The sequence below is a fragment of the Bradyrhizobium sp. JYMT SZCCT0180 genome, from assembly GCF_018130165.1.
Taxonomy (GTDB): domain Bacteria; phylum Pseudomonadota; class Alphaproteobacteria; order Rhizobiales; family Xanthobacteraceae; genus Bradyrhizobium.
Genome location: NZ_JAFCLZ010000024.1, coordinates 1 through 56,673 on the forward strand (window position 1 = coordinate 1; position 56,673 = coordinate 56,673).

The 56,673-nt window shown below is 63.5% G+C and carries 54 protein-coding genes and 1 riboswitch (1 of these 55 only partly in view); of the genes, 22 read left to right on the top strand and 32 right to left on the bottom strand.

What is annotated here, in order from left to right:
* Positions 1-660: 660 nt before the first annotated feature.
* From JQ641_RS29720 to JQ641_RS29730, 3 genes are all read left to right on the top strand, one after another.
* Complete coding sequence (locus tag JQ641_RS29720; RefSeq protein ID WP_211999420.1) at positions 661-2,046, top strand: ABC transporter substrate-binding protein; 1,386 nt, start codon at positions 661-663, stop codon at positions 2,044-2,046.
* A gap of 193 nt (positions 2,047-2,239) precedes the next feature.
* Positions 2,240-3,112: a carbohydrate ABC transporter permease gene (locus JQ641_RS29725; protein WP_211999421.1), complete on the top strand. Its 873-nt coding sequence runs from the start codon at positions 2,240-2,242 to the stop codon at positions 3,110-3,112.
* Positions 3,109-3,960: a carbohydrate ABC transporter permease gene (locus JQ641_RS29730; protein ID WP_211999422.1), complete on the top strand. Its 852-nt coding sequence runs from the start codon at positions 3,109-3,111 to the stop codon at positions 3,958-3,960. The genes JQ641_RS29725 and JQ641_RS29730 overlap by 4 nt, the downstream gene beginning before the upstream one ends.
* On the opposite strand, the gene JQ641_RS29735 is transcribed toward JQ641_RS29730, so the two are convergent.
* From JQ641_RS29735 to JQ641_RS29745, 3 genes are read right to left on the bottom strand one after another with little or no spacing between them, the layout of a single operon-like run.
* Positions 3,955-4,770 (bottom strand): ABC transporter permease, encoded by an 816-nt coding sequence (locus JQ641_RS29735; protein ID WP_211999423.1) that lies wholly within the window; start codon positions 4,768-4,770, stop codon positions 3,955-3,957. The genes JQ641_RS29730 and JQ641_RS29735 overlap by 6 nt on opposite strands.
* Positions 4,770-5,684: an ABC transporter permease gene (locus JQ641_RS29740; RefSeq protein WP_211999424.1), complete on the bottom strand. Its 915-nt coding sequence runs from the start codon at positions 5,682-5,684 to the stop codon at positions 4,770-4,772. The genes JQ641_RS29735 and JQ641_RS29740 overlap by 1 nt, the downstream gene beginning before the upstream one ends.
* The gene (locus tag JQ641_RS29745; protein WP_502755010.1) at positions 5,681-6,901 is read right to left on the bottom strand and encodes an ABC transporter ATP-binding protein; all 1,221 of its coding nucleotides are present in this window, start codon (positions 6,899-6,901) and stop codon (positions 5,681-5,683) included. Before JQ641_RS29745 ends, JQ641_RS29740 begins: the two co-directional genes overlap by 4 nt.
* Positions 6,902-7,046: 145 nt before the next feature.
* Here JQ641_RS29745 and JQ641_RS29750 point away from each other — a divergent pair, with 145 nt between their 5' ends.
* Both JQ641_RS29750 and JQ641_RS29755 read left to right on the top strand, forming a co-directional pair.
* Positions 7,047-8,378 (top strand): tetratricopeptide repeat protein, encoded by a 1,332-nt coding sequence (locus tag JQ641_RS29750; RefSeq protein WP_249150834.1) that lies wholly within the window; start codon positions 7,047-7,049, stop codon positions 8,376-8,378.
* 5 nt (positions 8,379-8,383) lie between these two features.
* Positions 8,384-9,373, top strand: coding sequence for a GlxA family transcriptional regulator (locus JQ641_RS29755; protein WP_211999425.1), 990 nt, complete (start codon positions 8,384-8,386; stop codon positions 9,371-9,373).
* Here JQ641_RS29755 and JQ641_RS29760 read toward each other — a convergent pair.
* The 4 genes from JQ641_RS29760 to JQ641_RS29775 form a co-directional block, all read right to left on the bottom strand.
* Entirely contained in the window at positions 9,360-10,160 is an 801-nt protein-coding gene (locus tag JQ641_RS29760) for a crotonase/enoyl-CoA hydratase family protein (RefSeq protein WP_211999426.1), read from the bottom strand. The genes JQ641_RS29755 and JQ641_RS29760 overlap by 14 nt on opposite strands.
* Before the next feature lie 154 nt (positions 10,161-10,314).
* Complete coding sequence (locus tag JQ641_RS29765; RefSeq protein WP_211999427.1) at positions 10,315-11,328, bottom strand: adenylate/guanylate cyclase domain-containing protein; 1,014 nt, start codon at positions 11,326-11,328, stop codon at positions 10,315-10,317.
* A complete protein-coding gene (locus tag JQ641_RS29770) occupies positions 11,325-12,812 on the bottom strand; it encodes a glycerol-3-phosphate dehydrogenase (protein ID WP_211999428.1) in 1,488 nt (495 codons plus the stop codon). Before JQ641_RS29770 ends, JQ641_RS29765 begins: the two co-directional genes overlap by 4 nt.
* Before the next feature lie 150 nt (positions 12,813-12,962).
* Positions 12,963-15,665, bottom strand: coding sequence for a sensor domain-containing protein (locus tag JQ641_RS29775; RefSeq protein ID WP_211999525.1), 2,703 nt, complete (start codon positions 15,663-15,665; stop codon positions 12,963-12,965).
* A gap of 261 nt (positions 15,666-15,926) precedes the next feature.
* Between JQ641_RS29775 and JQ641_RS29780 the strand changes: the two genes are divergently transcribed.
* Positions 15,927-17,030 carry an NAD(P)/FAD-dependent oxidoreductase gene (locus tag JQ641_RS29780; protein ID WP_211999429.1) on the top strand — a complete coding sequence of 368 codons (1,104 nt, stop codon included), beginning with the start codon at positions 15,927-15,929 and terminating at the stop codon, positions 17,028-17,030.
* Positions 17,031-17,131: 101 nt separating this feature from the next.
* Here JQ641_RS29780 and JQ641_RS29785 read toward each other — a convergent pair whose 3' ends face one another.
* Complete coding sequence (locus JQ641_RS29785; RefSeq protein WP_192736781.1) at positions 17,132-17,317, bottom strand: YdcH family protein; 186 nt, start codon at positions 17,315-17,317, stop codon at positions 17,132-17,134.
* Between the two features lie 239 nt (positions 17,318-17,556).
* On the opposite strand from JQ641_RS29785, the gene JQ641_RS29790 reads away from it, so the two are divergent.
* From JQ641_RS29790 to JQ641_RS29800, 3 genes are all read left to right on the top strand, one after another.
* Positions 17,557-17,763, top strand: coding sequence for a YdcH family protein (locus tag JQ641_RS29790; protein WP_192736782.1), 207 nt, complete (start codon positions 17,557-17,559; stop codon positions 17,761-17,763).
* A 342-nt stretch (positions 17,764-18,105) separates the two neighbouring features.
* Positions 18,106-18,318 (top strand): hypothetical protein, encoded by a 213-nt coding sequence (locus JQ641_RS29795; protein ID WP_211999430.1) that lies wholly within the window; start codon positions 18,106-18,108, stop codon positions 18,316-18,318.
* 23 nt (positions 18,319-18,341) lie between these two features.
* Positions 18,342-18,593 (top strand): hypothetical protein, encoded by a 252-nt coding sequence (locus JQ641_RS29800; protein ID WP_211999431.1) that lies wholly within the window; start codon positions 18,342-18,344, stop codon positions 18,591-18,593.
* 127 nt (positions 18,594-18,720) lie between these two features.
* Here JQ641_RS29800 and JQ641_RS29805 read toward each other — a convergent pair whose 3' ends face one another.
* Positions 18,721-19,401, bottom strand: a complete 681-nt coding sequence (locus tag JQ641_RS29805) for a GGDEF domain-containing protein (protein WP_211999432.1) — start codon at positions 19,399-19,401, stop codon at positions 18,721-18,723.
* 151 nt (positions 19,402-19,552) lie between these two features.
* On the opposite strand from JQ641_RS29805, the gene purE reads away from it, so the two are divergent.
* Positions 19,553-20,041, top strand: a complete 489-nt coding sequence (gene purE, locus JQ641_RS29810; protein WP_211999433.1) for a 5-(carboxyamino)imidazole ribonucleotide mutase — start codon at positions 19,553-19,555, stop codon at positions 20,039-20,041.
* A complete protein-coding gene (locus tag JQ641_RS29815) occupies positions 20,038-21,138 on the top strand; it encodes a 5-(carboxyamino)imidazole ribonucleotide synthase (protein ID WP_211999434.1) in 1,101 nt (366 codons plus the stop codon). The genes purE and JQ641_RS29815 overlap by 4 nt, the downstream gene beginning before the upstream one ends.
* 39 nt (positions 21,139-21,177) lie before the next feature.
* On the opposite strand, the gene aqpZ is transcribed toward JQ641_RS29815, so the two are convergent.
* Positions 21,178-21,900, bottom strand: a complete 723-nt coding sequence (aqpZ, locus tag JQ641_RS29820; RefSeq protein WP_192736787.1) for an aquaporin Z — start codon at positions 21,898-21,900, stop codon at positions 21,178-21,180.
* A 262-nt stretch (positions 21,901-22,162) separates the two neighbouring features.
* Between aqpZ and rpsU the strand changes: the two genes are divergently transcribed.
* Together rpsU and JQ641_RS29830 are read left to right on the top strand one after the other, a co-directional pair.
* On the top strand, positions 22,163-22,471 hold the full coding sequence (rpsU, locus tag JQ641_RS29825; protein ID WP_192736788.1) for a 30S ribosomal protein S21: 309 nt from the start codon (positions 22,163-22,165) through the stop codon (positions 22,469-22,471).
* A gap of 182 nt (positions 22,472-22,653) precedes the next feature.
* Entirely contained in the window at positions 22,654-23,310 is a 657-nt protein-coding gene (locus tag JQ641_RS29830; protein ID WP_211999435.1) for a tetratricopeptide repeat protein, read from the top strand.
* Between the two features lie 202 nt (positions 23,311-23,512).
* Here JQ641_RS29830 and JQ641_RS29835 read toward each other — a convergent pair whose 3' ends face one another.
* The 14 genes from JQ641_RS29835 to JQ641_RS29900 form a co-directional block, all read right to left on the bottom strand.
* Positions 23,513-24,493 (bottom strand): hypothetical protein, encoded by a 981-nt coding sequence (locus JQ641_RS29835; protein ID WP_211999436.1) that lies wholly within the window; start codon positions 24,491-24,493, stop codon positions 23,513-23,515.
* A 228-nt stretch (positions 24,494-24,721) separates the two neighbouring features.
* Entirely contained in the window at positions 24,722-25,006 is a 285-nt protein-coding gene (locus JQ641_RS29840; protein ID WP_211999437.1) for a cupin domain-containing protein, read from the bottom strand.
* Positions 25,007-25,037: 31 nt separating this feature from the next.
* The gene (locus tag JQ641_RS29845) at positions 25,038-26,135 is read right to left on the bottom strand and encodes a calcium:cation antiporter (RefSeq protein ID WP_211999438.1); all 1,098 of its coding nucleotides are present in this window, start codon (positions 26,133-26,135) and stop codon (positions 25,038-25,040) included.
* A gap of 57 nt (positions 26,136-26,192) precedes the next feature.
* Positions 26,193-26,999: an alpha/beta hydrolase gene (locus JQ641_RS29850; protein ID WP_211999439.1), complete on the bottom strand. Its 807-nt coding sequence runs from the start codon at positions 26,997-26,999 to the stop codon at positions 26,193-26,195.
* Between the two features lie 18 nt (positions 27,000-27,017).
* Positions 27,018-28,415 carry an NAD(P)(+) transhydrogenase (Re/Si-specific) subunit beta gene (locus JQ641_RS29855; protein ID WP_192736793.1) on the bottom strand — a complete coding sequence of 466 codons (1,398 nt, stop codon included), beginning with the start codon at positions 28,413-28,415 and terminating at the stop codon, positions 27,018-27,020.
* Positions 28,416-28,458: 43 nt separating this feature from the next.
* Entirely contained in the window at positions 28,459-28,776 is a 318-nt protein-coding gene (locus tag JQ641_RS29860; RefSeq protein WP_009398926.1) for a proton-translocating transhydrogenase family protein, read from the bottom strand.
* Between the two features lie 19 nt (positions 28,777-28,795).
* On the bottom strand, positions 28,796-29,920 hold the full coding sequence (locus JQ641_RS29865) for a Re/Si-specific NAD(P)(+) transhydrogenase subunit alpha (RefSeq protein ID WP_211999440.1): 1,125 nt from the start codon (positions 29,918-29,920) through the stop codon (positions 28,796-28,798).
* A 136-nt stretch (positions 29,921-30,056) separates the two neighbouring features.
* Positions 30,057-30,209, bottom strand: a complete 153-nt coding sequence (locus tag JQ641_RS29870) for an aa3-type cytochrome c oxidase subunit IV (protein ID WP_211999441.1) — start codon at positions 30,207-30,209, stop codon at positions 30,057-30,059.
* 80 nt (positions 30,210-30,289) lie between these two features.
* Positions 30,290-30,676 carry a type II toxin-antitoxin system death-on-curing family toxin gene (locus JQ641_RS29875; protein WP_211999442.1) on the bottom strand — a complete coding sequence of 129 codons (387 nt, stop codon included), beginning with the start codon at positions 30,674-30,676 and terminating at the stop codon, positions 30,290-30,292.
* Positions 30,673-30,933, bottom strand: a complete 261-nt coding sequence (locus JQ641_RS29880) for an AbrB/MazE/SpoVT family DNA-binding domain-containing protein (RefSeq protein ID WP_192736949.1) — start codon at positions 30,931-30,933, stop codon at positions 30,673-30,675. Before JQ641_RS29880 ends, JQ641_RS29875 begins: the two co-directional genes overlap by 4 nt.
* Before the next feature lie 113 nt (positions 30,934-31,046).
* A complete protein-coding gene (locus JQ641_RS29885) occupies positions 31,047-31,634 on the bottom strand; it encodes a dioxygenase family protein (RefSeq protein ID WP_211999443.1) in 588 nt (195 codons plus the stop codon).
* Positions 31,635-31,708: 74 nt separating this feature from the next.
* A complete protein-coding gene (locus tag JQ641_RS29890) occupies positions 31,709-33,586 on the bottom strand; it encodes a M3 family oligoendopeptidase (protein ID WP_211999444.1) in 1,878 nt (625 codons plus the stop codon).
* Between the two features lie 40 nt (positions 33,587-33,626).
* On the bottom strand, positions 33,627-34,067 hold the full coding sequence (locus JQ641_RS29895) for a hypothetical protein (RefSeq protein ID WP_211999445.1): 441 nt from the start codon (positions 34,065-34,067) through the stop codon (positions 33,627-33,629).
* Positions 34,064-34,396, bottom strand: a complete 333-nt coding sequence (locus tag JQ641_RS29900; protein WP_211999446.1) for a helix-turn-helix domain-containing protein — start codon at positions 34,394-34,396, stop codon at positions 34,064-34,066. The genes JQ641_RS29895 and JQ641_RS29900 overlap by 4 nt, the downstream gene beginning before the upstream one ends.
* A gap of 101 nt (positions 34,397-34,497) precedes the next feature.
* Here JQ641_RS29900 and JQ641_RS29905 point away from each other — a divergent pair, with 101 nt between their 5' ends.
* From JQ641_RS29905 to mepK, 5 genes are all read left to right on the top strand, one after another.
* On the top strand, positions 34,498-34,839 hold the full coding sequence (locus tag JQ641_RS29905; RefSeq protein WP_211999447.1) for a hypothetical protein: 342 nt from the start codon (positions 34,498-34,500) through the stop codon (positions 34,837-34,839).
* Between the two features lie 117 nt (positions 34,840-34,956).
* Positions 34,957-35,592, top strand: a complete 636-nt coding sequence (locus JQ641_RS29910; RefSeq protein WP_211999448.1) for a TerC family protein — start codon at positions 34,957-34,959, stop codon at positions 35,590-35,592.
* Positions 35,593-35,693: 101 nt separating this feature from the next.
* Positions 35,694-37,199, top strand: coding sequence for a sigma-54-dependent transcriptional regulator (locus JQ641_RS29915; RefSeq protein WP_211999449.1), 1,506 nt, complete (start codon positions 35,694-35,696; stop codon positions 37,197-37,199).
* Positions 37,200-37,551: 352 nt separating this feature from the next.
* Positions 37,552-39,705, top strand: coding sequence for a L,D-transpeptidase family protein (locus JQ641_RS29920; RefSeq protein WP_211999450.1), 2,154 nt, complete (start codon positions 37,552-37,554; stop codon positions 39,703-39,705).
* Positions 39,706-39,988: 283 nt separating this feature from the next.
* Complete coding sequence (gene mepK, locus JQ641_RS29925; protein ID WP_211999451.1) at positions 39,989-41,641, top strand: peptidoglycan L,D-endopeptidase MepK; 1,653 nt, start codon at positions 39,989-39,991, stop codon at positions 41,639-41,641.
* Positions 41,642-41,729: 88 nt separating this feature from the next.
* On the opposite strand, the gene JQ641_RS29930 is transcribed toward mepK, so the two are convergent.
* The 3 genes from JQ641_RS29930 to JQ641_RS29940 all read right to left on the bottom strand — a co-directional run bounded on the left by JQ641_RS29930 (position 41,730) and on the right by JQ641_RS29940 (position 44,514).
* Positions 41,730-43,496, bottom strand: coding sequence for an adenylate/guanylate cyclase domain-containing protein (locus tag JQ641_RS29930; RefSeq protein WP_211999452.1), 1,767 nt, complete (start codon positions 43,494-43,496; stop codon positions 41,730-41,732).
* A 115-nt stretch (positions 43,497-43,611) separates the two neighbouring features.
* Positions 43,612-43,884 carry a DUF2312 domain-containing protein gene (locus JQ641_RS29935; protein WP_079600063.1) on the bottom strand — a complete coding sequence of 91 codons (273 nt, stop codon included), beginning with the start codon at positions 43,882-43,884 and terminating at the stop codon, positions 43,612-43,614.
* A gap of 327 nt (positions 43,885-44,211) precedes the next feature.
* The gene (locus JQ641_RS29940) at positions 44,212-44,514 is read right to left on the bottom strand and encodes a DUF1244 domain-containing protein (RefSeq protein WP_192736807.1); all 303 of its coding nucleotides are present in this window, start codon (positions 44,512-44,514) and stop codon (positions 44,212-44,214) included.
* 197 nt (positions 44,515-44,711) lie between these two features.
* On the opposite strand from JQ641_RS29940, the gene JQ641_RS29945 reads away from it, so the two are divergent.
* Both JQ641_RS29945 and pyk read left to right on the top strand, forming a co-directional pair.
* Entirely contained in the window at positions 44,712-45,296 is a 585-nt protein-coding gene (locus JQ641_RS29945) for a DUF1036 domain-containing protein (RefSeq protein WP_211999453.1), read from the top strand.
* Positions 45,293-46,753: a pyruvate kinase gene (gene pyk / locus JQ641_RS29950; protein WP_211999454.1), complete on the top strand. Its 1,461-nt coding sequence runs from the start codon at positions 45,293-45,295 to the stop codon at positions 46,751-46,753. Before JQ641_RS29945 ends, pyk begins: the two co-directional genes overlap by 4 nt.
* A gap of 130 nt (positions 46,754-46,883) precedes the next feature.
* Here pyk and JQ641_RS29955 read toward each other — a convergent pair whose 3' ends face one another.
* Positions 46,884-47,309: an OsmC family protein gene (locus JQ641_RS29955; protein WP_211999455.1), complete on the bottom strand. Its 426-nt coding sequence runs from the start codon at positions 47,307-47,309 to the stop codon at positions 46,884-46,886.
* A gap of 116 nt (positions 47,310-47,425) precedes the next feature.
* Entirely contained in the window at positions 47,426-48,100 is a 675-nt protein-coding gene (locus tag JQ641_RS29960) for a TetR/AcrR family transcriptional regulator (protein ID WP_192736811.1), read from the bottom strand.
* Positions 48,101-48,363: 263 nt separating this feature from the next.
* Here JQ641_RS29960 and JQ641_RS29965 point away from each other — a divergent pair, with 263 nt between their 5' ends.
* Together JQ641_RS29965 and JQ641_RS29970 are read left to right on the top strand one after the other, a co-directional pair.
* Positions 48,364-49,341: a phosphatase PAP2 family protein gene (locus tag JQ641_RS29965; protein WP_211999456.1), complete on the top strand. Its 978-nt coding sequence runs from the start codon at positions 48,364-48,366 to the stop codon at positions 49,339-49,341.
* A 204-nt stretch (positions 49,342-49,545) separates the two neighbouring features.
* Entirely contained in the window at positions 49,546-51,063 is a 1,518-nt protein-coding gene (locus JQ641_RS29970) for a hypothetical protein (RefSeq protein WP_211999457.1), read from the top strand.
* A 10-nt stretch (positions 51,064-51,073) separates the two neighbouring features.
* Here JQ641_RS29970 and JQ641_RS29975 read toward each other — a convergent pair whose 3' ends face one another.
* The 3 genes from JQ641_RS29975 to JQ641_RS29985 form a co-directional block, all read right to left on the bottom strand.
* On the bottom strand, positions 51,074-52,204 hold the full coding sequence (locus JQ641_RS29975; protein WP_211999458.1) for a ribonucleotide-diphosphate reductase subunit beta: 1,131 nt from the start codon (positions 52,202-52,204) through the stop codon (positions 51,074-51,076).
* Between the two features lie 29 nt (positions 52,205-52,233).
* Entirely contained in the window at positions 52,234-55,149 is a 2,916-nt protein-coding gene (locus JQ641_RS29980) for a ribonucleoside-diphosphate reductase subunit alpha (protein WP_211999459.1), read from the bottom strand.
* 114 nt (positions 55,150-55,263) lie between these two features.
* Positions 55,264-55,484: riboswitch (cobalamin riboswitch) on the bottom strand.
* Positions 55,485-55,638: 154 nt separating this feature from the next.
* Positions 55,639-56,673, bottom strand: partial view of a short-chain fatty acyl-CoA regulator family protein gene (locus JQ641_RS29985; protein WP_211999460.1) — the 3' portion only. 387 nt of this gene lie beyond the right edge of the window; 1,035 of the gene's 1,422 nt are visible here — the last part of the coding sequence; its start codon lies off the right edge, out of view; it ends in the stop codon at positions 55,639-55,641.

A 56,673-nucleotide genomic window follows, 5' to 3' on the forward strand; every position in this document is an offset into this window, starting at 1 on the left:
GCGTACGGCGAAAGCGTGTGGTCCTGGCGCCCGTAACGGCGTCAAGTCCTGCGGGAGCTAACGCTTCCGAGGGGCGACGGTGGCAATAGAGGCCGTCTCACCGGGGAGAGCGCGTCATAAGCCGTAAAGCCATTGCGCAGGGAATGTCGGATGCTCTCCGCTGCCCTGTATGCTCATGTGCAGCATTCTTATGCACAATCGCACATGAGACCGCGGGTGCAGCGCGCATCCGGCATTCCCTGCGCCCTCTGATTTCGAGGGCAAGGAAGTTTCTGGCAAAGCTCGGGCTTATCAGGCCGCGAGAATGCGAAGCGATGTCACGTCGCGGCCCAAATGGGCAATTGCGCAGGCAAAGCCGGTATCCCATAGCCGCCGATGCACATGTTGTATGAAGCGATGCCGAAGTTGGATTTGGCTGGAACTTCAATCCCTCTCACAATCAAGATGGATGGCGGCGCCCGTTCACAATTGCGCCCCAGGCCGGGACGACAAGACTGAAAAGACGTCGTTTGACGCCCGATTGCCTGGCCAGGACGAACGCTTGGCCTGGCTGGAACCACCCTACACAAGTTTGCAACGCGGCATCTAGATCGCGCCGTTTGGTTGCGCTATCACTAATCCAACCGGTCAAAAACCCCGGCAAAATTCAGGGAGAACAACGTGAGATTCAAGGGAATTGGTGCAGTTTCACTCGCGGTCGCGGCTGCAGGGCTGTTTTACGCCACAGCGCCCGCGATGGCCCAGCAAAAAACCATTACCGTCTGGTTCGGCAAGGGCTTCTACAAGTCCGAGGACGACGCGCTGCTTGAGGCGATCAAGAAGTTCGAGGCCAAGACCGGCATCAAGGTTGAACTGTCGCAATACGCCATTCAGGACATGATCCCGAAGACGGTGGCGGCGCTGGATTCGGGCACGGTGCCTGACGTCGCCTATTCCGACAGCTACGACGTGCAGGCGCAGGGCAAATGGGCCTATGAGGGCAAACTCGAGGACCTCGGCGACATTCTGCTGCCGATGAAGTCGGCGTTCGCGCCGAACACGCTGGAGACCGCGCTGCTCTACAACGACGTGGCCAAGAAGAAGGCCTATTACGGCTATCCGCTGAAGCAGCAGAGCATGCACGTCCAGATCTGGAGCGACCTGCTGGAGCAGGCCGGCTTCAAGCAAAGCGACATTCCGACCAAGTGGGAAGATTACTGGTCGTTCTGGTGCGACAAGGTGCAGCCCGCCATCCGCAAGGCCACCGGCCAGCGCATCTATGCCGTCGGCCAGCCGATGGGCGTGGAATCCACCGACTCGTTCCAGTCGTTCTACACCTTCATGGACGCCTACAACGTCAAGCTGGTCGACGACGACGGCAAGCTGCTGGTCGACGATCCCAAGGTGCGCCAAAACCTGATCAGCGCGTTGAAGGATTACACCGACACCTATACCAGGGGCTGCTCGCCGCCCTCCTCCACCACCTGGAAGGATCCGGACAACAACGTCGCGTTCCACAACAAGACCATCGTGATGACGCACAACTTCACGATCTCGATCGCGGCAAAATGGCTCGACGACGCCAACAACCCGGCGCTGACGCCGGAACAGCGGGCGCTCGGCAAGAAGAACTACGACGAGACCATCATCACCGCCTCGTTCCCCAACAAGCCGGACGGTACGCCGATCAAGTACCGCTCCGACGTCAAGACCGGGCTGATGTTCACCGCGGCCAAGAACAAGGCCGAGGGCAAAGAGTTCATCAAGTTCCTGCTGCAGGAGGAAAACCTTCGGCCCTACATCGAAGGCGCGCTCGGCCGCTGGTTCCCGGTGACGACCGCAAGCCAGCAGAGCCCGTTCTGGCAGGCTGACCGACATCGCAAAGCCGTCTACACTCAGTTCACCGGCGGCACCACGCCGTTCGACTTCACCAAGAACTGGAAGTTCACGATCCTGAACAACGAGAACGTCTGGGCCAAGGCGATGAACCGGGTGGTGAGCGAGAAGGTTCCGGTCGATAAAGCCGTCGACGAACTGATCGCCCGCCTCAAGCAAATCGCGGGTTAAAGAGCAAACGATGCCGGCCGCCGCGGAAGTGTCGTCCCTGCCGAGTGCGCAATTGCGCACGGAGCAGGGACCCATACGCCGCGGCGGTCGTTTTGGATGAAACTGGTCGATGGCCTTCGTTCAACCACGAAAGCCTGTGGTTATGGGTCCCTGCGTTCGCAGGGACGACGACGTAGATTAGAGCAAGAACACAATGGCGATTACGATCTCGGGCGATCAGGCGATGCCAGGCCCGCCGCTGTCGGCCCGGCTGACCACCCCGCAGGTCTGGGGCATCGTGCTGGTGGCGCCCTACCTGCTGGTGTTTCTGGCCTTCGTGGTCTACCCGGTCGGGTACGGGCTGTGGCTGGCGCGTCATCCGGCGAGCTATGTCGCGCTCTATCACGATCCGATCTTCGCGCGCGCCGCGGTCAATACGCTGATCTTCCTGCTGGTCGGCATCAACCTCAAAATGATGATCGCGCTGCTCCTGTCCGGCTTCTTCGCCCAGCAGCGCCCCTGGATCAAATGGCTGTCGGTGCTGTTCATCCTGCCCTGGGCAGTGCCTTCGATCCCGACCATTCTCTCCGTGCGCTTCATGTTCAACCCCGAATGGGGCGTGGTCAATACGCTGATCTTCAAGCTCACCGGCGATGACGGCCCGAACTGGCTCAATGACCCCACCGTGGCGCTTTCCATGGCGATCGGCGTGCACATCTGGAAATCGTTGCCGTTCTGGACGCTGATCCTGATGACCGGGCGGCTCGCGATCTCGCACGATCTTTACGAGGCGGCCGAAGTCGACGGCGCCAGCCGGACGCAGAAGTTCCGCTTCATCACCTGGCCGTCGATGCAGGCGCTGTATCTGACCTGCACCCTGCTCTCGATGATCTGGACGCTGGGCGACTTCAACAGCGTCTATCTCTTGACCGGCGGCGGCCCCGCCGATCTCACCCATGTGCTGGCGACCCTCGGGATTCGCTATCTGCGGCTCGATCAGCTCAGCCTGGCGATGGCGTCCATCGTCTGCGCGCTGCCGTTCGTGCTGCCGCTGATCTATTTCATGATGAAACGGTTGTCGCGATGAAACTGCCAACGCTACGCGAAGTCGGCGTCGAAGCCCGCCTCCTGCTGATCGGGATTCCCGTGTTCCTCTGGACCATGATCCCGATCTACCACATGTTCCTGTTCGCGATTTCGCCGAAGGAAGATGCGTTCTCCGGCAAGCTCTGGCCGGCGCATCCGACGCTGAACAATTTCCGCATCGTGTTCCATCAGGAGCATTACTTCCTGCGGGATTTCTGGATCCAGTTCTGGAATTCGATCGTGATTGCGCTCGCGGCCGGCGCGCTGACGCTGCTGATCGCGACCGCGGCGGCGTTTGCGATCTCGCGGCTCAAGGTGCCCGGCGGGCGGTGGGTGATGAATCTGGCGCTGTTCACCTATTTCATCCCGGCGGCGTTCCTCGCCGTGCCGATGTACCGGACCATGGGCAATTACGGCCTGCTCAACAATCACTGGTCGCTGATTCTGGCGATGGTGACGATCGCCTCCCCCTACGCGATCTGGGTGCTGAAGCAGGCCTCCGACAAGCTGCCGGTCGAACTCGACGAAGCCGCCACCATGGACGGCGCGACCATTCCGCAGCTGTTCAGGCTGGTGTACGTGCCGCTGATGATGCCGTCGCTGGTGGCGATCGGCACCTACGCGATCCTGCTCGCCTGGAACGAATATCTCTACGCGTTCCTGCTGCTCTCCAAGGACACCGAAATCACGCTGCCCGTGGCGCTCGGCAACTTCCTCGCCGCGGACGATTCGCCCTGGGAATTGCTGATGACGACGGGCTTCATCTATGCCCTGCCGCCGGCCGCGATCTACTACGCATTCAAGCGGTATATGGTGGGCGGGCTGACGGCGGGTGCGGTGAAGTCATAACGGCGCCGCGCTCTTGCCTTGCGAGCTCGAAAGCTTCGAGGCGGACGAGGCAACCACGATCACCACAGCGATCAGCGCGATCACCATCGTGCAGATCGCGTTGATCTGCGGCTTCACCCCGAGCCGCACCTCGGAATAGATCCGGATCGGCAACGTCGCCGAACCCGGGCCTGTCGTGAAACTCGCGATCACGACATCGTCGAGCGACAGCGTGAACGCCAGCATCCAGCCCGCCACGATCGCCGGGACGATCAGCGGCAGCGTCACCTTGAGAAACGCCTTCACCGGATCGCAGCCGAGATCCATCGCGGCTTCCTCGAGGCTGCGGTCGATGGAGGCGAGGCGCGACTGCACCACCACGGTGACGAAGCACATCGTCAGCGTGGTGTGCGCGATGGTCACGGTCCAAAAACCGCGCTCGGCGTTGAGCGCCACGAACAGCAGCAGCAGCGACAGGCCGGAGATCACTTCTGGCATCACCAGCGGCGCATAGAGCATGCCCGAGAACAGCGAGCGGCCCTTGAAACGCTCGCCGCGCGCCAGACCAATCGCGGCCAGCGTGCCGAGCAGGGTTGCGACCGTCGCCGACACCGCGGCGACGCGCAGGCTCATCCAGGCCGCGTCCAGCATGGCGCGGTCGTTGAAGAACTCGGTGTACCAGCGCAGCGACCAACCGCCCCACACCGTCACCAGCCGCGAGGCGTTGAACGAGTAGATGACGAGAATGACGATCGGCAGATAGAGAAACGCCAGCCCCAGCGCCAGCGAGGTGATGTTGAACGGCGAAATCCGGTTCACCTGGCGGGTCATCAGCCCCCTCCCCGCAGCGTGCCGCGCTGCAGCCGGTCATAGAGCAGCAGCGGCGGTATCAACAGCAGCAGCAGCGCGACGGCGGCTGCGGAAGCGACCGGCCAGTCCTTGTTGGTGAAGAATTCGAGCCACAGCGTCTGCCCGATCATCATCGAACCGGAGCCGGCCAAGAGATCGGGGATTACGAATTCGCCGACGATCGGGATGAAGCACAGCAGCGCGCCGGCGCCGACGCCCGGCAGCGACAGCGGAAACGTCACCAGCCAGAACGCGCGTCCCGGCGAGGCGCCGAGATCGGACGCCGCCTCGATCAGCGCGCCGTCCATTTTGGCGAGCGTGGCATACAGCGGCAGGATCATGAACGGCAGATAGGAATAGACGATGCCGATATACATCGCAGTGTCGGTCGACAGCCACACCACAGGCGTCGAGACGATATGCAGCGCCAGCAGCACCTTATTGAGCAGGCCGTCATGCTGCAGGATATTGATCCAGGCATAAATCCGGATCAGGAACGAGGTCCAGAACGGCACGATGACCAGCATCATCGCGATTGGTTGCCAGCGCTGCGGCAGCCGCGCCATGCCATAGGCGATCGGGTAACCGATCACGAGCAGGATCGCCGTCGAGGTCACCGCGACGAATATGCTGCGCAAGTACGAGGAGATGTAGAGACTGTCCGAGACCAGCAGCTTGAAATTGTCGAGCGACAGTTCCGCCAACGCGGCCTTGATCGCAGCCCATCCTGCGCTGAGATCGAACAGCGGCACGTAGGGTGGCTGCGCGATCGCGGTCTGCGACAGGCTTATTTTGAGCACGAAACCGAACGGCACCAGGAAGAACAGCACCATCCACAGATAGGGCGCGATCGCAGCCAGCCGCGCCGGACGGGCGAAGATGCTGCGCGCACTCATTGTTCCAGCACCATGCAATCGTCAGGCGTGAACCACGCTACCACGCGCTGGCCCGCGAGATAGGCGTCGATATCGAGCCGCGCGGTATTGGCCACAGATGCGCGCACCACCACGCCGGATTCCAGCTTGACCTTGTACGCGGTGAGCCCGCCGAGATAGCTGACATCTGTCACCACGCCCTCGAGCCGGTTGATCGCATGCGTATTGGCCGCATCCGACACCGGGGCGCGGCGCGACAGTTTCACCTTCTCGGGGCGGATCGCGACGCAGACCGTGGCCTTGGTAACCCGCTGGCGCGGCTCGGTGACCGCAAGCGTGACACCCTCCTTGGTCGTGACCAGCAGCCGGTTATTTTCGCGCCAGCCAACCTCGCCATCGAACAGATTGACGTCGCCGATGAACTCCGCGACCCAGCGCGAATGCGGTGCCTCGTAGAGCTCGCGCGGGGTGGCGACCTGTTCGAGGCGGCCGGCATCCATCACGCCGATCCGGCCCGCCATCGTCATCGCCTCTTCCTGGTCGTGGGTGACGATGATGAAGGTCATGCCGAGCCGGCGCTGCAGGTCCATCAATTCGAGCTGCGTGCTCTCGCGCAGCTTCTTGTCCAGCGCAGCCAGCGGCTCGTCCAGCAGCAGCACCTGCGGGCGGCGGGCCAGCGAGCGCGCCAGCGCCACGCGCTGCTTCTGGCCGCCGGAGAGCTGATCGGGCTTGCGCTTCTCCATGCCTTCGAGCTTGACCAGCGCAACCATCTCGGCGACGCGGGTGGCGATCTCATCGCGCGCCATGCCGGCGCGCTTGAGGCCGAACGCGATATTGTCTCGCACCGACAGATGCGGAAACAGCGCGTAGTTCTGGAACATCATGTTGACCGGGCGCAGATGCGGCGGCACCTGCGCGATGTCCTTGGCCCCAAGCAGGATGCGGCCCTCGTCCGGCGTCTCGAAACCGGCGAGCATCCGCAGCAGCGTGGTCTTGCCGCAGCCGCTCGGACCCAGCAGCGCAAAAAATTCCCCGGCGCGGATATCGAGCGACAGCCGGTCCACCGCGCGGAAACTGCCGAACGTCTTGCCGACCCCCTCGATGCGCAGCAGCGGCATGTCGGCGGCCGGTTCGAGCTGCGGCGCAGGGCCTACAGGCGCTTGAGGTGGCGGCTCCGGCTTTGCGGGGCCCGCGACCCCATCGGCCTTCGGCGTAATTTCCGGCGATTCCTCGGTCATGTCCCCTGCCAGCCCTCGCTGCCGCACGCTAGCGGCGGATCGGCACCGGCTCAACCGCTTCGCGCCGCACAGTCACAATATTATCGCCGTCGCCGGTCATGTCTCTGCTAGGCTTGGCACTCACCGCGCATCGTGGAACGAGAAAATGAACCGGGACCGATATGATCTGCCGCTGACGACGACCTCCGATCGCGCCGCCGCGCATTATCGCGACGGCATGGACTGCATGTTGTCGGCCTGGCACGGCGCCGAGGACGCCTTCGACCGCGCGATCCGGGAAGACCCCGGCTTCGCACTGGCGCATATCGCGCGCGCCCGCCTGCATCAGCTCAATATGCAGGGCAATGAAGCGCGCCGCATGGCCGCCCATGCACGGCAACTCGCCGCCGGCGCCGACGCCCGTGAGCGCCATCATATCGATGTCATGGCTGCCGTGATCGAGGGCAAGCCGAAATTGGCCGTCAGCGGCGCGGAAGCGCATCTCGGGGAATATCCCCGCGATGCGCTGGTGCTGTCGATGCTGCTCGGCGCCTTCGGGCTCTACGCGTTTTCAGGCCGTGCCGACCACGACGCCGCCAAGCTTGCGGTATGCGAGCGTGTCGCCCGGCATTACGGCGAGGATTGGTGGTTCCTGAGTTATCTCGGCTGGTCGCATACCGAAGCCGGCAACCTCTCCACCGGCCGCACTTTGAGCGAACGCGCGATGGGGTTACGGGCTGCGAACGCCAACGCCGCGCACGGCCTGTCGCACGCGATGTTCGAGCAAGGCGACATGGCGGCGGGCCGCCAGTTTCTTTCCGCGTGGCTTCCCGCGCACGACCGCAAGAGCTTCCTGCACGGGCATCTGTGGTGGCACATCTCGCTGACCGCGCTCGACGAAGGCGATCTCGAAGGCGCGCTTGCGATCTACGAGCAGCAAATCAAGCCGGCCGACCGCCCCTACCCGCCGCTGAATATTTTCACCGACGGCGCTTCGCTGCTGTGGCGGCTGTCGCTGGCCGGCAAATCCGGGCTGGAGCCGCATTGGCGCGACGTCGCCGCCTATGGCGAAAAATATTTCCCGCAGGCCGGGGCGCATTTCGCCGACGTGCATCATGCGCTGGCCGCCGCCGCAATCGGCGGTGAGGCGCTGGACACGCGGCTGGCGCAGCTGGAGGCCCGTGCCGCCGACGGTAAACTGCCGCCGGGCCGCGCGGCCATCGACATGTGCCGCGGCATGCGGGCCTTCACCGACGGCGATCATGACGGCGCGATCCGCCTGCTTGAACCCGCGATGGCCGAATTGGTGCGGATCGGCGGCAGCCACGCCCAGCGCGAATTGTGGGAGGACACGCTGATCGCGGCCTATTTGCGCGGTGGACACCGCGAGAAGGCCGCCGGGCTGATCTCCACCCGGCTCGAACGCAGGCCGTCCGTGCGTGACGCGGCCTGGTCGCGGGAGACGCAGCGAGCGGTGAAAAACGATTCACCGCAATAAATCTCATGAAAATCACGATCGTGGCATTCGAAGGCTGCATGACCTCGGCGGTATTTGGCCAGGCCGATGCCTTTTCTCTCGCGGCCTATATTGCCGACAGTCGCGCCGATTCAAGCTGGTCGAGCCACGATATCCGGATCGCCACACCCAACGGCGCGCCCGTGCAGGGTTTTGGCGGGCATCGCATTGATCCGCATTGTTCGCTGCGTGATGCGCGCGACAGCAATGTCGTGCTGCTTCCTCCGATCCTCAACGACATCGAACAGACCTTGATGCAGGAAAGCGGCCTTGTCTCCTGGCTCGCATCCTTTCCAGCGCGTTCGACGCTGCTGGCATCGACCTGTACCGGCGCCTTCCTGCTCGCCGAAGCCGGCGTCCTCGACGGCCGGCGCATCACCACCAATCCGGCGTTCAGCGCGCTGTTCCAGCAGCGCTATCCGGGCGTAAGGCTGGCCCTCGACGAACGCATCATCGATGACAACATGGTCATCTGTGCCGGCGCGACCACGGCCTATCTCAATCTCGCGATCCATGTCATCGATCGGCTGGCCGGCCATGATCTTGCGGTATCGACGGCAAAGGCGCTATCGATCGACCGCAATCCGGAATCGCAACGTCCGTACTTCCAGTTCATCGCGCCCAAGGATCATGGCGACGATAAGGTTCTGCAACTTCAGAACTGGATCGAAGTTCATCATCACAAGCCGATTGGCATGGAAGAGATGACGAGCGCCGCGGCAATGAGCATTCGCAACCTCAACCGCCGCTTTGTTTCCGCCACCGGCTTGTCGCCGCAGCAGTATCTTCGCAGGGTCCGCATCGAGACCGCCAAGCGTCTGCTCGAAGGGCAGACCGCTCCGGTCGATCGCATTGCCGGACAGGTCGGATACGGCGACACGCGCGCCTTCATCCGGGCATTCGGGGCCGTGGCCGGGCTGTCGCCGGGCGAGTATCGTCGCCGATTCCGGGCGCACGCGGACGTCACCTCCCGGTAAAATTGGCGGCCCGCCGCTCCATCATCGACATCATTCCTTCGCGCGCGTCATCCGTGAGGGCAACAATTCGGCCTTCGGTCCGGATGTGTTCGACGGCGGCCCGAACCCCGTCGGTTTGCGCCAGCCGGGCGTTCGCAAGTGCTGCCCGGACCGCAAGTGGCGCGCAGGCCGCGACCTCACGGGCCAAATCCAGCGCGCGCTCCAGCTGTTCGCCAGGCTCTGCCAACACCTGCACCAGACCTGCGTTATGGGCGTCTTCAGCGCTGAACCCACCGCCGGCAAGGATACACTGCATCGCCCTGCCCCAGCCGATTGCCATCGGCAGCCGGATCGTCGCGCCGCCCAAGGGGAAGATGCCGCGTGTCGTCTCCTGCTGGCTGAACTGTGTCCCCTTCGCGGCCACGCACATATCGGCTGCAAGGGTCAGTTCCAGACCCGCCGTGTAGCAGCGTCCGTGGACCGCGGTGATGACCGGCTTCGCGCACGGCGGGCCGTAGAGCCGAAACGGGTCGCATTGGCCTGCCTTCAGGTAAGACGCAGAACCCTCGGCAATCGATGCCGGGATGACGTCGGCCAGATCCAGACCCGCACAGAACACGTCACCTTCGCCGCAGACCACCCCGCATCGCAATCGGTCTGACTGCGAGAGCGTCGTATATCCCTCGGCGAGCAGCCGCAGGGCTTCGCGGTTCAGCGCGTTCTTTACCCGCGGCCGGTTTATCCGCATCAGCAGAATATTGTCGACCTCGGTGATGATAACAGCAGATGTGTTGGCGTGGTCCTGCATGTGTTCTCCGCTCTGCATTGGCCCTGACGATCGCCTACAGATCAGAAGCCTTGCGGTGGTGACCATGGCCACATCGGCCAAATAGATTGCCGCTTCGGCCAAGCCGCCCGCGCCCCAATGCTGATGCTGCAATAGGATTGGCCGCGCGCGAAGTTCAGGCCTGGCGCTGAACGGCAAACACTTCGATCGCCGCCGCGCGGCCGCGCAACTGGGCAGTACCGAGCGGTTCAACGAGCATATTTGAATTGGGCCGGACGCGGCTGAGCAAATCGGCGGAGACCAGCAATTTGCGGCCGGCCTCCTTGCAATATTCCTGCAGCCGCGCGGTAACGTTCACGGTGTCCCCGAAATAGGCAAGCTGACGCCGCGAGCTGCCGCATTCGCTGATCACCACGGGACCGGCATGCAGGCCGGCCCGGAAACCCGGCACCATGCCGAACTCTTCCCGGTAGGAATCCGCCTTTCCCGCGATCGTATCCGCGATCGCAAAGAAGCAGTCGATGCAGTTTCCATCCGATTTCTTGCGGTCCAGCGGCCAGGTGACGATGACCTCGTCGCCGACATAGGCATGGACTTCGCCGCCATGCGCGACGATGGCCGCATCGATGTCGTAGAAAAACCGGGTAAGAAGGCCTTGCACGCGCAGTTCGCCCATCGCCTCGGCGAGCGAAGTGGAGCCCGCGAGGTCGAGGAACATCAGCACGCGCTCTTCCCGCACCGGGCGGCGATATCGCCCGAGCGCGACGTTGAGCAGCACCCGGGTGCCGACGAGACGTGTCAGCTCAAAAGCCAGTCCGACAAGCAGGGCCCCGAAAAACGCAGCCACGAAGATCTTGGGGAACGTGTCAACCCGCCAGGCGGCTATCCTGTGCCAATAGAGCAGCGGCTCCAGACCCAGAAGAACGGATGCAACGACGACGGCCATAGTTGCGGAACGCAGTCCCAGATCCATCAAAAGCGGCCATCTGCTGATCCACTCACTTCGCCGCGAAGCAAAATAGAGATGGGTAGCCCAACCGGCGAGTGCAACGCCGATGCCGTGGAGGCCGCTTCGCAGATAGTTCGCCACGGTTGCTTCCAGTGGATTGTCCACGAGGTAGCGAAGCATCATCCCGAACAGCATGCCGAACACGGCGATGACCAGAGCCGGAAAAACAGAGCGTTTCATTTGCAATCCGTCCCCGACATCGCCGTCGCCATGAACGCCGCCAGCGCCTCGCGATCCGCCGGCGGCATGGTCAGGCCAAGCTTCGAGCGCCGCCACAAAATGTCGTCCGGGAAACGCGCCCATTCATGCTTCATGAGATAGCGCACTTCCGCGCCCGACAGTTCAGGCCCAAACGCCGGGCCAAGATCGCCGCGATCCCTGGCCTCGCCAAGGATCGCCTTGACGTTCGACCCATAGGCGCCGACCAGGCGGCGGGCGTGATCCTCGCTGAGAAACCGCCAGCGCGCGCGCACCTCGTCGACTTCGTTCTCGAAGCGGTTCCAGGTGAAATCGCCGCCGGGCAGCGCCGCCGTCGCAGTCCAGCGCGGCGACATCGGATAAAACGGCGTCAGCCTGGAGACGGCCCTTTCAGCACGCAGCCGCGAGGTGGTGACATCGCCGCCGAAGATCGTGAGCAGCGGCGCCTTGCGGCGAGCGTGGTCAAAGCTCATCGCGCCGTCCCACGCTGCCTGGTTGTTCGCGGGGTTCATCACCAGGTTGGCGCCGGAAACCGTCCGCACCACGTCGAACGGCTCGATCCGCTCGCGAAAATACCGGTTGGCGGCATCGCAAAGATAAGCCACGTCATTGGCCGCCATCGCGACAATGGCGGGATCACCCTTGAAGGCATGGCCAACGGTGCCGATCAGGGTGAAATCGCGCTCATAGGGGCTGGCGAAAATCAGCCGGCCGTCGCTGTTCTGGAATACGTAGACGTTGTCGGTGTCGAACAGGCGGCGGACGACGATCTGGCTCATCTGGATCGTGGCAAGCTGGGGCGGCGGCTGGCGCAGCACGGTCTCGGCGACGGTCGCGGTCCAGGCCCCGGTGGCGTTGACCAGCGCCCGCGCGGTCACGACCTGACGATGGCCACGATCGATCGTCACCAGCCGCCAGGTCTCGCCCCGCTCGGCGCGCGTGCAGCGGGCGCCGGTGCGGATCGCCGCCCCCCGGGCCGCCGCATCGACGGCGGTCAGCACAACCAGGCGGGAATCGTCGACCACGCAGTCGGAATATTCGAAGGCGGTTCCGAACGGCCGCTTCAGCGGATTGCCGACCGGATGGTGGGTGACGTCGACGGTGGCGGAGCGCGGCAACGGCGCGCGCGAGGCCAGCCGGTCATACAGCAACAGCCATGACCGTAACTGCCAGGCCGGGCGTTCGTCGACGTGGGCGGGGATGGCAAAGCGCATCGGGCGCACCAGATGTGGGGCGATGCGGAGCCAAATGTCGCGCTCGGCCAATGCCGCACGGACCCGAAGGAAGCGGCGCCGCTCCAGCCCCGCCAGATCGCCATGGACGAGCCGCGGCGAGGCCGAGGAGGCGCCCGCAGCAAGATCGCCCTGCTCCAGCAGGATCACACGCAGGCCGCGGCCGGCGGCATCGCGCGCGATGCCAACGCCGTTCAATCCCCCGCCGATGATCGCAAGATCGTAATCCGCCATGCAACGCTTACAGTCGAGAACCGAAGTGCACGACAACATAGCGTGTTCGCGCGAAGTGGATACCGGTTCGCATCGCAATCAAGTAGATCGCGTAGACTTATCTGCGGCAAAAACGCGTCAAACAAAAATTGTAGAGCCTGCGCGCAGGCTCTAGCCGGTCTTGCGCGTGGACTCGATGCTGTTGATGACGTTGCGCCCGACCAGCGCGGCGTATTGCCCGATCGGCAGGGGTTTGCCGATGAAATAGCCCTGCACCGCGTCGCAGCCCTCTTCCGACAGGAAGCCGAGTTGTTCCTGGGTTTCGACGCCTTCGGCGACGATTGACATTTCGAGGCCGTGGCCGAGGTCGATGACGGCGCGCACGATCGCGGCCGATTGCGGATTGCGCCCGAGATGCATGACGAACGCGCGGTCGATCTTGATCTTGTCGAACGGGAACGCCTGCAGGTAGCTCAGCGAGGAGTAGCCGCTGCCGAAATCGTCCATCGAGATGCGCACGCCGAGCGCCTTGAGCCGCCGGAGCAGCGCCAGGCCACGATCGAAATCCTCGATCAGCACGCCTTCGGTGATTTCGAGTTCGAGCCGATCCGGCGCCAGCCCGGTTTCGAGCAGGATCGAATGCACCAGACTGACCACATCGCCGTGCATGAACTGCGCCGGCGACAGATTGACCGCGATCTGCATCGGCACCGGCCAGGAGGCCGCCTCCCGGCAGGCTTCGCGCAGGATCCATTCGCCCATTTCGACGATCAGGCCGCTTTCTTCCGCCAGCGGAATGAAATCGCCTGGTGACACGAAGCCGCGTACCGGATGCATCCAGCGCGCCAGCGCCTCGAAGCCGATCACTTCGCTGCTGGCAACCGTCGGACCCGAGGTGGCCTGCGGCTGGTAGTACAGCGACAATTCGCCGTTCTTGATCGCGACCGAGAGGTCCTGGTGCAGCACGCGGCGGTCGCGGATCTGCTGGTCCATCTCGGGCTCGAAGACGCTGATCGAGCCGCGCGATTTTGCTTTCGCCCGGAACAGCGCCGCGCCGGAATTGGCGAGCAGGGCTGCCGCGTCCGACCCGTTGTGCGGAAATACCGAGATGCCCGTGGTGGCACCGGCCCGAACCGGCTTGCCGTCGATCTGGAATTCCTTGGCCAGCGCGATCGCGACCTGCTCGGCCAGCGCGATGCCCGCGGAGGGCTGTTTGCCGTCGATGATCAACCCGAATTCGTCGCCGCCGAGCCGGGCCACCACGCCGCCGCGGGCGCAGTCCTGCAGGCGCTGGGCGACCTCGGTCAGCACCTTGTCGCCCATCGCGTGACCGAACACGTCGTTCACTTCCTTCAGCCCGTCGAGGTCGACGCAGAGCACCGCGAATTCCTCTTCGGTGCCCTCGCAGGCCTCGATCATCTGGGCCAGCGCCTGCAGGAAGGCGGCGCGGTTCGGCAGATCGGTCAGGCCGTCATGATAGGCCATGTGCGCCATCCGCGACTCGGTCTGACGGCGATCGGTGACGTCCTCATGGGTCTTGATCAGATATTGCGGCTCGCCGGCATCATCGAGCACCGTCATCCGGCGGGTCAGGAACAGCCGCAGGCCATCCTTGGTCGAAATCGGGTGTTCCTCGGTCAGAAGGCCACGCTTCTTGATCGCCGCCTCGTCGCGCGCGATGATCAGCTTGGCTTCGCGCGGGTTGAAGATGTCGGCAGCCGTCAGTCCGGTGGCGTCTTCGCGGCGGCGATTGAGGATGGTTTCGGCGCTGCGGTTGGCGAGCAGGTATTTTCCGTCCGAGACGCGCTCGACGATCAGCGAGACCGGAATGTTGTCGACCACGAGCTCGAGGAACTTCTTGGTACTCTCCAGTTCGCGCGACAACGAGCGGCGGTCGGTGACGTCGTCGAACAGCGCGATCAAGAATTCGGGCTGGTTGTTCTCATCGCGCGCGATCACGCGGTTGGAAGCGAGGACGCGCTTCTCGGAGCCGCGCTCGACCTCGAACTCGGTGCGGTGGTAGCCTTCCGGCGCCCTCAGCGCCGACTGGTCCGCGGTGTCGATCGTGCGTGCGGTTTCGGGTTGGAATATCTCGTCGGCGCGCTTGCCGACGATATGGTCGCGCGAGAAGCGCGAGAACCGCTCGAACGCGCGGTTGGCGAAAATATAGCGGCCGTCCTCGATGTTCTTGGCGGCGACGCAGACCGGAACGTTGTCGAGCACCGATTCCAGGAACTGCGTGGTCGACGCCAGCTTGCGCGAAAGCTTGCGCTGCTCCGTGCAATCCTCATGGGTCGCGACCGACCCGCCATTCGGCAGGCGGAAATACTTGACCAGGACCGATTTGCCGTTTGGCAGTTCGGTGATCAGGCCGTCCGCGGTGGCGGCCTGGGCATAGAATTCGTCGACGCTGACATCCAGTGCGCCGCGCTTGCGCCGCACTTCCAGCAGTTCCGGCCCGGTCATGTTGCGGGGAATGTCCGCGCGGACCAGGCCGTAGATTTCGAGATAGCGGTCGTTGCTGAAGATGATGCGCTGACGGGCGTCGGTCATCACCACGCCCTGGCTGAGATTGTTCAGGGCTGAGCTGACGAAGGCACTGCGCCGGAGTTGCGAGCGCTTGACCCGGCGCAGCGCCGACAGCACCCACAGCGCGGCCGCTGCCAGAAACGATACGACCACGATGCCGCCGATCAGCATCTCCCAGATCATGTTGGGGTCGAGGTCGCCGAAATAGCCCGACGGCGCCAAGCCGCCGGAAACGGGCGGCGCGGCCCATGCCAATCCGCACGACGCAGCGGTGGCGAGCAGACACACGAGGGCCAGCGCCGGAACTGAATCCCTCCCGCCTGCCTGCCAATTCTTGCCAGCCATCATTCACCCGCGGATTTCCCGGTGGAGTGTCTGGCTTGACGGGTTTGGATCGGGTAAACGCCTACCCTTGCAACCGGAAAATGCGACTCAAATTACGGCAATTGCCCTGACATGATTAATGCTTCACTAACGGGATGGGACCTAAGGGCATATGTCGAGGCAATCCAACGGGTTGTTGGGGCATACTTCTGAACGAAACGATAATAAAACAAGCGCGCCGCGGGCGGGATCCCGCGCCAAATTTCCGGGCCTGAAGCGTACATGGACAAGGTTGATTGCGTCGTCATCGGAGCGGGAGTGATCGGGCTCGCGATCGCGCGGCGGCTCGCCCAACAGGGCCGCGAAGTCATCGTGCTGGAGGCGGCCGAGGGCATCGGCACCATCACCTCATCGCGCAACAGCGAAGTGATCCACGCCGGTATTTATTACCGCGCCGGCAGCCTGATGGCGCAGATGTGCGTCAGTGGCAAACGGGCGCTCTACGAATATTGCAGCGACCATGGCATCCCGCATCGCAATTGCGGCAAGCTGATCGTCGCGACAACACCTGCGGAAACCGAAAAGCTGCAATCGATCCGCGCCCATGCCGAAGCAAATGGCGTCGACGACCTGCAGCTTCTGACCGGCGAAGCGGCGCGGGCCCTCGAGCCGGCGCTGAATTGCGACGCCGCCCTGCTTTCGCCGTCGACCGGCATCATCGACAGCCACGCCTACATGCTGGCGCTGATGGGCGATGCCGAGGAAGCCGGCACGGCTTACGCGTTCTACACGCCGCTGCTGCGCGCCCGGGCCAACGCGGGCAGGATCGAAATCGAGACGGGCGGCGATGCGCCGATGGTTCTGGAATGCAACCTGCTGGTCAACGCGGCGGGATTGGGCGCGCCTTCGGTCGCGCGCAGCATCGAGGGCATGCCGATCGAGTTGATACCGCCGGCGTATCTCGCCAAGGGCAATTATTTCAGCTGCAGCGCACGGGCGCCGTTTTCACGGCTGATCTATCCGGTGCCGGAGCCCGGCGGGCTCGGCGTGCACCTCACCCTCGACATGGCCGGCCAGGCGCGCTTCGGTCCGGACGTGGAGTGGGTCGAGAGCATCGACTACGCCGTCGACCCGGCCCGTGCCGAAAGGTTCTATCCGGCGATCCGGCGCTATTGGCCGACGCTGCCGGACGGAGCGCTGATGCCAAGCTATTCCGGGATCCGGCCCAAGATCGTGCCACCTGCGGTTGCCACGCAGGACTTCCTGATCCAGGGACCGCGCGCGCACGGCGTCACTGGACTGATCAACCTGTTCGGCATCGAATCGCCGGGACTGACGTCGTCCCTGGCGATCGCTGATCATGTTGGTGAACTCGCAGAGCAGTAAGCGATAAATACAAGATAAATTCGCAATACAACCTATACGGATGAGCGCAAAAGCGCCCATCCGACGGTGAATTACGTTTCGCTATTCTGCTGGAGACCGGTTTAGTGGACCGTATCGCTGGCGGTTTGCTTCAACCGCTCGATCTCGTCCTTGACCATCAACTTGCGGCGCTTCAACTCGACAATGTGCAGGTCGTCTGTGGAAAGGTGCACGAGCGCTTCGTGCAATTCGTTTTCGAGGATCTTGTGTTTACGTTCAAGTTCAACAAGATGCGCCTGTAGAGCCATACGAAATCTCCTCGGTGGGTGAAACCTCAGATTCGATCCGGACGAATGAGTGTACACCAGCCGCCGAATCTGTCGATGGCTATCCAGAATCGGGGCTCTCATTTTTTCGGATTTATCTGTAACCAATCGTGACTATGGAACCGGGTCGGCTTGCGGACCGGGCCCGCAGGGACGATATTTCGCTGGCGGCTTCGCAAGCCGTCTACAACCTCATCGTGCTTTTGCAGTTAGCGTACGCCATGACCGACGAAGATGAGCGCGAGCTCGTAAACGAGCTTGCCCGGCTGCAGCAGGAGCATCGCGATCTCGATGCGGCGATCGACGCGCTGCATCAGTCGCCGGCACCGGATCTGCTGCGGCTGCAACGGCTGAAGAAGCGCAAACTGCAATTGCGCGACCGCATCGCCTTCATCGAAGATCAGATCACGCCTGATATCATTGCCTGATCGCAGGGTCTGATCGTAGGACCTGATCGCGCCGGCGCCGGGTGCTGCGGAGGACAAGCCGCACCACGACGAACAGCCGCAACCTGGATGCCGCTGATCGGTTCGCGCGAGTTTTTTTTCGGAACGGTTGGGCTATAGCCAGAAGACCGCCTGCCTGCGGCAAATCCCTTTTCCCCGAAATCCACAAGGCGCCGCGGTTTCGGCGAACTTTCAGAGCCGCGATCGGCCTCGCCGGCAGCCGGTTGAGTGCGGGAAAACCAATTTTCGCGCACGCTCTTTGCTTGACTCTAATAGAACAAAATAGGAACATACCTCCCTGCCGCCAGCAAAGGGAGTTCTGTCATGTCCGCACCACCGTCCCTGTCCGACAACAGCCGCTACGAGCAAGCCTGCGATCAGGCGATCGCGATGTGCGACGGCAATCTGCGCTCGACCATCAAGGCGCTGATCATGGCCAACGAATATCTGGAAGCCGAGCTGGAGGAATTGCAGGCGGCGATATCCGCCGGCTGCGTGCCGACCCAATCCTTGCGCACCAGCAGCACCGCTGCCTGACCAGCGAAACCGGAGCGACGACGATGGCCGATGTCACCTATTACGTTGCATTGCCATTTCTGCAGGACGATGACGGCTCGCCGGTCGCGGGCGCTGCCGAGGAGTGCCAGAGTTCGACCACCGCGCTGCGCCGCGCCGAGATCCTGTCGCGAGCCCCCGGCAGCATCGGCGCCGTCGCGTTCAGCCGCAGCGGCGATCCCATGATAGGCGAATTCGGCGACGCGCAATTGCTGCGGAAGTTCGGCAACGTGCCGGAAGATTTGAGCGGGCTGTAGTCGCTGCGAGCGTTCGTAGTTCGTAGGGTGGGCAAAGCGGAGCGTGCCCACCATTCAGTGCGATGATCAAAGATGGTGGGCACGGCGCAAGAGCGCCTTTGCCCACCCTACAAACTACGAATTCACCTCACGCCTCATGCCGCCGCTGCGCCTTGCGGATGTACATCGCGCTATCGGCCTCTTCCAGCGCGCGGCCCAATTCCGCGTGCAGGCCGAGGATCGTGACGCCGGCGGAGGCGCCCGCGGTCACGGTGCGGCCACCGAACACAAAGGTGAGGCGATCGATCGCCCCCTCCAGCAACGCCGCCTTGGCCCTGGCATCGGTTTCGCTGAGATTCCACAACAGCAGCGCGAACTCGTCGCCGCCGAGCCGGCCGATCACGTCAGATGCGCGCACATGGGCCAGCAGCGTCTTCACAATGGCCTTGAGCACCTCGTCGCCGGCGGCATGACCGAAGGCGTCGTTGATCGGCTTCAGGCGATCGACGTCGAGCACGATCAGGGCGCCGCTCGCGTGGTAACGCTTGATGAAGGCGATCGCGCGGTGCAATTCGCGCTCAAAACCACGCCGGTTCGGAATATCCAGCAGGAAGTCGGTATCGGCCGAGGCCTGCAGCTCCTCGATTCGTGCCCGAGCCCGCGCCAATTGCGTCTTGAGCCGGCGGATCGTCGATTTGGGGTCAACGGACGGAGCCGGGGGCGGGCTTGCGGACTTGCGGATCCCGCGCGGCGCGGCTTTTGGTCCTGCCGGGCCCGTTTTCGGGCGTTTTGCGGTTCCCGCAGCCGTCGCCCTGGTTTTCTTCTTCATGACCTTCCCTGTGCAGGCATGCGTATGAAGGCTTGCCCGGATTCACCAAGACAGGATAGTCCATTCCTAATCCCTTGCCATGCCTTGGATGACGCCCGGGCCGCCCCTATAATCGGTCTATGTTTCTGGATTCCCCGATAGAATTGACGAGATGACCGCACCGATCGCCATCATTATGGGAAGCCAGTCGGACTGGGAGACCATGCAGCACGCCGCCGACACGCTGGCGGCGCTCGGGATCGACTGCGAAAAACGCATTGTCTCGGCCCATCGCACCCCCGACCGGCTGTTTGCTTTCGCCAAGGGCGCCAAGGCGGCCGGTTTCAAGATCATCATCGCCGGTGCCGGGGGTGCGGCGCATCTGCCGGGCATGGCGGCAGCGCTGACCGAGCTCCCGGTGTTCGGCGTTCCCGTCGAATCCAAGGCGCTGTCCGGCCTCGATTCGCTCTATTCGATCGTGCAGATGCCCGCGGGCGTCCCCGTCGGCACCCTTGCGATCGGCAAGGCCGGCGCGATCAACGCCGCCCTGCTCGCCGCCAGCGTATTGGCGCTGCAGGATCCGGCGCTGGCGAAGCGCCTGGCTGCCTGGCGCAAGCAACAGACCGATGCGGTCAAAGAGCGGCCGGAGGGCTTGGCGTGACGGCTTCCAACAATGTGAAGCTGAAGCCCGGCGACACCATCGGAATTCTTGGCGGCGGGCAACTGGGCCGGATGCTGGCGATGGCCGCGGCGCGCCTCGGCCTCCGCTGCCAGGTGTTTTCGCCGGACCCGGATTCGCCGGCCTTTGACGTGGTGCTGAACGCCACCTGCGCGGAATATGCCGATGTCGAGGCGCTCGAACTGTTCGCCAACGACGTCAACGTCATCACCTATGAATTCGAGAATGTGCCGGCCGCCACCGCCATGGTGCTGGCGGCGCGCCGTCCGGTGCTGCCGGCCCAGAAGATCCTCGAGACCACGCAGGACCGGCTGGTCGAAAAGGATTTTGTGAAGCGGCTCGGTATCGGCACCGCCGACTATGCCGACGTGTCGTCGGTGGAAACCCTGCGGGCGGCGATCAAGAAGATCGGCCTGCCCGCCGTGATCAAGACCCGCCGCTTCGGCTATGACGGCAAGGGCCAGGCGATCATCCGCGACGGCGACGATCTCACCCAGGTCTGGGAAGACCTCGGCACCAAATCGGCGATCCTCGAGGCCTTCATTCCGTTCGAACGCGAGATCTCGGTGATCGCTGCGCGCTCGGTCGACGGCCAGGTCGAGAGTTTCGACGTCACCGAAAACGAGCACCGCGACCACATCCTGAAAATCTCGCGCGCGCCGGCGCAGATCTCGGATGCGCTGGCGGCGCAGGCGCGCGGCATCGCCGAGCAGATCGCAACCGCGCTGAATTATGTCGGCGTGCTCGCGGTCGAAATGTTCGTGGTAGCGGAAAATGGCGGGCCGAAAGTGCTGGTCAACGAGATCGCGCCGCGGGTGCATAATTCCGGACACTGGACGCTGGACGGCGCCTCGATCTCGCAGTTCGAGCAGCATATCCGCGCCATCGCCGGCTGGCCGCTCGGCAAACCGGTCCGTCATGGCGAGGTCACCATGACGAACCTCATTGGCGACGACATCCTCGGCTACGAGCAGTGGCTGACGGTTCCCGGCGCCACCGTGCACCTTTACGGCAAGGGCGCGCCGAAGCCGGGCCGCAAGATGGGTCACGTCACCGAAGTGTCGCCGCGCAAGAAATAGCCGCAAGCCCGCATCACGCGGGCTTGCGTTAGGCGGCCGCTAGGCCGGCCTGCGGCCCTCGACGACGCCGGAGGGCTCCTCGCTGAGCCAGCGATAGATCACACCGCCCAGCACCCCGCCGATCAGCGGCGCTACCCAGAACAGCCAGAGCTGCGCCAGCGCCCATCCGCCGACGAACAGCGCGGGGCCCGTGCTGCGCGCCGGATTCACCGAGGTGTTGGTGACGGGAATGCTGACGAGGTGGATCATGACCAGCGCCAATCCGATCGCCAGCGGTGCAAAGCCCGCCGGCGCCTTGCCATGCGTCGCACCCATGATGATGAACAGGAACATCATGGTCATCACCACCTCGGTGATGAAGCAGGCAACCATGCTGTATTTGCCGGGCGAATGTGCGTCATAGCCGTTCGACGCAAAACCCTTGGTGACGTCGAAACCGGCAGCGCCGCTCGCGATCACATAAAGCAGCGCCGCCGCCGCAACGGCGCCGATCACCTGCGCGATGATGTAGGGCGCGATTTGCCCGGTTGGAAAGCGCCCGCCGGCCGCAAGCCCCACCGTGACGGCCGGATTGAGATGGCAGCCGGATATATGGCCGATCGCGTAGGCCATGGTGACGACGCTCAGTCCGAACGCAAAGGACACCCCGACCAGTCCGATACCCACCTGCGGAAAGGCGGCGGCGATGACGGCGCTGCCGCATCCCGCAAATGTCAGCCAGAACGTGCCGATGGCCTCGGCGGCATATTTCTTCGTATCCATGGTTGTCTCCCCAGATTGTCGTTGCCGGGTTGCTCAAAACACCGGGAACAGCCTCGATCTGGGCACACAACTTCCCAAATCAGGGCCGAACGGCGTCAGATTTGCCGCATTTCATGGCTTAACTTGGTCCGGCTGTTCGCTTCACAGGTGGACATCACAGGTTTTGTCTGGTAAATGCCCGCCTTCAGGTTAAGGGCTAGGCCTTTCGCCAGCTCTTCGCTTTACCAGAATTCCTATCCGATCAATTGAAAGAGGATGCCGCGTGCAGGTTCTCGTCCGCGATAACAATGTCGATCAAGCCCTCAAGGCGCTGAAGAAGAAGATGCAGCGCGAGGGTATTTTCCGCGAGATGAAACTCCGCGGCCATTACGAAAAGCCCTCCGAAAAGAAGGCCCGTGAAAAGGCCGAAGCCGTGCGCCGCGCGCGCAAGCTGGCTCGCAAGAAGCTGCAGCGCGAAGGCCTGCTGCCGATGAAGCCGAAGCCGGTGTTCGGTGCTGGCCCCGGTGGCGACCGTGGTGGTCCCGGTGGCGGTCGTGGCGGCCCGGGTGCAGGTCCGCGCGGACCGCGCTGAACGACCGAGCAGATTTGAATTGGAAAGCGCGGGCCTCGGCCTGCGCTTTTTCTTTGGGTTTTTTCCTTTGGGTTTTTCTTGGGGTTTTTTGTTTGTCGGTCCGAGGGCCTGACGGGTTCGGTCCGCCGGTTGCGGCTATTTTGACCGATGTATTTTGCGGCGTGCCGGGCTACCTATGCGCCATGAACGCGCGAGCATTCCGCCATAAGGCCATTCCGGCCTCCTGTTCGTTTTCTCGTGGCGCGCGCCATACGGCCGTAATTGTCGCGCTGCTGACGATCCCGCTGGGCGGCTGCTCGTTCGATCTCGGATCGTGGGGCGCGGACAGCCCAAAGCCGCAGCCCGTGGCGCAGAAACCGACCGACAATATCAGCGCGCGTAGCGTCAGCGACTCGCAAGGCTACGCCACCCGCGGCCAGGTGCTGGCCAAGTCCGGCAAGAACCAAGAGGCGCTGGCGGAATTCGATCGCGCCCTCGCACTCGATCCGTACAACGTCCAAGCGCTCTACGGCCGCGGGCTGATCTATCAAGGCGAGAAACAGTACCAACAGGCGATCGAGGATTTCACCGCCGCCAACGGCCTGACGCCGCAAAAGGTCGAGCCGTTGCTCGGCCGCGCAACAAGCTATCTCGCGATCGACAAGGCCAAGGAGGCGGCCGCCGACCTCGACGAGGCGGTGCAGGCGGATCCCAACAGCGCATCGGCGTGGTCAGCCCGCGGGCAGGCCTATGAGCGGCTCGGCGACAAGGCCAAGGCAGCCGCTTCCTATGGCCGTGCCATTGCGATCCGTCCCAAGGACGAAGCCGCACGCAGCGGCCTGGCCCGCACCGGCGGGTAGCGCGTTTTTCCAGCGAAGCATGCCCTTGATCGGGGAGTGGATACCGGCTCGCGCCAGGAAAACGCGTCAAATCAAGAATCCAGGGCCGCTCCGATTCAACCGGAACGGGCTCGGACGCAAAATCGCGAAAACAACCCCATGCAAAGATAGAAGCCCCGGTCGCGGCCTGCGTCCGGGGCACGGGAAGACACGATCTTATGAATTACTTAGGCAGGACGGCGTGGAACAGCGACTTCGCCGTCGACAGCACGTCTTCGGCCACAGCCGTGGTACGGTCGCGCACCGACGGCTCCGCCACATCCGCCCGCAAATCGAGCGGACGCGAGACCGGAATTTCGGCCGGCGGCGTCGGACGGCGCGGATCGACGGACGCATTGGCTGCGTAGGGCGGCCTGCCCTGATCGAAGATCTCCGCTCCCGAAGGCGTCGAGACCGAGATCGGCGGCGGCAGCGGGCGAAGCGCCGGTGCGGTTGCAACCCGCGGCGTTTCGCTTCGTGGCGTCTCGATCCGCGGGGTCTCGATGCGCGGAGTCTCGACTCGCTGAGCTTCGGGGGTGCGCACCACTTCGGGTGCACGCGGCGAACCATCATTGTTGACCCGCAGACGCTCGATCGCCGCGCGCGCGAGGTCGTTGGCGTCGCGGCGGTCGTCCGGCACAACAGCGGTTTCGACCGGCGGCGCGGCAACAGGCGCTGGCGGCGCGGCCGCGACGGCCGGCGTCACGGGCTGCACCGGTGACGGCAGCACGACCCTGATCTTTTCCTTTTCGCGTTCGCGCGACGCGGCGCGGGTGGCGCGCGGCTCGGCCGGAACGCTCGCGGTCTCGGCCGGCGCGTCGGCGGACTTCGCGTCAGCCTTTACGTCCGCTTTGGCTTCAACCTTCTCGACCACCGCCGGCCGTTCGGCCGCGGTCTTCTCGAGGAGGGCTTTTTCGGAAATGCCCTTGGCCCTGACGCCCGGCGTCGGCGGGTTGCCGGTTTCAGTGGCCTTGGTTTCGGTGGACTTGGTTTCAGTGGCCTTGGCTGGCGCTTTGGGGTCGGCAGCCGATACGGCGGCGGCGACAGGGGCGTCCGTGCCCGGCCTCGTGACGATGTAATGATTAACGATGTAAGCCCCGATGACGGTCGCTGCCACCGAAGGCAGGATGTCGATCGTGAATTTCGAAATATACTTCTTAAGCATGCCGGCCACTCCCCGCGGCAAGTTTGATGCGGGAACTTCTGGGCATATTGAGGGATCAACTAAGACGGATCGGTGGCAATTGTGCAGATCCTCATGAGGTTCCGTTTCTACCGCCCTAAGGCGACCCGCCGGGCTCTTGTTGCGGGGCGCTCCGGGAGCCGCACATTAACGGCTTGTCAGGACCTGCGGCCGAAATGGGTCGGTTGCGGCGCTGCCGATAACGGACGGTCAGGGCTTCAGTTCGACCTCCAGGAACACGATCTCGGTTGCCGTTTCGTTGAGCACGTCGTGCTCGACGCCCGCCTTTCGGAAATAGGATTTACCGACGGCGAGCTGCGCCTTCGAGCGTTCGCCGTTCGGCGCCACGATGGTCATTTCGCCCGCGGTCACCGGCACGATGACGTAGTCCATCCCGTGGGTGTGGTGGCCGGTGGCGCTGCCCGGCGCCAGCCGCCACTCGGTGACGCGAACTTCCGGGGTGTCGACCTGAACGTCTGACGTGGCGCTGAGCATTTTGGATGAACTCCAGGGAACGACAAGGGAACTACGGCACGAATACCATGAACAGGAATACGGCGAACACCACCATGTGCACCAGCCCGAACAGGATGTTGGTGCGACCGGTGCCGAAGGTGAGCATGCTGAGGACGAAGGTCAGCACCAGCAGCACCATCTCCTGTGTATTGAGCCCAAGCACCAATTGCTTGTCGAGCGTGTAAGCGGCGACGGCGACGGCGGGGATCGTCAGCCCGATGGTCGCCAGCGACGAGCCGAGCGCCAGATTGATGCTCTTCTGCAGGTCGTTCTTGCGGGCGGCGGAAATGGCGGCGACGCTTTCCGGCAGCAGGATCAACAACGCCACCAGCACGCCGGCGAAAGCCGGCGGCGCGCCGACACGGGCGATCGTCAAATCGACCACAACTGAGAACTTCTTGGCCAGCAGCACCACCGCCAGCAGCGCGAGCAGCAGCAGCGCAATGCTCAACGCCAGCATCCGGTTCGACAGCAGCGCCCCGTCGCCCGCGTCGCCCGTGGCATCGTTGATAAAATAGTCGCGATGCCGGATGGTCTGGGTATAGAGAAAAACACAATAGAGAATGAGCGTGACGACGCTGACAAAGCCGAGCTGGGCCGCCGAATAGATCGGGCCCGGCGCCGTCAGCGTGTAGTTGGGCATGATCAGCGTGATGGTCGCCATCACGAACAGCACACTGAGATACAAGTTGGCGCCGGAGACCTGAAAATCCTGCTCGCGATAGCGCAGCCCGCCGATGAAGATGCAGATGCCGACCAGGCCGTTGCACACGATCATGACGACCGCGAACACCGTGTCCCGCGCCAGCGTCGGCACCGGTTTGTCGCCGAGCATGATGGTCGCGATCAGCGCGACCTCGATGATGGTGACTGCCAGCGTCAATAACAGCGTGCCGTAGGGCTCGCCGATCCGTTCCGCGATCATTTCGGCGTGATGCACGGCGGCAAACACCGTGCCGAACAGGATCGCCAGCAGCAGCGCCGCGAACAGGAAACCGCCGACCGTCGGCGTGAAGGTCAGCCCGAGCGCGGTGGCGACCACGAACAGCGCCACCGCCAAGGCAGGGAAAATCCACGACGATTTCGGCATCGGGCCGTGCGCGCTCATGAAATCAGAATCCTCGAAATGACAGCGGGCCGACTATGCAGCAAACAATCGCCGCCGTCAGCCTTTTGCGGCATTGATGAATTGCCGCGCTGCTGCCGTTGCACCATAAGCATCGAGATCGTTGTGGCTGCCGTCAGGGAACCTGACGATCGTCTTGGGCTCGTGCGCAAGGGCAAACAGACGCTCGCCAAATGCGATCGGGATCGTGGCATCGCGCGCGCCATGCAGGACCAGGAGCGGCGCGTTCACCCGCGCGATGCGCTGGTCGGAATGGAATGGATCTTTGATCGCCCAACGAACGGGGAAGATCGGAAACGCGGCAGCGCCAACGTCGGCAAGCGATGTATAGGGCGCCTCCAGAATGATCTTGCCAATCGGCTGCTCGGCCGCCAGCGCCACCGCGACGCCGGTGCCGAGCGAAAAACCCCAGGCCACGATCCTGTCCGCGCTGTATCGCGCCGTCGTGAAGGCATAGGCCGCGGCCGCATCCTGCAGCAAGCCGCGCTCGCTCGGGTGTCCGCTCGAGCCCGCATAGCCGCGATAGGACAGCGCGACGATGCCAGTGCCGTCGGCGATCAGTTCGCGAAAGCGCCCGAAGAAGCCGGCGAGGAAATCGCCGTTGCCGTGGAAATAGAGAATGACGGGACGGCCGGGCCGGGCCGGAACGTGCCAGACAATGATCTTCTCACCGTCCGCGGTGGCCAGCACATGTTCTTCGGCTTCCGGAAAACCGGCCGCCTGCGGGGAAGTGCGCTCGGTGGTGGGAATCGGAAACAGCATCGAGCGCTGCAAGAAGAACAGCGCGGCAAGCCCGCAGGCATAACCGACCGAAACGACAATCAGCAGCCATTTCAGGACGGTCATGACTTCCCGTGCGCGGAATTACATCCCCTTGACGATGTTCTCGGTGACCTTCTTGGCGTCGCCGAGCAGCATCATGGTGTTGTCGCGATAGAACAAGGGATTGTCGATGCCGGCATAGCCCGACGCCAGCGAACGCTTGATGAACATGACAGTTCCGGCCTTCCAGACCTGCAGCACCGGCATGCCGTAGATCGGCGAGGTCTTGTCGTCCTCGGCCGCCGGATTGGTGACGTCGTTGGCGCCGATCACGAAGGCGATGTCGGCCTGGGCGAATTCGGAGTTGATGTCCTCGAGTTCGAACACCTCGTCATAGGGCACGTTGGCCTCGGCCAGCAGCACGTTCATGTGGCCGGGCATGCGGCCCGCGACCGGATGGATGGCGTACTTCACCTCGACGCCTTCCTTCTTCAGCAGATCGCCCATTTCGCGCAGCGCATGCTGGGCCTGCGCCACCGCCATGCCGTAGCCGGGCACGATGATCACCTTCTGCGCGTTCTTCATGATGAAGGCCGCGTCGTCCGCCGAGCCGAGTTTGGCAGGCTTCTGCTCGCCACCGCCACCGCCGGCCGCCGCGGTCTCGCCGCCGAAGCCGCCGAGGATGACCGAGATGAAGGAACGGTTCATCGCGTGGCACATGATGTAGGACAGGATCGCGCCCGACGAGCCGACCAGCGCGCCGGTGATGATCAGCGCGGAATTGCCGAGCGTGAAGCCGATGCCGGCCGCGGCCCAGCCGGAATAGGAGTTCAGCATCGAGATCACGACAGGCATGTCGGCGCCGCCGATCGGAATGATCATGAGCACGCCGAGCACCAGCGCGATGATCGTGATCAGCCAGAAGTCGAGCGCGCTGCCGGACCGCACCAGGCCGAAGATGAAGAACACCAGCGCCAGAGCCAGCGCGATGTTGATGATGTGGCGCGCCGGCAGGATGATCGGCGCGCCGCTCATGCGGCCGGACAGCTTCAGGAACGCGATCACGGAGCCGGTGAAGGTCAGCGCACCGATCGCGACGCCGAGCGACATTTCGATCAGGCTCGCGGCGTGAATCTGCCCGGGCTTGCCGATGTCGAACGCTTCGGGCGCATAGAACGCGCCGGCGGCCACCAGCACCGCGGCCATACCGACCAGCGAGTGGAAGGCGGCGACCAGTTCCGGCATCGAGGTCATCGGCACCCGCCGCGCGATCACCGCTCCGATGCCGCCGCCGATGGCGATGCCTAATATCACCAGCACCCAGGCGAGGCCGTCCGCCGGCGGATGACTGGCGAGCGTGGTCGCGACCGCAATCGCCATGCCGACCATGCCGAACAAATTGCCCTGGCGGGACGATGCCGGACTGGACAAGCCGCGCAGCGACAGGATGAACAGCACACCCGCCACGAGATACAATAATGCAGCCAGATTGGCGTTCATCTCAGGTCCCCCATTGTCTTCGCCACCCCGAGGTGCACGCCGCTCACTTTACCTTCTTCTTGTACATCGCCAGCATGCGCTGGGTGACAAGGAAGCCGCCGAAGATATTCACGCAAGCGAAGATCAGCGCGATGAAGCCGAAGCCGCGCGCCCAGCCTGAGCCGCTCGAGATCATGGGAACGCCGACCGCGAGCAGCGCGCCGACCACGATCACCGACGAGATCGCGTTCGTCACCGACATCAGCGGCGTATGCAGCGCGGGGGTCACCGACCAGACCACGAAGTAGCCGACGAAAACGGCAAGGACGAAGATCGACAGCCGGAACACGAAGGGATCGACGGCCTGTGCAATATGATCCATGGCGGCTCTCCTGGGCTGGCTATTTAGGCTGGAAGTTCGGATGGATGACGGCGCCGTCTTTGGTCAGCGCGGTGGCCTTGACCAGCTCATCGTCCCACTTCACGTCGAGCGCCTTGGTGGTCTTATCCACCATCGTTTCAATGAAGTTGAACAAATTGCGTGCATACAGGCTGGAGGCGGACTGTGCGACGCGGCCGGCGACATTGGTATAGCCGACGATCTTGACGCCATCGGCATCGACGACCTCGCCGGCCCTGGCGCCCTCGACATTGCCGCCGCGCTCAATCGCCAGATCGATCAGGACCGAGCCGGGCTTCATCGACTTGACCATGTCGGCGCTGACAAGCTTCGGCGCCGGGCGGCCCGGGATCAGCGCGGTCGTGATGATGATGTCCTGCTTCTTGATGTGCTCGGCGGTCAGGGCGGCCTGCTTGGCCTGATACTCTTTCGACATTTCCTTGGCATAGCCGCCGGCGGTCTGGGCGTTCTTGAACTCCTCATCCTCGACAGCGAGGAATTTGGCGCCGAGACTTTCGACCTGCTCCTTGGTGGCGGGCCGCACGTCGGTCGCGGTGACGACGGCGCCAAGCCGGCGCGCGGTCGCGATCGCCTGCAGGCCGGCGACGCCGACGCCCATCACGAACACTTTTGCCGCGGGAACCGTGCCCGCTGCGGTCATCATCATGGGGAAAGCGCGGCCGAACGCCTCGGCGGCCTCGATCACTGCGCGATAGCCGGCGAGGTTGGCCTGCGACGACAACACGTCCATCACCTGCGCGCGGGTGATGCGCGGCATCAATTCCATTGCGAAGGCCGACACGCCGGAGTCGGCGATGGTCTTGAGCGCCGCCTCGTTGCCGTAGGGGTCCATGATGGCGATGACCAGGGCGCCGCGCTTGTATTGGCCGAGTTCCGAGGCCTCCGGCCGCTTCACCTTGATGATGATGTCGGCATCCTTCAGCGCGTCCGCACTGATGGTGGCGCCGGCCGCGGTATATTCAGAATCCGGCAGGCCCGACTTGATGCCTGCTCCCGGCTCCACCACCACTTCGGCACCGATCGCCTTGAACTTCTTCACGGTGTCGGGGGAAGCAGCCACCCGCGGTTCGGACGGATCGATTTCCTTGGCAACGGCAATCTTCATGGGGCCTCCGGCGGCGCGAGGGCGCGCGCGCAAGCAAACTAGCGTTATTTCCGCTTAGTTGGATACCGGTTTCATAACCGGGCGACGTGCAAATTTTTCTGGTCACCGCCGCCCGGGCGGTGCAGCCGGCGACGCATCAGGTCAGGAAGTAGCCCATCAGGGCGACGATCACCACAACGGCCAAGGTGCCGTATTTGACCAGCATGATGAACCCTTCATAGGTCTGCTCATGGGCCGGATAATCGTTGCCGTCAGCGGTCGTGTAGGCCACTTCGCTATGGTCTGCCATCGGTATCCCCAGTCAATCCACGATCTGGCGTGCAATTACCGCAAAGCCGCCAGCAGGGCAACGGGACAAAGCCTATCGGGTCATTCGGAAGGCCAATTATCCCGGATCCAGCGGGTCAGGCTTTCCTCGCTGACCTCGCCCGCGGCCAGGGAAAGGATGATGGCCGTGGCGTGCGCCGGATCGGGCGCGAACGGGATGTCGTTGACCCGCAAAAACACCATCATGGCGTGGAATGCGGTGCGCTTGTTGCCGTCCACAAAGGCGTGGTTCCGGGCAAGACCGAACGCATGGGCTGCGGCGAGCGCGGCCATATCAGTCTGTCCATAAGCCCATTGATTGACCGGCCGCATAACCGCCGACTCCAGAAGGCCGTGATCCCGGAGGCCTTCTGGTCCGCCAAATATCGCCAGTTGCTCGGCATGCATGTCGATGACTTCGTCGACATCGAGGCAGATTGGCTCACTCATTTTGCAAGCGCGGCAAACGTATCGCGGTATTCGTGCATGATCTGGCGGGCGATTTCCATCGTCCGCGCATGCTTGGGGTTGAACGGCGAAAGACGCAGGCTGCCATCCGGTTGCTCGACCGGATAGAACTTGTCGCCCTCCTTGAGATTCAGTCGGGCAAGGAGCTCTTTCGGCAGGATCACACCGACCGAATTGCCAATCTTCCGAATTTGAAGCGCGGTATCCTCGATCTTGTACTCACGAGGGGCTTCGTTCATGCCGCGAGGGGTCTTGGTCATAGCACTGGCTCCGTTATACGGAACGTATAACACGGCGTGCCCGCCTGTTCAACAAATGTTTTACCGGAAATGCCAGCGCGGCGCGAAAGCGCCTAGCCGACCACGAAATCGAACCGCCCGGCGAGCCATCCGGCGTTCTTGGCGGTGCGCACCAGCAACGCCTTGCGGAACAAGCCGTCGGAACGGTTTTGCGATTCGCCGGGAAAATAGAGCTGGGTGGTCAGCACGCGGCCGCCGCGCGGCTGTACCTTCACATGGATGTGGCGGGTGCGGCCGGGATAAACGCCGGGCACGACGCTGCGCAATCGATAGCGCCCTTCCGCATCGGTGAACTGATGACCGCGCAGCCGGAAGCCGGAATTGTCATACTGGCCTCTGCCGTCGGCCTGCCAGAAATCCAGCAAAGCGCCAGAGACCGGCTTGCAGGCACGGGTAAGCACGAACCCGACCAGTTCGATCGGCTGTCCCGCCATGCCCTCTTCAAACAGTTCGATCCGCTCGGGCGAGGATGGCTTGAAATACGGCCCTTCGGTCTGCGCCAGCGTTGCCGCCTCGCCGCCGTGGCAGGCCGGCGTTGGTTGAAGCGGCGCCTGGGCAACACCGCTTTCGATCCCGAACAGCGAACCGGCTGCGAGAGCACCCGCTCCAAGCACGGCGCGTCGTGTCGGCGTGTCGACCATGAGCGCTCCACTCCTGACGTCGCCGTCATGATGGGATGCGACGACGGCCGAAGTTTGTCGCCGCGCCGCGTGCGTCAGCCCATCGTTTCCAGTTCGTCGATCATGCCTGATATGACCGACAGCCCGCCGTCCCAGAACTTGGGATCCTTGGCATCGAGCCCGAACGGCTTCAGCAGTTCGGAATAATGCTTGGTGCCGCCCGCCGCCAGCATCGCAAGATAGCGCTCGGCAAAGCCGTCGGAGGCGTTCTCGTAGACCGCATAAAGCGAGTTCACCAGGCAATCGCCGAACGCATAGGCGTAGACGTAGAACGGCGAATGGATGAAGTGCGGGATGTACATCCAGAAATTCTCGTAGCCCGGGCGGATGTCGATGGCCGGCCCGAGGCTTTCACCCTGCACGCTGAGCCAGATCTCGCCGATGCGCTGGGCGGTCAATTCGCCGTTCTTGCGCTCGGTGTGGATGGCGCGCTCGAACGAATAGAACGCGACCTGCCGCACCACGGTGTTGATCATGTCCTCGACCTTGCCGGCGAGCAGCGCCTGGCGCTGTTTCGCATTCTTGGTCTGCCCGAGCAGCCGCTTGAAGGTCAGCATTTCGCCGAACACGCTGGCGGTTTCGGCGAGCGTCAGCGGCGTCGGCGCCATCAGCGCACCGTTTTTGGCCGCCAGCACCTGGTGCACGCCGTGGCCGAGTTCATGCGCCAGCGTCATCACGTCGCGCGGCTTGCCTTGATAGTTCATCAGCACATAGGGATGCGCCGACGGCGTGGTCGGATGCGAGAAGGCGCCCGGCGCCTTGCCCGGCCGCACCGGGGCGTCGATCCAGCGGTCGGTGAAGAAACGCTCGGCGATATCGGCCATCTCGACCGAGAAGCCGCGATAGGCCGTCAGCACCATGTTGCGGGCCTCGGGCCAGGCGATCGTGCCGGTCGCCGCGAACGGCAGCGGCGCGTTGCGATCCCAATGCGCCAGCTTCTTCTTTTTGAACCAGCCGGCCTTGAGCGCGTAATAACGGTGCGAGAGCCGTGGATAGGCCGACCTGACCGATCCGACCAGCGCATCGACCACCTCGCGCTCGACGCGGTTGTTGAGATGCCGGGAATCCGCGACATCCGCAAAGCCGCGCCAGCGATCGGAAATCTCCTTGTCCTTGGCGAGCGTGTTGGTAACGAGCGCAAAGGTCCGCTCATTCTCCTTGAAAGTTTTCGCCAGCGCCTGCCCCGCGGCCTTGCGCTTTTCCGGCGCGCGGTCCTGCAGAAAATTGAGCGTCGGCTCGATCGCCAGTTCTTTTCCGCCGACCTTGAAGCGCAGGCCGGAGATGGTCTGGTCGAACAGCCGGTTCCAGGCGGCATAGCCGCTCTGGGATTTTTCGTGAAACAACTGCTCGACGCGATCTTCGAGCTGATACGGCTTGTCCTTGCGCAGATCCTCGATCCACGGGCGATAGTAGGCGAGTTCGGGCGTCTGCAACGCGCGCTCAATCACGGTGTCGTCCACGCGGTTGAGTTCGAGCCCGAAGAACAGCAGATGCACCGATGCGGCAGTTAGCCGCTCCGAGACGTCGCCGTAGAATTTCGTGATCGCGGGATCGACGCTGTCGCCGGCGTGGATAAGGCCGGCATAGGAGCCAAGGCGGCCGGCGAGGTCGTCGATCGCCTCGTAGCGCTTGACCGCTGCGGCGAGCCACTGCCCGCCATTATCCTTTGCAACGTTCTCGGCCAGCTTGCCCTTGTAGTCCGTCTCGAACGCGATGCATTCGGCATCCATCTTCTGCAAGTCACGCGCGACTTCGGGGGCGTCGATGCCGGAATAGAGGTCGGCCAGATTCCATTCCGGCAATTTGCCGGTTTTCGATTTGGCTGCGGTGGCCTTGCTGACGGCAGTTCCCTTGCTGATTGCGGTTTTGCGGGATGTCTTGCTGGCGCGGGAAGTCGCGGATTTCGCGGTCATGAACACTTTCAAACTGGCGTGATGATTTTTGACGAGGCGATCAGGCGAACGCTGCCAGCTGCGGCGCTATCTGCACCAGCAGTTCTTCGCCTTCCGCGATCAGCTCGAACCTTTCGTAGACAGCGCTCCGAATCGCACACCACAGCGTGATCGCCTTGACCATCAGCCACGACGTGGACGGGACCGCCGCCCTGGCGTGCAGCGCGACGATATCGAGGTTTCGATGCTCGAACAGCAGCCGGCCCGATCCGTCCTCCAGGATATAACGTCCCCCGATCCGGGACACACACAGCTCGCAGGCCTGATCCGGAAGCGCACCCAACAGATAGAACTGGGCATCGCCTTTCTCGGTGATGCCGGTTTCCCATTCGCGGCCGGTCGATGGCGCGAGCGCGGCCTGCAATGCCGCGCAGATTGTATTGAGTTCCCGTTCGCTCCAGATGCCGGTTTCCTGTGTGCGCTCAAACGCAACCACGCTCATTTGCTTTCCGCTCCGAACAGCAGCCGGTGCAATTCCGGCTCGTAGTACATTAATAGATGCCTAGCGAACGCGGCCTGTTCAAGACCCAACTCGCCGGCCCACGCGCCCATAATTTCAGTCGGAACGCGGCTGAACCCGTTCTCGACCTGTGAGATGAACGTATAATATTTGAGACCGAGCCGCGCGGCGAGATCTGCCTGCGACAATCCGGCATCGGCCCTGCGCAACTTGAGCCAATCCCCAGCCTGTTTCCGCAATTGCTTGGCTTCCGTGGCGACCTTGCCCGGCAGCTGTACAGCGAAAACATCTTGATGTTTTGCTCGTTTCATGATTACTAAACTACCTAGATTGAATTCCGGAACAGGCAATGTTCCCTACCACAATCTCGCGGTTTCCCTCAGTTCGAGAATCTCTGGGAGGACAATAATCCATGGCTATCGCAGATCGCAGCCCGATTGTCCGGACCAAGGGCCAGGAAAACACCGCCCGCGGCAAGGAGCTGATGGCCGGCATCCTGCTGGTAGCTGTGATCGCTGCGCTCGGACTCCGCAGCCTCGTGCCTGTTGATGCGCTGGCGCCCGCGATTGTCACCCTGCTGTTTGCAGTCGGCGCGACGACGGCAGGCTTCGCGCTGCTGTGCCGGCGCGACCGGTTCCGCACCATGTGGTTCGACCTCGCCGGCAGCCTGACTTTCATCGGCGTCGTGCTGTCCGTGCTCATCGAGCCCGACCAGATGACGAGGCTCTTCGCCCTTTCGGGTCAACCCGAGTAACCGGAACAGTTTTCCGCAGCTTGGCTGCGTTTTTTTGTCTGCACGTCCAAGCCCGGGCCCCTCTGGCAGTTCAAGCGAACTGCGATGTCGGATTGGACCATCCACGGAGAGGCCCGCATGTTTGAACTAATCACCTCGCAACACCTGACAGCGCTTTTCCAGGTCATCATGATTGACCTGGTGCTCGCGGGGGACAATGCGATCGTCATCGGTCTTGCAGCCGCCGGGCTACCCGAAGGTCAGCGCAAGAAGGCGATTCTGATCGGCATATTGGCCGCCACTCTCCTGCGCATCGGCTTTGCTTCCGTCACGGTTCAGCTCCTGCAAATCATTGGACTGCTGCTCGCGGGCGGCGTTCTTTTGCTTTGGGTGTGCTGGAAAATGTGGCGCGAGCTGCAGATGTCGCATCAACCAAGGCCCCAGAGTCTGTCGTCCGCAGCGATCGATACACCAGCCGATGCGGGCCGCCAGAAGACGCTTGGCCAGGCCGTCTGGCAGATCACGCTCGCCGACGTGTCGATGTCGCTCGACAATGTGCTCGCCGTCGCAGGTGCGGCGCGCGAGCATCCAATGATCCTGATATTCGGCTTGGCACTTTCCATTGCGCTGATGGGGCTCGCCGCCAACTTCATCGCGCGCCTGCTGGAAAAGCATCGCTGGATCGCCTATGTCGGCCTCGCCATCATCCTCTATGTGGCTTTCGACATGTGCTATCGCGGCGTCCTGGAGGTGTGGCCACACCTCAACGCCTAGCCGCTCTCACACAGCCGCCCTCCAACAATTAAGTGTGCGTTAATCGCCATAGGCGAGAGTGCCCCGATTCGATACAGTTCGCGTAACGTGCGGGGTAAACCATGGCTGCCACCATTCTAATTGCTGATGACGACGCGGTGCAGCGCCGTCTGGTAGAAAACATGGTGCAGAAATGCGGCTATGAGTCCCTCGTCGTCGACAGCGGCGACGCCGCCGTGGCCTTGCTGACCGCCCCCGACGCGCAAGCGATCGATGCCGTCGTTCTCGATCTCGTGATGCCCGGCCTCGACGGCCTCGGCGTGCTCGCGAAAATTCGTGATGCCGGATTGACCGTTCCCGTCATCGTGCAGACCGCCCATGGCGGCATCGACAATGTGGTTTCGGCGATGCGCGCCGGCGCGCAGGATTTCGTCGTCAAGCCGGTCGGCTTCGAACGGCTGCAGGTCAGCTTGCGCAACGCGCTCAACACGCAGGCCTTGAAGGGCGAATTGCAGCGCATCCGTCACAGCCGCGAAGGCCGACTGACCTTTGCCGATATCATCACCCGCAGCGAAACCATGGCAGGCGTGCTGCGCACCGCGCAGAAGGCCGCCTCATCGGGCATTCCGGTGCTGATCGAAGGCGAGTCCGGCGTCGGCAAGGAATTGTTCGCCCGCGCCATCCACGGCAGCAGCGAGCGCAAGGCCAAGCCGTTCGTGGCCGTCAACTGCGGCGCGATCCCCGACAATCTGGTGGAATCGATCCTGTTCGGTCACGAGAAGGGCGCTTTCACCGGCGCCACCGAACGCCACATGGGCAAGTTCGTCGAAGCGTCCGGCGGCACGCTGTTCCTCGACGAGGTCGGCGAACTGCCGCTTGCAGCCCAGGTAAAACTGCTTCGGGCATTGCAGGAAGGAACGGTTGAGGCCGTCGGCGGCCGCAAGCCGGTGAAGGTCGACGTCCGCATCATTTCGGCGACCAACCGCAAACTGCTCGACCTCGTGAAGAACGGTGCCTTCCGCGAGGACCTGTTCTATCGCTTGCACGTGCTGCCGCTGACCATTCCGCCGCTTCGCATGCGGCGGGAAGACATCCCGCATCTGTTGCGGCACTTCCTGGCGCGGTTCAGCGCCGAAGAGAACCGCACCATCACCGGCATAACGGGTGAAGCCATGACGCATCTGGCGCAGCTCGATTGGCCCGGCAATATCCGCCAGCTCGAAAACACCGTGTATCGCGCCGTGGTGCTGAGCGAGAGCGACCAGCTTGGCCTGTCGGACTTCCCGCATGCCGCCGCCCACCACATCGTCCCGGACACGGACACCCAGGCTCTGCACGGCGAACCGCTGATCGTGGGTCCGTCGACGGCGCCTGCGATGGTTTCAGGTAATGAGATACCGATCGCGCCGCTGAGCAACACCGGCAGTCTCGCGATGCTGACCCCCGCGGGCGAGGTGCGGCCGCTCGAGGAAATGGAAAACGAGATCATCCGTTTCGCGATTTCGCACTATCGCGGGCAAATGTCGGAAGTGGCGCGCCGGCTGAAGATCGGCCGCTCCACGCTCTATCGCAAACTCGATGAGGCCGCCGCCAACGATCCGGCTGAGGGCGCGCAAGATACCAATTGAGCAGCAACTGAGCCCCACGGACGATTGTGGCGCTCCGGTGGCAAAGGCCTGAGCGCCATCGGCGATTCGGGAACCTTCGAACCGTGGCTTGCCGGTGACAGACAAATGTCAGGGGGCATGGCAAAACCACGCCACTCGAATTGCAACTGGTGGTTTGAGGTCAGTTTGTCGTGAGTTGCCCCCCATGGCGCTGGCTGCATGAAAGGGGCGCATGTATCGTCTGCGTTTGAATCGTTGCGTGCAGGCGTACCGACTTAAAGCGATCGAGGCCGGCGCTTTCGCGCAAGCTGTGACGAGCGATACCTGAAGGACTGCTCCATGCCGGGGTAGTTCCGCCCAAGGGGGTGTGACGATGCGTGACTGTTCGACCAACCGTGCTGGGTTTGACCGCGTGCTGATCGCTGTCGCGGCAACTTTCCTCGCGGTGTCCGCGACCTCTGCACTGGCCGGTCAGAGCGATACGCCCCGGACCAGTGCTGCAGAACTCGCAATCGATGCAGCGGTCCCGCGTCCCGAACCGGCCAACGTTCCACCGCCGACCATCGGCGATTTCAAGATCGAGAGCACCGCGTCGGTGCCCGATCCAGCCAAGACGGCAGCGCCCGCTCCGGGCACGACTGCAACCGTTCCCGATCCGAAGCCGGCCGAAACCGTCGCCGCGCCTGCGGCTGCGCCCCCCAAGATCGACGCTCCCAAGAGCGACACCGCGACCACGACGCCCGCAACGGCTGCGGCACCTGCCGCGGAGCCGGTCAAGGCCGCGAGCAATGTCGCGCCGGCGGATCAGCCGGTCGCCGACAAATTGCGCGACATGCTTGCCAGCAAGGCGCTGCGCACGTTCGATCGCAAGGGCGAGCGCGCCGCGGTCGAAAAATTCTACAGCGCACGCGAATATGCGCCGCAGTGGACGCAGGCCGGCAAACTGACCGCCAGCGCCAAGGGCGTCGTCGCGCGCCTGAAGGACGCTGCTGCCGACGGCCTCAACCCCGCCGACTATCCGGTGCCGGATTTCGCAGCCGCCACCTCGCCCGACCAGCTCGCCGACGCCGAACTCAAGCTGACAGCCAGCATGCTCGATTATGCACGCCAGGCGCAGAGCAGCCGGATGCACTGGTCGCAGGTCGCTGCCGACATCCTCTATCCCGAGCATCCGACCGATCCGGCCGAAGTGCTGGCCAACGTCTCGACCGCCAAGGATGCTTCCGCAGCGCTCGAGGGCTACAATCCGCCGATCAAGCTGTACAAGGATTTGAAGGCCAAGCTCGCCGAACTGCGCGGTCAGGGCGAAGGCCCGGTGGTGCAGATCGCCGAAGGCGCTCCGCTCGCATTCAAGGCCGCCACCAAGAAACAGCCCGAGGTCGCTCCCGAAGATCCGCGTGTGCCGCAACTGCGCGCCAAGCTCGGCGTCACCGAACATCCTGATGACACCAGGTACGATGCCAAGGTCGCCGCAGCGGTACGCAAATTCCAGGAAAGCGTCGACCTCAAGCCGACCGGCGTGCTCGACGACAAGACCGTCAAGGCCATCAACAGCCCGAAGCGTGATCGCCAGATCGACATCGTGATCGCCAACATGGAGCGCTTGCGCTGGCTGCCGCGCCAGCTCGGCGTGCCGGCGCTCAACAATGCCTATGTCATCCTCAACGTGCCCGACTTCACGCTCAAGGTGATGCAGGGCGGCGCCCAGGTCTGGACCACCCGCGTGGTAACCGGAAAGCCGGGAAACCACGCCACGCCGATGCTGACCGAGACGATGAAGTTCATCACCGTCAATCCGACCTGGAACGTGCCGCCGTCGATCATCTACAACGAATATCTGCCGGCGCTGCAGCAGGATCCGACCGTGCTGCAACGCATGGGATTGAAGCTCGAACGCAACCGCGACGGCTCGATCCATATCTCGCAGCCGCCGGGCGAAGCCAATGCGCTCGGCCGTATCCGCTTCAACTTCCCGAACAAGTTCCTGGTCTATCAGCACGACACGCCGGACAAGAACCTGTTCGCCAAGGAAGAGCGCGCCTTCAGCCATGGCTGCATGCGGGTGCAAAATCCGGATCAGTACGCCTCGACGCTGCTCAACATCGTCATGCCGAACGACAAATACACGCCGGAAAAAATCCGCAGCATGTATGGCCGCAGCGAGATCGACCTGAGATTCCCGACGCCGATCCCGGTCCACATCACCTATCAGACCGCGTTCGTGGATGAATCCGGCAAGCTGCAGATGCGCAGGGACGTTTACGGCCGCGACGCAAGGATGCTGCCGCTGCTCAAGAATTCCGGAAGCAGGGATCTGGAAAACGTTGTGGCCCATGCCAACCCGAGCTACGTCCGGCCGAGCGGCGCGTCGCTGCCGTCCAACGTCGCCTTCAACAATGACTACGGCAGCTCCGGTCCTTCATTCTTCGAGCGGCTGTTCGGCGGACCGTCGGTCACGCCCCCCGCGCCGGTCGGCCGCCGGCCGCAAGCGCAACCCCAGCAGCAACGGCGGGTGATCACCCGTTAAACCCCGGGGGTCTTAATCCCCGGGTCCCCGCCACCTGTCGAAATGTTTAAGTAAAATCAACGGTCTCGCCGCTTTGGCGAGATCGTTTACGTTAACCATTATCCATCTCGGTTTTGGCACCGGGCACTTTTTCGCCACAGTCGGCGGGTTAGGTTAAGCCTAACTTGGGGGCGGGTCGGTAAACTTCGGTTAACCCTCCCGCTTTAATAAAGCGTTCACCCTCTTTCGCAGGTCCTTGGGAGGCCTGGTTTGCGAAAGAGATTCGTGATCGCTGGTCGACTGGGTGGGCTCATACGTGCTGGCTGGTTTCGCGCGCCAAATCAATTCGCTTCGTCTGCCGAAGGCCGGATATCAAATCGGCCTGACTTCCCTGTTGCTCCTTGCCGGAGCCGGGTCGGTGCATGACGCGACCGCGCTGAACGAGACCCGGACGCTTTCTTTCCACCACACCCACTCCAACGAAGACCTCACCGTCACCTTCAAGCGCGACGGACGCTACGACGAAGAGGCGCTGAAGAAACTCAATCACTTCCTCCGCGACTGGCGCAGCCAGGACCAGACCACGATGGATCGTCACCTCTTCGACATCCTCTGGGAAGTCTACCGCGACGTCGACGGCAAGCAGCCGATCCAGATCATCTCCGCCTACCGCTCCCCCGCCACCAACGCCATGCTCCGCCGCCGCTCGTCCGGCGTGGCCCGCCACAGCCAGCACACGCTCGGCCACGCGATGGATTTCTTCATCCCAGGCATTGCGCTCGAGCAGATCCGCGCCGCCGGACTTCGCCTGCAGCGCGGTGGCGTCGGCTTCTACCCGACCTCGGGTTCGCCGTTCGTTCATCTCGATACCGGCAGCGTCCGTCACTGGCCGCGCATGACCCATGACCAGCTGGCCAGGGTGTTCCCCAACGGTCGTACCGTTCACCTGCCCTCGAATGGTGGTCCGCTGAAGGGTTATGAACTGGCCCGCGCCGACATCGAGAGGCGCGGCAGTGGCGCCGACGCCGCAACGGTCGGCAAGAAGCCCAGCCTGTTCGCCTCGCTGTTCAAGGGCGGCAAATCCAACGAAGAGGATGATGAGGGCGGCGCCCCCGTCACCGTCAGGAACGAGAAGCCTGCTCCTTCTGTGGTGGCCGCCGCCGCGGCCCCGAAGGCCGCCGAGATCGTGCCGACGCCGCGCGCAAAACCGGTCGCGGCAACGATCCAGCTGGCCTCGGCTGATGCGCAGATCGTTCCGGCGCCCAAATCCAAGCCGGAGGCGTCCAAAGCGGAGGCCAAGCCGGCCGCGCAGGCTTCCGCCGACAAGCCGGCCGAGCCGAAACCGCAGACACCCGCCGACATCATCAACGCCCGCGGCTTCTGGGGCGATGCGCCGACGACGGCCAATCAGCCCACCCCCGTTCAGCTCGCGGCCCTCAGGGCCCGTCAGGCCGTCGGCGCCGCCGATCCGCAGCCGACTGCCAGCGTTGCCGAGGCCTTCAACAAGGCGCTGGCCTACGCGCCGGCCGCCTCCTCGCCCGTTGACCGCGCCAACGTGGTTGCCGCCTCCGCGCCGATCCCGCGCACCGTGCGGCCGGCGCGCAACGCCGCCGCCACCGAAATCAACACCGTCGTCGCCAAGGGATCGCAGGGGGCACCGCAGGGCCAGGGTAGCGTGATTTCGACCTCGACGCGGCTTGCCGCCGCCAAGGGCAACGATGTCTGGATGCGGGTCGTTATGCTGGCGCCGAGCGCGAGCAACGCAATGTCGACGACCGTGCTCGGCGATACCGACATGACGCTGATGCGCAGCTATTTCATCAAGCCGCCGTTCGCGATCACGATGGGCTTCTCGGAAGATCCGATGCTCGGGATGACCACCGACCGGTTTACCGGATCGGCGACCGCCAAGCTCACCACGCAGTCTTTCGTCGTGCGCACGGCGTCACTGCGCTAGGCGCGCACAACTTCCATTAATGTCGAAATCATCCTCGCGAGCGCGCGGCGCCTCATTGCCGTGATCACCGTGCTCGTGCTCGGCTCTGTCAGGCCGGCAAGCCTGCCTTGAGCAGGCCAGCCTCGTGACGCTGGCGGTCGATGGCGTGCTTGTAATGCTGGGTGGCGAGGTAAACGGCCACCGAGAATGTCGGCTCTGACTTCAGAACCTCGGCCGCGTGCGCAGCGGCAGCGACCGCGTTGCCCATCTGCGCAAACGTGGCCGCGAGGAAGGCATGATGGGTGTAGTCGGGCCGCGTGATACGCGAAAAGGCCTCGATGGCGTCGGCATATTTCTCGGCGCAGTAGCAGGCGCGCCCGAGGTGGCTCCAGAAGCGCTCCGGGTGGTACGGGTTGAGGCGCATCGCCTTCTTGATCCAGTCGATGCCTTCCTCCGGCCGCCCGAGCCAGGTTAGCAGCTCGCCCTGCTGCACCACGACAAGGTCGTAGTTGGGGTTGAGCGCGAGCCCTCGCTCCTGGTGATATGCGGCCTTGTCATGGTCGTTCCGGTTCAGGTTCAGCGCGGCGAGAATCCGGTGCACGTCGCTGTCATTGTCGTCGAGCGCCAGCGTGACCTCCAGCTCCGCGGCTACCTGATCGAAGGTGGCATCGCGATCGGCACACCAGCCATAGACCCACGTCTGGCCCAGCACGCATGCTTTCCAGGCGTGGGCATGCGCATAGTTCGGGTCGAGCGCGAGGGCGCGGTCGAGCAGGCGCTGCGCTTCGGCGTTGTCCTCGCGCGTCGAGCGGTGGTGCCGCACCTTGGCTGCCAGCACGCACTCATAAGCCGCCATGCTTTCGGTCGGCTTGCGTTTTGCGCGGTCGTGCCTGGCGGCCTCGACCCGGCCGGGGAGCGTCGCGACGATCGCATGGGTGATCTCGTCCTGGATGGCGAATATGTCCTCAAGCTCGCGGTCGTAGCGTTCGGCCCAAACGTGCTGGTCGGTTTCTGCATCGATCAGCTGCACGGTGACGCGGACGCGATCGCGCGCCTTGCGCACGCTTCCCTCGAGGACGTAATCGACGCCGAATTCGCGCGCGATCTCGCGCACGTTGACCGCCTTGCCCTTGTGCACGAACGTCGAGTTGCGCGAGATGACGAGCAAATCGCGGAAGCGCGACAGCTCGGTAATGATGTCCTCGGTGAGGCCGTCCGCGAAGAATTCCTGCTCCGGATCGCCGCTCATGTTGGCGAGCGGCAGTACGGCGATCGACGGCTTCTTGGAGGCCGGCGCCGGCGCCGCAGCGTCCTTTGCGCCATGTGGCGCGGCTTCTGGATCGGCGTCGAGCCGGACCCGGAAGACGCGGATCGGACGGACGATGTTCTTGACGCTCTGCTCGCCGAGATCCTCGAATGCGACGTCATCCAGCCGTTGGCCGACCTGATCGCGCACCGCGCCCGAGACACAGATGCCGCCAGGCTCGGCGAGCATTTCGAGACGCGCCGCCACGTTGACGCCGTCGCCAAAGATGTCGTTGTCCTCGACGATTACGTCGCCAAGATTGATGCCGATCCGGAACTGTATCCAGCGCGCCGGGGAGACGTCGGCGTTGCGCCGCGCCATCCGGCGCTGAATCTCGGCGGCACACAGCACGGCGTCGGCGACGCTGCGGAATTCGACCAGCATGCCGTCGCCGGTGGTCTTGATGATGCGGCCATGGTTCTTCGTGATGGAGGGATCGATGAGTTCGATCCGATGGGTCTTGAGACGGGCAAGCGTCCCCGTCTCGTCAACCTCCATGAGCCGGCTATATCCGACCATGTCGGCGGCAAGGACCGCTGCCAGCCTCCGCTCTGGTCCAGGCACGTCCATTTCCAGCTTCCCTCGCGGGCAGCCTAACAGACGCGGGGCTGTGGCCCAAGCTGGTTGCGCCGGAGAATCCAGGGCCCCGTTCCGATTCCATCGGAACGGGGCTCTGGGTGACGCCTCACAGCATCCCGAGCGCCTGCATGTAGGTTTCCAGAATCGTCTCCTGCTCGGCGCGCTCATTGGCGTCCTGCTTGCGCAGGCGGACGATGGTGCGCAGCGCCTTGACGTCGTAGCCGTTGCCCTTGGCTTCGGCATAGACGTCGCGGATATCGTCGGAGATCGTCTTCTTTTCCTCTTCCAGCCGTTCGATGCGCTCGACGATGGCCTTGAGCTGGTCTTTTGCGAATTTCGTCGCGGGTTCTTCCTGGACGGCGGCGGCAGAGGTGGCCATCGGGTACTCCTGAGTGGAACTGAATGGGTGGGCTGAAAGATCAAGCGCCGCACGCTTCACCGCGCGGCGCTTTCTGAGATTGACCCTCAAGAGTGCGGCGCCTTGCGTCAAGGCACCATCGCGCTCATCCACAGCGCGCCCACAGGAAGGTAGAACTCCTCATGGTGAGGAGGCGCCCTTGCGCCGTCTCGAACCACGCTTCGCCCTGCGGGCTACGCGTGGCGCGGCCACTCACCAAAGGACCAAGCGTGCCCGGCGAAGCCCTACGGGCGAAGACGGGCTCCTCAGGATGAGGTCGAGAATGTGGCTACCGATGGAGAAAGACCATCAATGCCCGCTATGGGTCTTCTTCATCGCCTCGAGCTGCTCGGGACTGGCGGTGCCCTGAAACTTCGACTTCCAGGTCTCATAGGGCATGCCGTAGACCGCCTCGCGGCTCTCATCCTTGCTGATCGCCACGCCCTTGCCGTCGGCCGCTTCCTTCATCCAGTTCGACAGGCAGTTGCGGCAGAAACCGGCCAGGTTCATCAGGTCGATGTTCTGGACGTCGGTCCGGGTGCGCAGGTGCTCGACCAGGCGCCGGAAAACGGCGGCTTCCAGTTCTGTTCTGGTTTTGTCGTCAATTGTCATGGCTTGGTCCCGCAGGGTTATTCCTGAGCATATTGATATCAGGTGGGAATTGTCACAGATTTTGCCATATCGGCGCGCAAACCAGCGCGGACCAGGTTCAATCCGGACGTCCCGCATCGTGGGAAACGCGCGTGCCCGGCGTTGACAGCTCCCGCCGGGCAAGCGAAATCGTCAATGATTTGATATAGCTTCGCCATATGATCGGAACAGATTCTCTGCCTTCACGCCCCTTCCCCGCTCGCCTGACCGCCGGCCTCCTGCCGGCACTGGCGTTGGCGGTGACGGGCCTGTGGAACAGTTCGGCGGCTGCTGACTTTCGCCTCTGCAACAACACCTCGAGCCGGGTCGGCATCGCGCTCGGTTACAAGGACGCCGAGGGCTGGACCACCGAGGGCTGGTGGAACGTCTCCTCGCGCAGTTGCGAGACGCTGCTGCGCGGAACGCTTGTCGCACGGTTTTATTATATCTACGCGCTCGACTATGACCGCGGCGGCGAATGGTCGGGGCAGGCCTTCATGTGTTCGCGTGACAAGGAATTCACCATCAAGGGTACCGAGAATTGCCTGGCGCGCGGTTTTGACCGCACCGGGTTCTTCGAGGTCGACACCGGCGAACAGAGAGCATGGACCGTGCAATTGACCGAAGCCAATGAACAACCCGCGCAGCAGCGCGTACCGGGGATTCCGGGAACGGTGGGTCCCGGTGGTGTGCCGGGCCTGTCGCCGGGCGGACCGCCCCAAGGCGGACCCGGGCAGCCGCCAGCTTCGGCGCCCAAGCAATGAGGCGTCTCCGTCGGATCAAGATCCTCGCCACCCTCGGCCCGGCATCGTCGGACAGCGCGATGATTCGCAAGCTGTTCGAGGCCGGCGCCGATGTGTTCCGCATCAATATGAGCCACACCTCGCACGACAAGATGCGCGAACTGGTCGCGACCATTCGCAATGTCGAGTCCAGCTACGGCCGGCCGATCGGCATCCTGGTCGATCTGCAAGGACCGAAGCTGCGTCTTGGCTCGTTCAATGAAGGCGCCACCCAACTCAAGAACGGCCAGAGCTTTGTTCTGGATTCCGACAAGGCACCTGGCGACAACAGCCGCGTCCAGCTGCCGCATCCGGAAATCCTGGCCGCGTTGCGGCCGGGTCACGCCTTGCTGCTCGACGACGGCAAGGTGCGGCTGATCGCCGAGGAAACCTCGCCCGATCGCGCGGTGACGCGGGTGGTGATCGGCGGCAAGATGTCGGACCGCAAGGGCGTCAGCCTGCCCGACACCGACCTGCCGGTCTCGGCGATGACGCCGAAGGATCGCGCCGATCTCGAAGCGGCGGTGACGACCGGGATCGACTGGGTCGCGCTTTCCTTCGTGCAGCGCGCCGAGGACGTCAATGAGGCCAAGCGGCTGATCCGCGGCCGTGCCGCCGTGATGGCCAAGATCGAAAAGCCGCAGGCGATCGACCGGCTCGGCGAAATCATCGAGGCCTCCGACGCGCTGATGGTGGCGCGCGGCGATCTTGGCGTCGAACTGCCGCTGGAGCGGGTGCCCAGCCTTCAAAAGCAAATGACGCGGATGGCGCGCCGCGCCGGCAAGCCGGTGGTGATCGCAACGCAGATGCTGGAATCGATGATCCAGGCGCCGGTGCCGACGCGCGCCGAAGTCTCCGACGTCGCGACGGCGGTCTATGAGGGCGCCGACGCCATCATGCTGTCGGCGGAATCCGCGGCCGGCAAATTCCCGGTCGAGGCGGTCTCCACCATGAACCGCATCGGCGAGGAAGTGGAACGCGATCCGACCTATCGCTCGGTGCTGACGGCGCAGCGGCCCGAGCCGGAGCAGACCGTCGGCGACGCCATCGCGTTCGCCGCGCGGCAGATCGCCGAGACGCTGGAATTGTCCGCGATCATCTGCTGGACCAGTTCAGGCTCGACCGCGTTCCGCGTCGCGCGCGAACGGCCGAAGCCGCCGGTGGTGGCGATCACGCCGAACCTTGCAACGGGCCGCAAACTATCCGTGGTGTGGGGCGTGCATTGCGTGGTCGCGGAAGACGCGCACGACCAGGACGACATGGTCGATCGCGCCGGTTCGATTGCGTTCCGCGACGGCTTCTCCAAGGCGGGCCAGCGCGTGATCGTCGTCGCCGGCGTGCCGCTCGGCACGCCCGGCTCCACCAACATGGTGCGCATCGCCTCGGTCGGGCCCGAAGACAAAGCGGACAAACAAGAAGACAAGGCGGGAAAGAAATAAATTCGCCTGATTCCCCTTGCGGGCAGAAAAGTAGGGTGGGCAAAGGCGCTCTTGCGGCGTGCCCACCATCGCGAGCAGCGCTGGGAATGGTGGGCACGCTGCGCTTTGCCCACCCTACGCGACCGCATCCTTAGGCAAGCGTGGCATCCAGCGTGATCTTGGTGTTCAGCAGTTTCGACACCGGGCAGCCGGCCTTCGCCTTGCCTGCCAGTTCCTGGAATTTCGCGTTGTCCGCGCCGGGAATCTTTGCCGCTAGCGTTAGATGAACGGACGTGATCGCAAAGCCGTCGCCTTGTTTCTCAAGCGTCACGTCGGCCTTGGTCTCCATCTGCTCGGCGGTGAGCTTGGCTTCACCGAGGATCAGCGACAGCGCCATGGTGAAGCAGGCGGCGTGCGCGGCGCCGATCAATTCTTCCGGGTTCGAACCCGGCTTGCCCTCGAAGCGGCTGGCGAAACCGTAGGGATATTCGTCCAGCGCGCCGCTCTTGGTCGAGATCGCGCCCTTGCCGTCCTTGATGCCGCCCTGCCACTTGGCCGAGCCTGATGTCGTCGTCATGGAGTGCTCCTTCACCGGTGAATGACCGATCACGCGCAATCTGGCCGATGGTTGCGTCAGAGCGATGTCAATTGCCGGTGATATCAGCGCAAAACGCGTTCCGCGTTTTGTCGCGTCTAAGCGCCCACCAGCGCCTTGGCCGGCAGCACCGCCTGCACCACGAGGCCGCGGGCGCGGGCGTCCATGACGCCGACCGCGCGCAGCGCCAACAGCGTCACGGTCTGCACGGCGTCGCGCAGTTTTGCGGAATCGTCCATATTGTCAGGGGCCAGCGGGCCGACCAGCGCCTCGTGCAATGCGCCGAGCAGCGCGGTGGCGGCGAGCGCCGTATCCTGCGCCGGAAGATGTCCGGCGCGCACGGCCGCCTCGATCCTTGCGGCGATCTCGCCGGAGATTTCGCGGCGGCTGGCGAGCCGCGAAGCCGACACGTCGACATCGACCGGCTCCGCCAGAATTCCCCAGGCGAGCTTGCGCTGCGACAGCACATGGACGGCAACCGTCGTGACCGCCGCGGCCAGCGCCGAGGACGGCCCGGGGGCCGCCTCCGCCGCGCGGCGGATCGCGGCCAGTTCGTCGCGCGAAACTTCGGCGATCAATTCGGAAATCAGTTCCGCCTTGGACGGGAAATAGCGATAGACGGTTCCGGCCGCGACATTGGCGCGGACCGCCACGGGGGCGATCTGCACCGCCGCCATGCCGCCGTCCGCCGCAGCGTCCCGCGCTGCCGCCAGAATGGCGCTGCGCCGCGCCGCCAGCCGTTTCACCACCTGCTGGGTTCGCCGATAGACCATGGCGCGTTTCCCCATCCCCGGCGCGTCCGCACCCCGGGAGGGTTGCAAGATCGCGCTGCGTCTTCATGTTTTGAGCGATTGTCCCCAATCGCTTTGAAGAACTGAACAACTATTCAGGCCTGTTGACAAGAAGCAAATATGACGGCCTGGGACGCAAATGCCCGCTGAACGCTGCGTCCAATTGGTGGGCCGATAACCATAGCCGTTTCCCGAATATTAAGCCTTCCCGCGCAACTGTGCCCTACAACCTCGCAGGGTGCGGCATGGTCAATTCGAACGCTTTCACGGCCTGGCGGCTGTTTCAGCTGAACTGGATTCCGATTGCCGCCATGGGCGCCGTGGTGCTGCTCGGGGGCGCGCTCTGCGGTTTCACGATGAAACCGCTCGCGCTGGCCGTTACTCTGGGGATCGTGGCGGCATTGGCGCTGATCGCCTACCTCTACGCCTTCGCCAAAGGCGATCAGGCGGATCCCAAGCTGATCTTTCCGCTGGGGGCGATTTCCCAGCTGCTGTTGATCGCGACGATCATGGGGCCGCTGACCTACGTCGCTGCTGTGACCAACTGGCCGCTGCAGGACCGCGCCTTGCTCGCGATCGATCGCGCCATGGGTCTGGATCCGGAAATGATCGCGCGATACGTCAACGACCGTGACTGGCTGGGCGCTTTGCTGGTGCGCAGCTACACGCTGATCAAGATCATCCTGGTCGCGATCCCGCTGGTCCTTGCCCTGACATCGCGTTTTGTGCGGCTGCAGGTGTTCGTGCTTGCGTTCAGCCTGACGCTGATCATGACACTCGTGATTTCGACGTTCACGCCGGCGGTCGGAACTTACTACGGCCTCAACATCGACCCTGCGCAATTCTCCTCACTGGATGCCTCGATGTATCAGGCGCAGCTGCGTGACATCCTGGCGCTGCGCGACGGCTCGCTGCGTCATCTCGAATTGCTCAAGATCACCGGCATCGTATCCTTCCCGAGCTTCCATGCGGCTTCCGCCGTGCTCTACATCTGGGCGCTTTGGCCGGTGCGCTATGTCGGAGGGGCCGCGGTCGTCCTCAATCTGTTGATGATGGCTTCGACGCCCGTGATCGGCGCCCATTACATGATCGACGTGTTCGGCGGTGTCGCGCTGGCCGTGATCGGCATCTGCCTTGCCAAATATCTCGTGAACATCGTGGCGCCCTCGTCGTCGAAGGCACAGGCTGCGCCGCAGGCAGCTCTGGTGCCGGCACTGGATTAGCCCGCCATCGTCGCGCTTTTGCGACGGTAAATTCTGACTAAAACGCTGGCCCGCCCGGTTAACGGCTTCTTCGCCAAAGAACATCATTGTCAGGCACGTGCGCCTGCAATTCACGCAAAAATAGCGCGGCTATGGTCAGCTGGCGAAAATTCCTGCGGCACGCCGTGACTGTCACACCAATGCAAGAAGCCGGCCCAAAATCCGATGTCCATTTCCTTCGCCAATCCGACTGTTAATAGCGCCAGTGTCCGCAGCCTCGGGCGCGTGCTGATCCCGCTGCTGACCGGGCTCGTCGCCTATCTGATCTTCGTGTCGCTCGGGGAAATCCTGCTGCGGGATTCCGACACGCTCTGGCAGATCAGGATCGGGCAGTGGATCGTCGAGCACGGCGCCGTGCCCTACACTGACGTTCATACCTTCACCCGGTTTGGCGAACCCTGGATGTCGAGCTCCTGGCTGTCCCAGGTGCTCTATGCCGTTTCCTATGAATCTTTGGGCTGGGCCGGCCCGGTCATCCTGACCTCGCTCGCGATCGGGGCGACGGTCACGATCTTCATGTACCTGTTTGCCGACTATCTCGACCCCACCCGCGCGATCCTGCTGGTCACGCTTGCGGTGCTGGAGTCGGCGACCCACTTCCTGGCACGCCCCCACATGCTGGCGTTCCCGTTCATGGTCGCGTTCCTCGGCGGGCTGCTGGCGGCTGCGGATCGCCGGAGCGCGCCGTCATGGTGGCTGCTGCCGGTGCTTGCGATTTGGGCCAACCTGCACGGCGGTTTTGTTCTCGGACTGGCACTGATCGGACCGATCGGCCTGGAGGCGCTTTGGAGCTGCGAACGCAAGGACCGCATCAGGCTGACGATTCAATGGGCGATGTTCGGTGTTGCCGCCGTCGTGGCGTGCTGCTGCACCCCCTATGGCTGGAACACGCTGATCGGCGCGGCAAAAATCCTCAGCCTCGGCAAGCTGCTGTCCATGATCTGGGAATGGATGCCGGCCAACTTCGCCACCTGGAGCTTCTTCGAATTCACGCTGCTCGGCCTGATCGGTCTCGGCTTCTATCGCGGCCTCTCATTGTCGGTGCCGCGAATCATCCTGCTGCTCGGCCTGCTCTGGATGGCGCTGTCGCATTCCCGGAACATCGAAATCTTCGCCTTCATCGCGCCACTGGTCGTGGCCAAGCCGTTTGCCGAGCAGTTGGGAACACTGCGCACGGCGATGGTGCCCGTTCGGGATGGGCAGTCGCGGGCGCCTGTCGTGATGCTTGCCGCGCTCGCGGTGGCGGTGGCCGGATGGGCATCCACGAAGGCGTTCGTGGCGTATCATCCCTTCTCGTTCCTGCCGTCCCAGACGCCGGTCGCAGCGGTGGAAGTCCTGCAGAAGCGGCAGGCTCAGCGCATCTTCAGCACGTCGCCGTTTGGCGGCTATCTGCTGTCTCGCGACATCAAGGCCTTCATCGACGGCCGCGCCGAACTCTACGGCGAACAGTTCGTCCTTGACTATTTCGACGCGGTCACCGCCAAGGACGTCAACATACTGCTCGCCACGCTTGAGAAGTATCAGATCGACGCCACCTTGCTGGGGCCGGATTTGCCGGCCACCAAGGTGCTGGATCATATCGTGGGGTGGAAGCGGGTGTATGCGGACAACGTCGCCGTGATCCACGTCCGCGACGATCAGCGCAAGGCCGCTCCGTCTCCCGCGCCGGGTTCGCCGAACTGACGCCCGGCTCTCATTCCCAGGTCAGCGCGCCACCGTTCTGATATTCGATGACGCGGGTCTCGAAGAAGTTCTTTTCCTTCTTCAGGTCCATCGCCTCCGACATCCATGGGAACGGATTCTCGGTCTCGTCGAACACCCTTGCCAGCCCGAGCTGCGCGCAGCGGCGGTTGGCGATGAAGTGCATATAGGTCTCGCACAAAGCCGCGTTCAGCCCGAGAAAGCCGCGCGGCATGGTGTCCCGGCCATAGGCGGCTTCGAGCTCGGCTGCGGTGCGCACCATGTCACGAACCTCGTCCTGGAACGCCTTGGTCCACAGATGCGGATTCTCGATCTTGATCTGGTTGATGACGTCGATGCCGAAATTCAGGTGAATGGATTCGTCGCGCAGGATGTACTGGTACTGCTCGGCAATCCCCACCATCTTGTTGCGGCGGCCGAGCGACAGGATCTGCGCAAAGCCGGTGTAGAACCACATGCCCTCGAAGATCACATAGAAGGCGACGAGGTCGCGCAGGAACGCCTGGTCGGCCTCCGGCGTGCCGGTCTTGAAGTCGGGATCGTCGAGATGCTGGGTGTGCTTCAGCGCCCACGCCGCCTTGTCGGTGATCGACGGCACCTCGCGGTACATGTTGAACAGCTCGCCCTCGTCCAGGCCCAGGCTCTCCACGATGTACTGGAAGGTGTGGGTGTGCACCGCCTCCTCAAAGGACTGCCGCAGCAGGTATTGCCGGCATTCCGGATTGGTCAGATGGCGGTAGATCGCCAGCACGATGTTGTTGGCGACAAGGCTCTCGGATGCCGCGAAGAAGCCGAGATTGCGCTTGATGGCGCGGCGCTCGTCCTCGGTGAGGCCGTCGCGCGACTTCCATAACGCGATATCGGCCTGCATCGAGACTTCGGTCGGCATCCAGTGATTGTTGCAGCCGGCGAGATATTTCTCCCACGCCCATTTGTACTTCAGCGGCAACAATTGATTGACGTCGGCGCGGCAGTTGATCATCCGCTTGTCGTCGACCGACACACGGCCACCGCGGCGGTCGATGGTACCGAGCCCGGTTTGATCGGCCTCGGCAGGAGGTGATGCCGCAAAGGGCGGCGGCGCGTGAGATGCGGGCGCGGAAGGTTCGGACCAGTCGAGCATTTGATTTATTTCCTGATGTTTCTTGCTGCTTACTGGCAGGCTTCGCATTCGGGATTATCGATGGAGCACGCCACCGCACCGGACAAGTCCGGCGCGGTGGCGGCCAGCGGGACGATGATTGGGGCTGGAGCCATCATCGTCACGGAGGCGACACTGTTGAGCTTGCCGTCGGTGCCCTTGAGCGTGGACTTCTCGACATGCGTCGCGCTGCGCGAGCGCAGGTAATAGGTGGTCTTCAAGCCGCGGGTCCACGCCAGGCGATAAAGCGCGTCGAGCTTCTTGCCGGACGGGTTGGCGATATAGAGGTTGAGCGACTGCGACTGGTCGATCCATTTCTGCCGCCGCGCCGCCGCCTCGATCAGCCAGGCGCTGTCGATCTCGAACGAGGTGGCGTAGAGCGCCTTGAGATCATCAGGGATGCGGTCGATCGAGCCGACGCTGCCGTCGAAATATTTGAGGTCGTTGACCATCACCTCGTCCCACAACCCGCGCGCCTTGAGGTCGCGCACCAGAAACTCGTTCACGACGGTGAAGTCGCCGGACATGTTGGATTTGACATAGAGGTTCTGGTAGGCGGGCTCGATCGACTGTGCGACGCCGCAGATGTTGGAGATCGTCGCCGTCGGCGCGATCGCCATCACGTTGGAATTGCGCATGCCGGTCGATCTGACGCGTTCGCGCAAGCTGCCCCAATCGAGCGTCATGGAGCGGTCCATCGCGACGCCGCCGCGCGCTTCCGCCAACAGCTCGATCGAGTCGATCGGCAGGATACCCTGGCTCCACAGCGATCCGTCGAACGAGGGATAGCGACCGCGCTCGGCGGCGAGATCGACCGAGGCCGAGATCGCGTAGTAGGAAATCGCTTCCATGCTGGTGTCGGCGAACGTCACGGCTGCATCGGAGGCGACAGCGATCCGCATCGCCTGCAGCGCGTCCTGAAAGCCCATCAAGCCGAGGCCGACCGGACGGTGCCGCAGGTTGGAACGCCGCGCTTCCGGAATGGTGTAGAAATTGATGTCGATGACGTTGTCGAGCATCCGCATCGCGATCGTCACGCTCTTCTTCAGCCGCGCCTCGTTCAGGCGGCCGTCCTGGATGTGATTGAGCAGGTTGATCGAGCCGAGATTGCAAACCGCGGTCTCGTCGTCCGAGGTGTTGAGTGTGATCTCGGTGCAGAGGTTGGAGGAATGGATGACGCCGGCATGGCGCTGCGGCGAGCGGAGATTGCAGGGGTCCTTGAACGTGATCCAGGGATGCCCGGTCTCGAACAGCATGGTCAGCATCTTGCGCCACAGGTCGGTGGCGCGGACCTGCTTGAAGACCCGGATTTCACCGCGCGCCGCCTTGGCTTCATAGGCGGCATAGCGTTCGGCGAACTTTGTACCGTAGAGGTCGTGCAGGTCGGGGGTCTCGTCAGGCGAGAACAAGGTCCATTCGCCGTCGGTTTCGACGCGTTGCATGAACAGGTCGGGCACCCAGTTCGCGGTGTTCATGTCGTGGGTGCGGCGGCGGTCGTCGCCGGTGTTCTTGCGCAGATCGAGGAATTCCTCGATGTCGATGTGCCAGGTCTCCAGATAAGCGCAGACCGCGCCCTTGCGCTTGCCGCCCTGGTTGACCGCAATCGCAGTGTCGTTGGCGACTTTCAGGAACGGCACCACGCCCTGGCTTTCGCCGTTGGTGCCCTTGATGTGGGCCCCAAGGCCGCGCACGCGGGTCCAGTCATTGCCGAGCCCGCCGGAATATTTCGCCAGCAGCGCGTTGTCCTTGACCGACTTGAAGATGCCGTCGAGATCATCCGCGATCGTGGTGAGGAAGCACGACGACAATTGCGGCCGCAGCGTTCCCGAATTGAACAGCGTCGGCGTCGAAGCCATGAAGTCGAACGACGACAGCAGGTCGTAGAATTCGATCGCGCGGGCCTCGCGATCGATCTCGCGGGTCGCAAGTCCCATCGCGACGCGCATGAAGAACGCCTGCGGCAGCTCGATGCGGTTGCCGCCTTCATGCAGGAAATAGCGGTCGTACAGCGTCTGCAGGCCGAGGAACTGAAACGCCAGATCGCGTTCCGGCTTCAGCGCCGCGGCGATTTTCTTCAGGTCGAAGCGCGCCAGATCCGGATCGAGCAACTCGGCCTTGATGCCGGTCTTGATATAGGCCGGGAAGTATTCGACGTAGCGCGTGGCCATGTCGGCCTGCGAGGCATTGGTCGGCACGCCCTGCACGTAGGACAGCACTTCGGTACGCAGCTTGTCGAGCAGCAGCCGCGCGCTCACGTAAGCGTAATTAGGCTCCTGCTCCACCAGCGTCCGCGCGGCCATCACGGAAGCGAGCGCCAGTTCGTCCTGGCTGATGCCGTCGTAGATGTTGCGCTGGGTTTCCGCGATGACAGGCGCGGCGTCGACGCCGTCAAGACCGGCGCAGGCCTCGCCGGCGATCAGCGCGAGCCGTGCGGTATCGAGCGGCACTTTGGTGCCGTTCGCCAGCGTCACATGCAGCACGGGTCCTGCCGCAGGCTTGGCCGATCTGGCGGCCTCCTGCTCGGCGCGCTGCCTGGTGCGCTCGTCGCGGTACAGCACATAGGCGCGCGCCACCTTGTGGTGCTCGCTGCGCATCAGCGCCAGTTCGACCTGGTCCTGCACGTCCTCGATATGAAAGGTGCGGCCTTCGCTCATCCGGCGCGACAGCGCGCCGACGACTTCCGCGGTCAATTGTTCCACCACCTCGTGCACCCGGCGCGAGGCCGCCGCGGTGTGGCCCTCGACGGCGAGAAACGCCTTGGTCATCGCGACCGAGATCTTGCTGGCATCGAATTTCGAAACCGTGCCGTTGCGGCGGATCACCTGCATCGGAAGCTCGGCTTCCGGCCCGGCGAGCGATTCGGGACGCAACTGGAACAAGGGAGCGGTTTTGGCTTCGAGAGAAATGAGACCGGAAGATTCGGACATCGGCAGACCCCGTGGTGTTGTTGAGGCCGGATGTCTTTGGGGACGCTGCATCGAATGCGCGGCGGCAAACGCCGGCATGGATCTGCAAGCGACCGCCGGACACCCCGCCCGTGGACGTTTTTCGGTGTCGCGGCAGGTCTCCTGGCTCGCAGGTCGTCGTCGTTCCCTGGTCTTCCCAATGCGCGCCGGCGCATCAGTGACGTAAAAATCGGGAGCGACTCACTGCTTACAGTTGCGGGGGCAGCGCCGGAATTTCGCACTTTCGCGCGATTCACCAGCTTCCCTCTTAGCCACCAAATCTTGCGATCAAGCGGACCGTGACATCTACATGTGGTGATATTCGTGGGAATGTGTCAATGGGGCGTTAAGATCAATGCCCGCTATTCTCAAAAAATTTTCGGCGGCCAGACGTCGGAGTGGTAGCAGGACCTGATTCTTCCGCCGCATGAAAGTAGTTTCCCGCAAATCCCCGGGTCAACCTTCCCCGGGTCACGACGTGGCATAGGGCGCAAAGCGCGAGCGCGTCTCGTCGATCTGCAGCGCCCGGCCGATCGGCGGAAAGGCGCGCTGCGCGCAATCCGCACGCTCGCACACCTTGCAGCCCATCCCGATCGGCGTCGCATTCGCAGCCTTGAGGTTGATGCCTTCCGAATACACCACGCGTTCGGCGTGGCGTACGTCGCAACCGAGCGCCACCGCGAACGTCTTGGTGGGCGCGCCGTATTTGCCGCGGGCGTGCGATACCGTGCGGGCGATCCACAGATAGGTCCGCTCGTCCGGCATGCGTGCGAGCTGCGTCAGGATGCGCCCCGGGCTCGCAAAGGCTTCATAGACATTCCACAGCGGACAGGTGCCGCCGACCCGCGAGAAGTGAAAATCGGTCGCCGATTGACGTTTGGAAATATTTCCGGCGCGGTCGACGCGAATGAAGAAGAACGGCACGCCGCGGGCACCGTTTCGTTGCAGCGTGCTCAGCCGGTGACAGACGGTCTCGAAGCCGACCGCGAACTGATATCCCAATAATTCGATGTCGTAACGCCGCTGTTCGGCCGCCGCGAGAAAACGCCCATAGGGCATGATCAGCGCGCCAGCGAAATAATTCGCAAGCCCGATCCGCGCCAGCCCGCGCGCCTCCTGGCTGGTAAAACCGGCGCCATCGACCAGCGCGGTCAATTCGCGGTCGAACGCCAGCATCGCGATCTGGGTTCCAATCTGGAAGGCACGCTGTCCCGGCTGCAGACCGGGCGCGAGATGGAGCGTGCTGGTTCGCGAATCGAATTTCCGTTCATTGCCCGAAGGCAGATCGTCGATCGTCTCGAAAACCAGCTTTATGCCGTGGCGGTCGGCCAGATAGGCGGCCAGTGCGGTATCCATCTGCCCGATCGGAAAATCCATCGCCTGCGCGATGGCTTCGGCGGCTTCGTCGAGCTCGGCGATGTAGTTGTGCCGCAGATAGAAGAAATCGCGCACTTCCTCGAACGGTGTTGAAGGCAGCACCGGCACGTCCGACTGCCGGTCCTCGCC

Coding starts and splice junctions, on each gene's coding strand:
- JQ641_RS29725 (WP_211999421.1), top strand. CDS start 2,240: ATGGCGATTACGATCTCGGGCGATCAGGCGATGCCAGGCCCGCCGCTG.
- JQ641_RS29730 (WP_211999422.1), top strand. CDS start 3,109: ATGAAACTGCCAACGCTACGCGAAGTCGGCGTCGAAGCCCGCCTCCTG.
- JQ641_RS29735 (WP_211999423.1), bottom strand. CDS start 4,770: ATGACCCGCCAGGTGAACCGGATTTCGCCGTTCAACATCACCTCGCTG.
- JQ641_RS29740 (WP_211999424.1), bottom strand. CDS start 5,684: ATGAGTGCGCGCAGCATCTTCGCCCGTCCGGCGCGGCTGGCTGCGATC.
- JQ641_RS29745 (WP_502755010.1), bottom strand. CDS start 6,901: ATGACCGAGGAATCGCCGGAAATTACGCCGAAGGCCGATGGGGTCGCG.
- JQ641_RS29750 (WP_249150834.1), top strand. CDS start 7,047: ATGAACCGGGACCGATATGATCTGCCGCTGACGACGACCTCCGATCGC.
- JQ641_RS29755 (WP_211999425.1), top strand. CDS start 8,384: ATGAAAATCACGATCGTGGCATTCGAAGGCTGCATGACCTCGGCGGTA.
- JQ641_RS29760 (WP_211999426.1), bottom strand. CDS start 10,160: ATGCAGGACCACGCCAACACATCTGCTGTTATCATCACCGAGGTCGAC.
- JQ641_RS29765 (WP_211999427.1), bottom strand. CDS start 11,328: ATGAAACGCTCTGTTTTTCCGGCTCTGGTCATCGCCGTGTTCGGCATG.
- JQ641_RS29770 (WP_211999428.1), bottom strand. CDS start 12,812: ATGGCGGATTACGATCTTGCGATCATCGGCGGGGGATTGAACGGCGTT.
- JQ641_RS29775 (WP_211999525.1), bottom strand. CDS start 15,665: ATGGCTGGCAAGAATTGGCAGGCAGGCGGGAGGGATTCAGTTCCGGCG.
- JQ641_RS29780 (WP_211999429.1), top strand. CDS start 15,927: ATGGACAAGGTTGATTGCGTCGTCATCGGAGCGGGAGTGATCGGGCTC.
- JQ641_RS29785 (WP_192736781.1), bottom strand. CDS start 17,317: ATGGCTCTACAGGCGCATCTTGTTGAACTTGAACGTAAACACAAGATC.
- JQ641_RS29790 (WP_192736782.1), top strand. CDS start 17,557: ATGACCGACGAAGATGAGCGCGAGCTCGTAAACGAGCTTGCCCGGCTG.
- JQ641_RS29795 (WP_211999430.1), top strand. CDS start 18,106: ATGTCCGCACCACCGTCCCTGTCCGACAACAGCCGCTACGAGCAAGCC.
- JQ641_RS29800 (WP_211999431.1), top strand. CDS start 18,342: ATGGCCGATGTCACCTATTACGTTGCATTGCCATTTCTGCAGGACGAT.
- JQ641_RS29805 (WP_211999432.1), bottom strand. CDS start 19,401: ATGAAGAAGAAAACCAGGGCGACGGCTGCGGGAACCGCAAAACGCCCG.
- purE (WP_211999433.1), top strand. CDS start 19,553: ATGACCGCACCGATCGCCATCATTATGGGAAGCCAGTCGGACTGGGAG.
- aqpZ (WP_192736787.1), bottom strand. CDS start 21,900: ATGGATACGAAGAAATATGCCGCCGAGGCCATCGGCACGTTCTGGCTG.
- JQ641_RS29830 (WP_211999435.1), top strand. CDS start 22,654: ATGAACGCGCGAGCATTCCGCCATAAGGCCATTCCGGCCTCCTGTTCG.
- JQ641_RS29835 (WP_211999436.1), bottom strand. CDS start 24,493: ATGCTTAAGAAGTATATTTCGAAATTCACGATCGACATCCTGCCTTCG.
- JQ641_RS29840 (WP_211999437.1), bottom strand. CDS start 25,006: ATGCTCAGCGCCACGTCAGACGTTCAGGTCGACACCCCGGAAGTTCGC.
- JQ641_RS29845 (WP_211999438.1), bottom strand. CDS start 26,135: ATGAGCGCGCACGGCCCGATGCCGAAATCGTCGTGGATTTTCCCTGCC.
- JQ641_RS29850 (WP_211999439.1), bottom strand. CDS start 26,999: ATGACCGTCCTGAAATGGCTGCTGATTGTCGTTTCGGTCGGTTATGCC.
- JQ641_RS29855 (WP_192736793.1), bottom strand. CDS start 28,415: ATGAACGCCAATCTGGCTGCATTATTGTATCTCGTGGCGGGTGTGCTG.
- JQ641_RS29860 (WP_009398926.1), bottom strand. CDS start 28,776: ATGGATCATATTGCACAGGCCGTCGATCCCTTCGTGTTCCGGCTGTCG.
- JQ641_RS29865 (WP_211999440.1), bottom strand. CDS start 29,920: ATGAAGATTGCCGTTGCCAAGGAAATCGATCCGTCCGAACCGCGGGTG.
- JQ641_RS29870 (WP_211999441.1), bottom strand. CDS start 30,209: ATGGCAGACCATAGCGAAGTGGCCTACACGACCGCTGACGGCAACGAT.
- JQ641_RS29875 (WP_211999442.1), bottom strand. CDS start 30,676: ATGAGTGAGCCAATCTGCCTCGATGTCGACGAAGTCATCGACATGCAT.
- JQ641_RS29880 (WP_192736949.1), bottom strand. CDS start 30,933: ATGAACGAAGCCCCTCGTGAGTACAAGATCGAGGATACCGCGCTTCAA.
- JQ641_RS29885 (WP_211999443.1), bottom strand. CDS start 31,634: ATGGTCGACACGCCGACACGACGCGCCGTGCTTGGAGCGGGTGCTCTC.
- JQ641_RS29890 (WP_211999444.1), bottom strand. CDS start 33,586: ATGACCGCGAAATCCGCGACTTCCCGCGCCAGCAAGACATCCCGCAAA.
- JQ641_RS29895 (WP_211999445.1), bottom strand. CDS start 34,067: ATGAGCGTGGTTGCGTTTGAGCGCACACAGGAAACCGGCATCTGGAGC.
- JQ641_RS29900 (WP_211999446.1), bottom strand. CDS start 34,396: ATGAAACGAGCAAAACATCAAGATGTTTTCGCTGTACAGCTGCCGGGC.
- JQ641_RS29905 (WP_211999447.1), top strand. CDS start 34,498: ATGGCTATCGCAGATCGCAGCCCGATTGTCCGGACCAAGGGCCAGGAA.
- JQ641_RS29910 (WP_211999448.1), top strand. CDS start 34,957: ATGTTTGAACTAATCACCTCGCAACACCTGACAGCGCTTTTCCAGGTC.
- JQ641_RS29915 (WP_211999449.1), top strand. CDS start 35,694: ATGGCTGCCACCATTCTAATTGCTGATGACGACGCGGTGCAGCGCCGT.
- JQ641_RS29920 (WP_211999450.1), top strand. CDS start 37,552: ATGCGTGACTGTTCGACCAACCGTGCTGGGTTTGACCGCGTGCTGATC.
- JQ641_RS29930 (WP_211999452.1), bottom strand. CDS start 43,496: ATGGACGTGCCTGGACCAGAGCGGAGGCTGGCAGCGGTCCTTGCCGCC.
- JQ641_RS29935 (WP_079600063.1), bottom strand. CDS start 43,884: ATGGCCACCTCTGCCGCCGCCGTCCAGGAAGAACCCGCGACGAAATTC.
- JQ641_RS29940 (WP_192736807.1), bottom strand. CDS start 44,514: ATGACAATTGACGACAAAACCAGAACAGAACTGGAAGCCGCCGTTTTC.
- JQ641_RS29945 (WP_211999453.1), top strand. CDS start 44,712: ATGATCGGAACAGATTCTCTGCCTTCACGCCCCTTCCCCGCTCGCCTG.
- pyk (WP_211999454.1), top strand. CDS start 45,293: ATGAGGCGTCTCCGTCGGATCAAGATCCTCGCCACCCTCGGCCCGGCA.
- JQ641_RS29955 (WP_211999455.1), bottom strand. CDS start 47,309: ATGACGACGACATCAGGCTCGGCCAAGTGGCAGGGCGGCATCAAGGAC.
- JQ641_RS29960 (WP_192736811.1), bottom strand. CDS start 48,100: ATGGTCTATCGGCGAACCCAGCAGGTGGTGAAACGGCTGGCGGCGCGG.
- JQ641_RS29965 (WP_211999456.1), top strand. CDS start 48,364: ATGGTCAATTCGAACGCTTTCACGGCCTGGCGGCTGTTTCAGCTGAAC.
- JQ641_RS29970 (WP_211999457.1), top strand. CDS start 49,546: ATGTCCATTTCCTTCGCCAATCCGACTGTTAATAGCGCCAGTGTCCGC.
- JQ641_RS29975 (WP_211999458.1), bottom strand. CDS start 52,204: ATGCTCGACTGGTCCGAACCTTCCGCGCCCGCATCTCACGCGCCGCCG.
- JQ641_RS29980 (WP_211999459.1), bottom strand. CDS start 55,149: ATGTCCGAATCTTCCGGTCTCATTTCTCTCGAAGCCAAAACCGCTCCC.